The sequence below is a fragment of the Bradyrhizobium sp. Ce-3 genome, assembly GCF_022835695.1.
Lineage (GTDB): Bacteria > Pseudomonadota > Alphaproteobacteria > Rhizobiales > Xanthobacteraceae > Bradyrhizobium.
Genome location: NZ_BQUV01000014.1, coordinates 1 through 55837 on the forward strand (window position 1 = coordinate 1; position 55837 = coordinate 55837).

The window sequence follows — 55837 nt, forward strand, 5'->3', positions numbered from 1 at the left end:
ATATATGAATGTATTTCTGTTTATCTCATTATGATTTTTTTTTTTACAAGCAGAAGACGGCATACGAGCTAGGAGTCCGTCTCGTGGGTTCGGGCGGTCTGGTATTGGCCTCCGGCGGTCTTGGATTGGCACGACGCAGCGCATCGCTGCTGCGGGCGCCGCCGCCGGGGCGCGAGGCCTCGCGGGCGCGCTGTGCGGCCTCGGACTCGACCTTGCGAACCGCCTCTTCCAGCGACAGCCGTTCGCGGGTGATCTCGGATTCGGAGAGCGGCGGCTGCACGCCGCGGAGCTGCTGGATCAACGCCGTGCGCGCCCGCGCATACAGCGCGCGGCGGGCTTCGCCGGGAGCGTTGGGGTCCAATCCGGCGATGGCGCGGGCGATCAGCGGGTAGTAGTCAGCCATTTCCACACAATTGGTGGGATATAGGTAATATCCCGTTAAGCCTCGAACGGATTCTGTACCAGAATAGTATCTTCACGTTCCGGGCTGGTGGACAGCAGGGTGACCGGGCACCCCACCAGTTCCTCGACCCGGCGGACATACTTGATGGCCTGGGCCGGCAGGTCCGCCCAGGACCGCGCATTGGCGGTCGGCTGTTTCCAGCCCTCGATGATCTCGTAGATCGGCTCGATGCGGGCCTGCGCGCCCTCGCCGGCCGGCAGATGGTCGATTTCCTTGCCGTCGAGCTTGTAGCCGATGCAGACCTTGATGCTGTCGAACCCGTCGAGAATATCGAGCTTGGTCAGCGCCAGCCCGGCAATTCCGCAGGTCCGGACAGTCTGTCGCACCAGCATGGCGTCGAACCAGCCGACCCGGCGCTTGCGCCCGGTGTTGACGCCGAATTCCTTGCCGCGGCGGCCGATTTCCTCGCCGATCTCGTCGTTCAGCTCGGTCGGGAACGGGCCCTGGCCGACCCGGGTGGTGTAAGCCTTGCAGATGCCCAAGACATAGCCGACCGCGCCCGGACCCATGCCGGTGCCGGTCGCGGCCTGCGCCGCCACCGTGTTGGACGACGTCACATAGGGATAGGTGCCGTGATCGACGTCGAGCAGCGCGCCCTGCGCGCCCTCGAACAGGATGCGCTTGCCCTCGCGGCGCTTGATGTCGAGCAGCCGCCACACCGTCTCGGCATAGGGCAGCAGCTTCGGCGCCAGCGCCGTGAGTTCGGTCAGGATGGTCCTGCCGTCGATCTCCGCCAGATTGTTGCCGCGGCGCAGTGCATTGTGGTGCGCCAGCAGGCGTTCGATCTTGTGCGGCAGGGTGCCGAGATCGGCGAGGTCCATCAGGCGGATGGCGCGGCGGCCGACCTTGTCCTCATAGGCCGGGCCGATGCCGCGGCGGGTGGTGCCGATCGAGGTGATGGCGTTGGAGGATTCGCGAAGCGAGTCGAGCTCGCGATGCAGCGGCAGGATCAGCGTGACGTTCTCGGCGATCCGCAGATTGTCCGGTCCGACCGCAACGCCCTGCCCCTTCAGCTTGGCGACCTCGTCGAGGAAGGCCTGCGGGTCGAACACCACGCCATTGCCGATCACCGCCAGCTTGTTCGGGCGCAGCACGCCGGAGGGCAGCAACGCCAGCTTGTAGGTCTCGCCATTGATCACGAGGGTATGGCCGGCATTGTGGCCGCCCTGGAAGCGCACGACGATGTCGGCCTGTTCCGACAGCCAGTCGACGATCTTGCCCTTCCCCTCGTCACCCCACTGGGCGCCGACGACGACAACATTGGCCATTGCGAAGATGTTCCCTTCAGGTGTTTCAGAGACCATGATCGCGGCGAAAACGCGTCCGCCCACACGACCATGCAGTGATATGCCCAGCCAAATCGCGGCGCCCGGCCGCGCACACGCAAGGCGCCTACCGGATAACGGAAGCGGGTCGGCTGCGCAAGCAAGAAGGGGGTCATTTACGCCTTTTAGACGAGCTACAACCCTTTGATATCCCCTGAAAATTCCACGCCGCGCCCGGCCGCGCCGGGCTGGCGAGAATTTAATGTTGGCCGGTATGAGGCTGGCCGTAGGGCCGATTGATCGGACGGCCCATTGCGGCGATCATTCAGCCGTATCAACCGGCGGGGTCCATGCCCAATTCGACACAAGCAACGATGGCGCTGCGCAAGCTCGGCATTGCCTTCAAGCTCCACACCTATGTCTACGATTCCAGCGCCGAGAGCATCGGGCTGCAGGCGGCGGAGGCGCTCGGCGTCGACCCGAACCGGATGCTGAAGACGCTGATGGCGGAGGTCGACGGCAAGCCGGTCTGCGCCGTGGTGCCGTCCGACTGCGAGGTCAGCATGAAGAAGCTTGCCGCAGCGCTCGGCGGCAAGTCGGCGAAGATGATGCGCCCGGCCGATGCCGAGCGGCTGACCGGCTACCATGTCGGCGGCATCAGCCCGTTCGGCCAGAAGAAGAAGGTGCCGACCGCGATCGACGAGACCGCGCTCACCCATGTCACCGTGTTCGTCAATGGCGGCCAGCGCGGCCTGCAGATCGAGATCGATCCGAACGACGCCGCGCTTGCCGCCGGCGCCGCGATGAAGGCGCTGGTGGCGACGCAGGACTAACCCGGTGCCTGATCCGACGACTGACCGGTACGATCAGTGCGCGGACTTGTCCCGCGCGAACTCCGCGCCGACGAAGTCGGACAGGCCGGTCAATTCCTCCGCCGAAATATCGTTGACGTTGAGCCGCAGCTGCATGATCGCAAGGTCGAGCAGATGCGCGGCAAAGCTTGCGCCCGCCGCCGTCACGATGCTGCGCTGCTCGATCAAGACAGCGATGACGTCACGCAAACTGCGCACTTGCACTTGATCCATGGCCCTCTGCCCGATGCTGGCCGTTGTAATCTGAGTTGTCATTGGGATACCGATTGTAATGTGCTGATGGATGCCGCGCTGGCGGCGGAAATGTACGGCAGTTGTCCGGCTTCCTCGCCAAGATGCAGGACGCGCGGGCGCATTTCGCGGATCTCGATGTCGATCGTCATCGGGGGTGGTACCAACGTCACCGAGGCTTTCGGCCAGGGTGCCGGATTCGGGCTGACGCCGGTGAAGCGATAGGCGGCGGCGATCTCGAGCGCGAGCAATTGCAGCTCGAGCATCGCAACGCCCATCCCGGCGCAGGCGCGCGGACCGGCGCCGAACGGAATGTAGGCGTCGGTGTTGTAGCGCCGCGTCATCAGGAAGCGGTCCGGATCCTCGAAGTGGCGTGGATCGCGCTGCAACTGCCAGGGGCAGAGCAGCAGCGAGGTGCCGACCTTGAGATCGCGCCCGCCGATCGTCACCGGCTGCATCACCTCGCGCGAGAACCACCAGGCGCTGGGATAGAGCCGGCAGACCTCCTTGACCAGCGTCGCGCTGACGTCGGCGCGCCTCACCGCATCGACGCGCAACTCGCCGTCGTCGCCGATGCAGTCGGCGGCCTCGTCCGCGACCTCGTCCATCAGCGCGGGATTGGCCGCCATGTGATAGAGCACCCAGGCGGCGGTCGAGCCGGTGGTGTGGTGGCCGGCCAATAGCAGCGTCAGGATTTCGTCGTGCAGGTCGCGATCGCTGAGGCCGAGCGCCTCGAGGTCGCGCAGCGCGCTGCTCGTGCCGGCGCTGCTGCGCAGCCGCTGCACCACGGTCGACATCGCGAGCTTGGCGCAGATCCGGTTCTGCCGCCTGCGATACCAGGACACCGGTCCGAGCGGCAGCACGCGGAACATCTCGTCGGCGAGATCGTCCTCGATGGTGCCGACCGCCTGCACCAGGGCTTCTTCGTCGCCGGACGAGATCACCTGCGCGCCGAACACCGCGATGCAGATCGTGCGCAGCGCCAGCGTCGCCGTGAAGCGATGCGGATCGAACGAGCCGAGCCGCGCCAGCCGCGCACCGACCGCGCGGATCTCGGCGCACATCTGCGGCAGGTATTTCTCGACGCTGCCCTTGGCCATGTGCTTGTGCAGCACCGCGCGCCGCCGCTTGTGCTCGTCGCCATGCAGCATCAGCGAGCTCTGGCCGAGCACCGGCGACAGCTTCTTGATCAGCCGGCCCTTGCCGATATCGGCTTCCGGCGCCTTCAGGATCGGGCGGATCAGATCCGGGTCATTCACCAGCAGAACCGGCGCGGGCCCCAGATGGAGCGGCACCAGCCCGAGCGGCGCGGCGTTGCCGCGCTCAAGCAGGAATTTGAGCGGGTCGCTCCGAAACGCTCGAACGTCCGAGAACATGTGTGGCATCGTGGATCTCCAATTGCCGTCCAAGGTCGAGGAATTTGGTCAGGCCGGGATTGCCGGCGACATCGAGCGGGATTTCGCCGGCGAGCGCCGTCAGCGGGCGGCCGAACCGGTCGTTGCCGATCACCTGCGGCGGGCCGTAGCGATGGGTGTGGATGCCCATCCGGGCGAGGAAGCGCTCATAGGTGAGGTCGGCCAACGCCACCAGCGCCGCCGCGCCGCGCAGCTCGGCGAAGCGAAACATCAGCGCGTAGTTGAAGCGGGCGGCGGATGCGGTGGCGGCCCCCGGCAGCACGCCGAAGCGGCTGATTTCCCAGGCGTCACGGCGGCTTGGAAAGCGGCGCTGCGCCAGCTGCGGGAAGACCGACTTGGTCAGATAGGGATAGTCGGTACGGATGGCCCGGAAGCCGCCGATCAGCTCGGAGCCGAGAAACAGCAGGCAGTGCTCGGTATACCAGGCGTCGAACTGGTCACGTTCGACCTCGCCGGTGGTGCTCAGCAGCCAGCCGCAATGGTCGACAAACAGCCGCTTGCGCAGCCTGAGCATCGCCTGAACATGTGCCGGATAGCGCTCTTCGGTCGTGACGAGCGCATGGTATTCCCCCCAAAGGTGCGACATTCCCTCGCCTCCAGATGTCGCCGGCATCTGGGACAAAAAGGCTTAATTGTGGTACCCCCGGAAACCGGGGGTTTTAGTCAATGATTTTGGCAGAAGCGATTTCCAGCATCGAGGCGTCGGGTACGATCGACGAGCTTCGGCGGTCGCTGCACCGGGCCATCCAGGACTACGGATTCTCCAGCTTCGCGTTCATCGATGCCGGCCGGCCGGAGCTCGACCTGCCCTACCATACCGGCACCTACAACCCGGCATGGGAGCGCGCCTACATCCAGAACGACTTCGTCCATTCCGATCCGGCGCTGACGCGGGTGCGGCGAACCAACACGCCGTTTCACTGGGGCGAGCTGAAGCTGCCGGAGCGGCAGGGCCGCAAGCGTCCGCCGGAGTTGAAGATGATGGAGGCCGCGCGCGATCACGGCTTCCGCCAGGGTTTTGTGGTGCCCTTCCACTATCGCGACCGGCTCGGCGCGGTGCATTCGAGCTCGACGGTGTTCTTCTGGGAGGACGAGCCGCGCGACTTCGACAGGCTGTTCATCTGCCACCGGCATGAACTGCATCTGTTGATGATCTACTGGGTGCAGCGGGCGATGGACATCGTCAACCGCGACCATCGCAACGCGCCGACCATCCTGAAGCCGGCCGACGCCGCCGAAACCATCAAGCTCACCGGGCGGGAAAAGGAAGTGATCGCCTGGGCGGCGCGCGGCAAGACCGTGGCCGACACCGCGCAGATCCTCGGCATTTCGCCGGAGACCGTGGAAGGCTTCATCAAGCAGGCGCTGCGCAAGCTCGAGGCCTCCAACAAGACCCACGGGGTGGCCAAGAGCATCGCGCTCGGGATCATCGACCTGTGAGCGGCGCCGCGGCACCATCGCGGCACGCCCGCAACCAGCTCCGCGCCGACGACCTCGTTGCGCGAACGGCGAACGCGGGGATCTGTGGTGAAGTCACATATCGGGGTTGGATTGATCCCGCCGGTCGCGCCCTGATTGCATTCGCGCACGGTCTTGCTAATAAGGTTGAGGCGGACGGGGCTCGTCTGGACGCACCATGAGCACATCGCAGGACGACCAGATCGATCAACTGGTGCAGGCGCGCTGGCGCGAGATCGGGCTGTCGCAGGCAGATCTCGCCGAGATCCTGTGCGCCGGAGCCGCCCTGCAGAAGAACGGCGTGAACGGCACGGTGAAGATCGACACCGGCCGCCTGGCGACCGTCGCCGAGATGCTCGGGATCGCCGCCGACATGCTCAATCGCCGCACCGCTGCAAGCGCGCCGGCCCATGGCAGCGGCCCGACCGCGGAATCGCTGCAATCCCTGCTCGAGCTGCGCATGCTGCGGGTGTTCCGCGAGGTGCAGGACCCCGACACCAAGCGGATCCTGATCGAGCTCGCCGAGCAGATCGTCAAGCGCCAGACCGCACCGCCGGACGCCGGCTAATCCTGCTGCATCGCCCCCTTTTGGCCCGGCTGGCACAACTCGTATCGCAGTCTCCGTAAGGGCCCTTCGCGCATGGTCGCGATGCGTCCATCCCCATTGATGGAATGGCGGAATCCGTGTCTGTGACAGGGGCCGGGGAAATCGATACCGGCCCGGCGCAGCCTGCCGGGCGGGCCGCGGCGTCGTGAACCCGGGCCTCATCGAATGTCTGCCTCCGATTCCACCGCAACGCCTGCATCCGGCTCCTGGATCGCCAACCAGCCGTACGTCCTGCTCTGCATCACCGCGATGTGCTGGGCCGGCAATGCGATCGTTGGCCGGCTCGCCGCCGGCCATATCCCGCCGGTGACGCTGTCGTTCCTGCGCTGGTCGGCGGCCTTCCTGATCATCCTGCCGTTCGCCTGGAAGCACCTGGTCCGCGACTGGTCCGCGATCCGCAACAATCTCGGCATCATGATGCTGCTGTCGATCACCGGCATCAGCGCCTTCAACACACTGCAATACTGGGCGCTCGAGCACACCCAGGCGCTCAACACGCTGCTGCTGCAATCGGCGGCGCCGCTGGTGGTGGCGCTGTGGTCGCTGATCCTGCTCGGCACGCGGCTGACGCTGGCGCAGCTCTGCGGCGTGCTGCTGTCGCTGTGCGGCGTGCTTGTCATCCTGCTGCATGGCGATCTCACGACGCTGTCGAAGATCGACTTCAACAAGGGCGATCTGATCTTCACCGTCGCGCTGGTGATCTTCGCGCTGTATTCGGTGCTGACCCTGAAGCGGCCCAGCATCCACGGCCTGTCGGTTGCGGCCTTCACCTTCGGCTGCGGCGCGCTGTTCCTGATCCCGTTCTTCGTCTGGGAGCTCGGCGCGCGTCCGGTGATGCAGCTCACGACCAGCAACCTGCTGTCGCTGTTCTATGTCGCGGTGTTTCCCTCGACATTGGCCTATCTGTGCTTCAACCGCGGTGTGCAGCTGATCGGCGCCAACCGCGCCGCGCCGTTCTTCCATATGGTTCCGGTGTTCGGAACCATCATGTCGATCGTGTTCATCGGCGAGCATCCGCAGCCCTTCCATTTCATCGGCTTCGCGCTGGTGCTGGCCGGCGTGTTCGCGGCGTCGCGCAAGCAATCGGCCTGATCCCGCCGCCCACCGCAAGGTGCGGTGACTATCGGCGGCAAATCCGCTATCTCTTGAGGCTGTTTCGCGGACAGGTCCCAAACGCATGGCGCGCGCCAGCAATCTCGTGATCGGCACCCTGACGCTGGCCTTGATCGCCGGCTCGCTCGGCGGCTGGCTGGGCTATCAGCGCTATGCCGGCATCAAGCGGATGGTGCCGTTCCGCGTCGTGTTCGAGGGCTCGGCCTCGGGCCTGCGCCGCGGCGCCAGCGTCAACTTCGCAGGCGTGCGGATCGGCGAGGTGGTCTCGATCCGGCTCGACCGCCACCGCGTGGTGGCGATGACGCGGATCGAGGGCAACGCCCCGATCAGGAAAGACACTCAGGCCGGGCTTGAATTCCAGGGCCTGACCGGGATCGCCTCGATCTCCTTCACCGGCGGCACCGACGATGCGCCGCCGCCTGTGGTCGGCGCGGACGGCATTCCCGAGCTGACCGCCGACGCCGAAGGCACCATGGACATCCAGGAGAAGCTGCGCGTCGCGCTGCGCAATGTCGACCGCGTCATCACCGAGAACGAGGCCGACATCAAGGACTCGCTGCTCGGGCTCGAGAACTTCACCAACTCGCTGTCCGGCAATGGCGAGCTGATCGCCGGCTTCATCGACGCCGCCGACGACGGCATCAGCGCGGTCGATGCCAAGATGACATCGGCCGACAAGTTCCTGAAGAGCTTCGGCAGCGACAAATATGGCGGCGAGCTGCTGCCGACCGTGATCTCGCTGCGCGAGCTGATCCAGAGCTTCGACAAGAAATCCGGCGTCATGATCGCCGAGACCCGCAAGACGCTCAGCGACGTCAGCCAGTCGGTCAACGCGTTCAACGCAAAAATTGCCGGGCCCGCCGCCAGGCGCTAAGGCATCTCAGCGCGCTTCAGCCCTGTGTTGAACCATGATCTCCGCGCAACGCGTTCCGCGTTTGCCGTGAGGCAAAACCGCTTCGCACTTGTCCGGTTCGTGCTCTAGACTGCCGGTGTCAAGAACCAAGAACAACGGAAACGCCCGACGTGCACGACCGGACCGCAGCCCTTTCCCCGCCTCCCGCAACCGTCAACCGCGCAGCCCCCGCGGTGCCCCCGCATCTGCGGCGCTATCTTACGCTCGACGATTTCGAGCCGCAGGCGCGGCGGCTGCTGCCGAAATTCCTCTACGGCTACATCTCCGGCGGCGCCGAGACCGACACCGCCCGAACTGACAATCGCCGGGCGTTCGACGAATACGGCTTCGTGCCGCGCGTCTTGAAGGACGTCTCCGGCCGCGACCAGACCACGACGCTGTTCGGCAAGAACTACGCCGCGCCGTTCGGGATTCCACCGATGGGCTCGTCGGCGCTGTGCGCCTATCGCGGCGACATCGTGCTGGCGCGCGCCGCTGCTGCCGCCAACGTCCCGATGATCCTGTCGGCCTCCTCGCTGATCACACTGGAGGACGTCCGTGCCGCGAACCCGCAGGCCTGGTACCAGGCCTACCTCGCCGGCCTCCCCGAGCGGATCGAGCCGCTGGTCGATCGCGTCGCAGCGGCCGGCTACGACACCTTCGTCGTCACCGCCGACGTGCCGGTGCCGCCCAACCGCGAGAACAACATCCGCAACGGCTTCCAGGTGCCGCTCGAGATCACGCCGCGGGTGTTCTGGGACACCATCACCCATCCGGACTGGCTGCTCAACACCTGGGCGCGCACCGTGTTCAACCACGGCATGCCGCATTTCGAGAACATGGACGCCAAGCAGGGTCCGCCGGTGCTGTCGAAGAATTTGATGCGCAACATCGGCAGCCGCGACCAGCTGGCCTGGAAGCATGTCGAGCTGATCCGCAAGCGCTGGCCCGGCAAGCTCGTGGTCAAGGGGCTGATCTCGCCGGAGGACGCGCGGCTGGCGCGCGAGCATGGCTGCGACGGCGTGATGGTCTCCAACCATGGCGGCCGCCAGCTCGACTACACCGTCTCAGGCTTGCGCACCCTGCCGGAGATCGCTGCGCAGAAGGGCAGCATGACCGTGATGGTCGACGGCGGCATCCGCCGCGGCACCGACGTGATCAAGGCGCTGGCGCTCGGCGCCGATTTCGTCTGGGTCGGCCGGCCGTTCCTCTACGCCGCCGTGGTCGCGGGCGAGGCCGGCGTGTCGCGCGCGATCTCGCTGCTGCATGCCGAGATCGACCGCGACCTCGCGCTGCTCGGCATCCGCAGCCTGAAGGAGATCACCCCCGACCTGGTGCGGAAGTTCTAAAGCGTTTTCAAGCGAAGTGGATACCGGTTCGCGTGAAGAAAACGCGTCACAACAAGGGTCTAGAGCCCCGTTCCGTTTCCATCGGAACGGGGCTCTAGGTTCACGCATAGCGCGCCGCGCCCATGCAGAGCGCGGTGATCGCGAGCAACCCGGCCGCGATGCGCTGCGCCACCGCCAGCCGCGAGCGTGCGACCGATGGATCACCTGCTCCGTTGCGCAGCTGCCGGACCGCGCCACCACCGACGATGATCTGCACGGCAACCGCGGCTAGTGCCGCGATCGCGCCACCGGCCAAAATCTGCTCCGACAGTGCGAACGAGCCTTCATGGACCAGGCGCCAGAGCGTCGTGCCGGTCACGATCGCAACCGTCGCGGCGCCGATCTGCGGAAACAGCAGCTTCTCGCCGCCGAGGCCGCCGGTGCGCGCCAAAGTGAAGCTGGAGCCGGCCCAAAACACCGATGACAGGACGTGAAGCGACAGGGCTATGATGAGGGCGGTCTGCATGATCGAGCTCCGAACGGCATTGGAAATTAGATATACATAATGTATAATCAACCTGACGAAAGCAAGGCAAACCGATGCCGCCGCGCAGCTATGTGAGCCCGGTCCGCAGCGCCGCGGCCGCCGAGACCCGCGAGCGGGTGATCGAGGCCGCCTCGCGCACGCTGCGCGAAGGCGAGAGCATCGCGCGCTTCTCGCTGGATACGGTGGCGAAGGCGGCCGGCGTGACCCGGCTGACCGTCTACAACCAGTTCGGCTCGCGGCGCGGACTGCTCGAGGCGGTGTTCGACGAGATCGCGCGCCATGGCGGGCTGCATCAGCTGGCCGATGCCATGGCGATGGCCGATCCGCGCGCCGCGCTCGACCGCATGGTCGAGATCTTCTGCGGCTTCTGGAGCCGCGATTCTGCGGTCGGACGCCTGCACGACGCCATGGCGACCGATCCCGAATTCGCCGAGGCCGTGCGCGAGCGCAACGAGCGCCGCCGCCGCGGCCTCACCGGATTGATCGAGCGGATCGCGGGCAAGCATGCGTCACCGCAGGCCCGCAAGGACGCGGTCGACCTGATCTTCGCGCTGACGAGCTATCCGACCTTCGCCTCGCTGAGCGCGGGGCGATCGAAGGACGAGGTCTGCCGTGTGGTGCAGGCGGCCAGCCGCGCGGCGCTTGCGCCGCTCATCAACCCGTCATCCTGACAGGGTGTGACGCTATATCCTCGTCCACTGCTGTCATCGCCCGGCCTGTGCGCAATTGCGCACATGGACCGGGCGACCCAGTACGCCGCGGCCTTTCGGCTCAAACACGACCGTCTCTGGAATACTGGATCACCCGCATGCGCGAGTGATGACACCGAGCAAGCTGAGCAATCCATTCCGTCATCCCGAGAAGCGCGCACGCCTCACGCCGCCCTGAACTTGCTGTAGGCTTCGCGCGTCGCGATGATGACGTGCTCCTCGCAGCCGTTGCGGCGATGCGGGTCGCAGCGGGTTTCGTAGTCGGCCGAGGTCATCATGTCGATGAAGGCAGCGACGCTCGGATAAGTGACCAAAGCGAGATAGTCCCAGCGCTGGCCGGCCGGCTCGCCCAGCGCGACGGTCTCGGCGTTGCCGGTCCACAGCAAGGTGCCGCCGCGCGCCTTGATCATGGGGACGGTGAGCGCGCTGTAGCGCAAATAAGCATCCCAGCCCGAGCCGTCGCCATCGAGCGAGCGCGCGCGAAACCGCATCAGATTGACCATCACCACCGGCGCGTTTTGATCCAGCTCGCCGAGGCCTTTGACGTTCAAGAGATCGACACCCATCACCTGCTCCAAGACCGCGTCGGCCCAACCCGGATCGGTCCGGCCGCAAACATTATGTCACATCGCGGGACTACCCTGAAATGCTGGCAGGCCGTAAGCTCACCACCCGATCTCGGAGGTCAATGCCGTGATGACCCTTCCCGAACTTGCGGCCGACGCGCTCGGCAAATTCCTCGGCGAATACATGCAGCGCCGGTTCGGCTCTTCGCAGACCCAGCTGGTGGAAATGGTGCCCTCGATCGCGCGGATCGCGCTCGAATGCATCGGCAACAGCGACGCGCTCTATCACAATGTCGAGCACACCATGCTGGTGACGCTGGCCGGCCACGACATCCTGCGCGGCCGCGCGCTGCATTCGCACATGAGCGCCGAGGATTATGCCCATGTCATCATCGCCTGCCTCACCCACGACATCGGCTATGTCCGCGGCCTGTTCGATGCCGACGACCAGAACGGCTATCTGGTCGATGCCGACGGCCGCAAGGTGATCCTGCCGCGCGGCTCGTCGGATGCGGGGCTGATGTCCTATCATGTCGATCGCTCCAAGATCTTCGTGATGGAGCGGCTCAAGGGCGTCGCCCTGCTCGACAAGGAGCGCATCGCGCGCGCGATCGAGGGCACGCGCTTTCCGCTCAGCGCCCCTGACGAGGATGAGGATTTCGGCGAAGAGGCCACCCTGCTGCGCGCCGCCGACCTGATCGGCCAGCTCGGCGATCCCCATTACATCCGCAAGGCCAACGCACTGTATCTCGAATTCGAGGAGGCCGGACTGAACCGCCAGCTCGGCTACGATTCGCCGGCCGACCTCGTCGATCGCTATCCGCGCTTCTACTGGGACAGCGTCGCGCCGCATGTCCAGAAGGCGATCCGCCACCTCAACATCACCTCCAGCGGCCGGCAATGGATCGCCAACCTCTACAGCAACGTATTTCGCGCCGAGCGCGACATCTCGCTGTCGGGGCCGCAGAAATAGGCGAGGCGTCGCAGGTCGCGCACAAGAAACTGTGCCTCGTCGTCCCGGCGAAAGCCGGGACGACATCGAGTATGTTGCGTCATCGAGAAGCAGATATTCACGGTCTCTCAGGATGACGGGTTCAGTTATTCTACGGCAGTGAGGCAACCGCGCCGGATTGAACCGCCGCCACGCATGGCTCCAATCCGCTCTTTCGTCTTGTCGCGGCAACGGATTCGGGCACAACATCCGTCAAATAATGACCGCCTTGCCCGCACCTGCCACAACGCCTCGCCGCTCGCCGCTGCACTGGCTCAACAACCAGCCTTATCTGCTGCTCAGCCTGACGTCGCTGTTCTGGGCCGCCAACATCGTGCTGGCGCGCCATGTCGGCAGCCATGTGCCGCCGATCACGCTGACCACGATCCGCTGGTTCGGCGTCTTCCTGATCCTGCTGCCGTTCGCCTGGCCGCATCTGAAGCAGGACTGGCCGAAGCTGCTCGGCGCCCTGCCGCTGATGCTGCTGCTGTCCGCGGTCGGTTTCGCCTTCAACAACGCGATCTCCTACTGGGCGATGCAATATACCGAAGCGCTGAATGCGCTGCTGATCCAGTCGGCGGGTCCGCTGTTCGTGGCGCTGTGGTCGCTGGTCCTGTTCGGCGTCCGGCTGACGCCGGCGCAGCTTGCGGGCATCGCGATCTCGCTGGCCGGCGTGCTGACCATCATCCTGCGCGGCGACTTCTCGGCGCTCGCCAGCATCCGCTTCAACCGGGGCGACATCATGTTCGGCGCCTCGCTGGTGTCGTTCGGGCTGTATTCGGCGCTGATCCCGCGGCGGCCGAAGATCCATCAGCTCTCGCTGATCTCGTTCACCACCTGCTGCGGCGCGCTGATGCTGCTGCCGGCTGCGGTCTGGGAATTCGCCAATGGCGTGACGTTGAAGTTCGACGTTCTGACCATGGCCACGCTGGTCTATGTGCTGATCTTCCCGTCCACGCTCGCCTATCTGTTCTTCAACCGCGGCGTCGCATTGATCGGCCCGAACCGGGCCGCGCCGTTCTTCCATCTGGTGCCGGTGTTCGGCTCGGCGATGGCGATCCTGCTGCTCGGCGAGACGCTCGCGCCGTTCCATTTGATCGGCTACGCGCTGGTGCTCGCCGGCGTCATCATCGCCTCGCGGCAAGGATCGGCCAAGGGCTCGGCGAAGCCCGGCTGACGCGGAAAACGGCTAGCCGACCCTGCGCAAGCCGGCGGATTTGCGCGGCGAATGCGGCTTTGCCGCCAGCGCGTCGGTGATGAAGTCGATGAACCGTCTCACCTTGGCCGGCACGTGGCTGCGCGAGGCGTAATAGACGTAGAGCGGAAAACGCTCGTCGGGCCAGTCGGGAAACAGCTCGATCAGCGCGCCGCTCCGCAGATGATCGTCGAGGCCGAGATCGATCACCTGCGCGACGCCGAAGCCGGCCAGGCAGGCGCCGAGCTTGGTTCCTGAATCGGTCACGGTCAGCCGCCCGTTGACCGCGACCGGCACGACCTCGCCGCCGCGCCAAAACTCCCAATCGAAGGGACGCCCGGTCCCCGCGTCGATGGCCAGGATGCATTGGTGGTCGCGGCTCGCCAGCTCCCGCGGATCACGCGGCCGGCCGTGGCGTTCGAGATAGATCGGCGAGGCCACGGTGAGCACGCGCGGCGCGAGGACGCGGCGCGCAATCAGGGCCGACGGCGCCGGCTCGCCGAAACGCACCGCGAGATCAAAACCGTCGCTGACCAGATCCGCGATCCGGTCGCGGGTCTCGATGCGCAGCTCCATGCCCGGATTCTGCAGCAGGAATTCGCTCAGCTTCGGCGACAGCACCATGCGGGAGAACAGCGGGTCGACATTGACCCGCAGCCGGCCGCGGACCGCATCGCGCGACTTCGCGGTCTCCGCCGCCGCCTCGCCGATGCCGGCCAGATGCGCGGCAACCCGCTCGACCAGCGCGCGCCCTTCCTCGGTGAGCTCGACGGCGCGGCTGGTGCGGTGAACCAGCCTGGCATCGAGACGCGCCTCGAGCTTGGCGATCGCCTTGCTGACCCCGGATTGCGTCATGCCGAGCCGCTCAGCCGCTTTGCCGAAACTGCGCGCGTCCGCAACCGCCGCGAGGACCACAAGCCCGCCGACCAGCCGACTGTCTACTTCGTCCATGCCGATGCCTCTCGGTCATCCAAGAGATGACCGCCCAGTCGTAGCACTCCGCCGGCATATCGGCCACTGTCGGCGCAGATCACCGGTTCGATCCGGTGAGGTCACCGCGACATCATCGCCTAAGGAGATATTGCAATGAGCGACATCCAGGCCATCGCAGCCGCGATCGATGGATATTTCGACCTGATGTATGACGTCGACGACAGCCGGTACCGCGACGTGTTCTCCGACGCCTCGATCGTGCACGGCATCCGGGACGGCAAGCACACGGTGCGGTCGGCCGCGGAATTCCGCGACTTCATCCGCAGCCGTCCCTCGCCGGCATCGATGAAATCGCCGCGCGACGAGGCGATCATCAGCATCGACCAGACCGCGCCCGATCTGGCCATCGCCAAGGTGCGCGTCAGGGCCGGCCAGACCGGTTTCATCGACCATCTGGTGTTCCACCGGATCGACGGCAGGTGGCTGATCACCACCAAGGCGTTTCACGTCGCGCAGGTCTTCCCGGCGGGATCGTAGCGTCCGCCGCGGTCGATTTTCGGAATATTAGAAATATGGCACTGAGTTGCCCGACATGTCAAGTCGGCTGGTCGTAAGGCCGACCCGCGCGCCGGCTACTGTGCATGGGGTTGTTTTCGATATTTTGGCCGCGCGCTCCTGCGAAGCCCGCCAATTCCGTCATCCCCGCGTAAAGGCTTCGCCTTTGCGCGGGGGATGACGGGGACGAGAAATCGTAGGGTGGGTTGCGCTTCGCCAGCGAACCCACCCGACGCGATCCGTTACGCCGCGCGGACCTTCTGCAGGAACTCGTCGACCGCGTTGCGCAGCATGCCCGATTGGGTGTCGAGCTCGCGCGCGTTCGACAGCACGTCACCCGCCGCGGTGCCGGTGGCGGCGGCCGCGGTGGTGACGCCGCCGATATGGGCCGAGATCTCGCTCGAGCCGGCCGCGACCTGCTGAATGTTACGCGCGATTTCGCGCGTCGCATCGCCCTGCTGGTCGATCGCGGTCGAGATCGAGGCCGTGATCTCGCTCATCTGCGCGATGGTCGCGGTGATGCCGCCGATCGAGGTCACCGCCTCGCCGGTGGACGCCTGCATCGCGGCGACCTGCGCCGAGATCTCCTCGGTCGCCTTGGCGGTCTGGTTGGCCAGCGCCTTCACCTCGGAGGCGACCACCGCGAAGCCGCGGCCGGATTCGCCGGCGCGCGCCGCCTCGATGGTGGCGTTGAGCGCGAGCAGGTTGGTTTGGGCCGCAATCGAATGGATCAGCTTGACCACTTCGCCGATCTTCTCGGCGCCGGTGGAGAGCGCCTGCACGGTGGCGTTGGTGCGCTCGGCATCGGCCACCGCCTGGCTTGCGACCTCGCTGGAACGCGCCACCTGGCGGGAGATTTCCGCAACCGAGCTGGAGAGCTCTTCGGCCGCCGCGGCGACGGTGCCGACATTGTTGGATGCGCTATCGGAGGCAGCGCCCACCGTCGCGGCGCGCGCGCTGGCGTCGCTGGCGGTCGCGGTCATCGACTGCGCCGTGGTCTGCATGCCGGCGGCGGCGGAAGCCACCGTGCGGACGATGCCGTTGACGCTGCGCTCGAAATCGCTGGCAAGGCCCTGCATCGCGCTGCGGCGATCGGCGGTGGCGCGCGCCTGGGTCTCGGCCTCGGCCTGCTCGAGGCCGCGGATGCGGATCGCATTGTCCTTGAAGACCTGGACGGTTGCCGCCATCCCGCCGACCTCGTCGCCACGGCCGACGCCGGGAATGTCACCGTCGAGCTTGCCGTCCGCGATGTCGCGCATGCGCGCACCGAGCAGGTTCAGCGGCCGGGAGATGCTGCGCCCGATCAGCCAGGCGACCGAACTCGAGATGACGCCGATGCCGATGATCGCGAGCCCGAGCAGCCACGCAATGGGACGCATCTTGGCGTCGATATCGTCGAGATAGGCGCCGGTGCCGAGATACATATCGAAGCCGGGCACTGCGACCGCGTAGCCGAGCTTGCGGATCGGCGTCTCCTGGCCGGGCTTCACGTATTCATAGAACAGCAGGATATCGCCATTGGCCTTCACGCCGTTCATCAGTTCCCAGGACAGCTTGCGGCCGTTGGTCACGACGTCCATGCGGTTGGTGCCGACCTGCTTCGGATCGGGCGCCAGCACCGTGATGCCGTTGTAGTCGGTGCCGAACAGATAGCCGGCGCCGTTATCGTAGGTCATCGCGTTGCCGCGCTTGCCCAACTCGGCGATTGCCGCTTCCTTGGTCATCTTTCCGGCGTCGACGTCCTTCTTCAGGCTCGCCGCCATGTTCTTCGCCATCTCGACCATCGACTTGGCCTGGTCGATGCGAGCATTTGTCATCTCACGCTGCATCAAATGACCGGCGAGGATGCCGGCCGTGCACAGACCGAGGAGGGTCACCCCCACCAGAATGCCGAGCTTGGGGGTGATCTTCAGATTTGACAGCTTCACGGGGATCTCCAGGAGAGGCGGGGAACGCGACGCGATGGGCGGATTGATTCCGTTCACCGTAATGTGAGACCCTTTACCCGATGGTTACGGCGGTTCCCCGTAGAAGCCCGGAGAATCGGGCCGCGGACCAACCGGCAATTGTGGAGAGACCGGCACAGCTCGCGTAGAAGTATGGGACGGCGGTGATGCAAGCCGCGCTCCAAGAATCAAGAAGACCAAGCAACAAGACCAAGAAACAAACCAGCAAGAAGCAAGAACAGAAGACCTCACATCGGGAGCAGACAATGTCGAAATTCAGGGTGGTGACGCCGAAGGGCGCGAGCTTCACGGTCGCCGGCGGCGGCTACGATTATGAGCGGGAGGCGCTCGATCCGATCGGCGCGGAGATCGTCGAGGCGCCGGCCAACGAGGCCGAATTCATCGCCGCGGCGCGGACCGCGGACGCGATCTACGCCAAGGGCATGCCGATCACCAAGGCGGTGATCGATGCGCTCGAGAACTGCAAGGTGATCACGCTCGGCAGCGTCGGCGTCGACTCGGTCGACGTCAAGGCCGCGACCGCCCGCGGCATCCCCGTCACCAACATCCCCGATACCTTCATCGAGGAGGTCGCCGACCACGCCATGATGCTGCTGCTCGCCGGCTTCCGCCGCCTGGTCGAGCAGGACAAGATGGTGCGTACCGGCCGCTGGGCCGAAGGCCGCCCGGCGCTCTTGAAGATTCCGCGGCTGATGGGCCAGACGCTCGGCTTCATCTCGTTCGGCCGCGTCGCCCGCGCGGTGGCCAAGCGCGCCGCGCCGTTCGGCCTCCGGATGATGGCCTACGATCCGTTCATCCAGGAAACCCTGATGTACGACCACGGCGTGATTCCCTCGACGCTGTCGGAGGTGTTGTCGCAGTCGGACTTCGTCTCGATGCACGCCCCGGCGCGGCCCGAGGTCCACCACATGCTGACCGAGAAGCATTTTCGCCAGATGAAGAAGTCGGCCGTCTTCATCAACACCGGCCGCGGCGCCACCGTCGACGAGGAATCCTTGATCAAGGCGCTGCAGGAGGGCTGGATCGCCCATGCCGCGCTCGACGTGCTGGAAAAGGAACCGCCGTCGCACAACAACCCGATGCTCGGGATGGACAATGTTACCTTGACCGCCCACGTCGCCTCGGCATCGGCACGTTTTGACGAAGCGCGCAAGCGTCGCGTGGGCTACGAATTGTCACTAGTGCTGCAAGGCATGTGGCCGGTAAGCTGCGTCAACCCGTCGGTGCTGCAAAACACCGCGCTGCGCCGCTGGCAGCCCGTCAGCATGGATCGCGGTCCGAACAGCTAGGCGGACGCCGCGCGTCGCGCGAAGGCCCGTGTCGCTGATGATACGGGCCCTCGAGCGCGGGCGTCGAGACGACAAGACCCTTCACCGGCGGCCAACGCCGGGAAGGAACAATAAAAGCAGGGAGTGCAAACGACATGACGTACGAGGTCACGCGTCGCGATGCGCTGGCGCTGGGAGCTTCCGCGGCGGCGCTGGCGGTCACCGGCGCTTCGGCGCAGGAAGCGTCGAAGGTCAAGGCTGCCGACGTGGCAGCGCCGTCGCTGCCGATCGAAAAGGGCGCGACCTTGCGCATGTTGCGGCCGGTGCGCTTCGTCCAGGCCGACGAAGACGTGTTCCGCGCCAATGCCAAGAAGTTCACCGACAAGACCGGCGTCGAGATCAAGGTCGACTTCGTCGGCTGGGAGGACATCAACCAGCAGACCGCGGTGACCTCGAACTCCGGCGCCGGCCCCGACATCATCATCGGCTTCGGCGACGCGCCGCACATCTATGTCGACAAGCTGATCGAACTGACCGACGTCGCCGACTACCTCGGCAATCGCTACGGCGGCTGGCTGACGCTCGCGCAGCGCTATGGCATGCGCTCGAAATCGAAGAGCTGGATCGGCCTGCCGTTCGGCGCCTCCGGCGGGCCGCTGGTGTACCGCAAGTCGCTGGTCAATGCCGCCGGCTACGACAAGGTGCCGGATGATCACGCCGGCATTCTCGAGCTCTGCAAGAAGCTGAAGGCAGTCGGCAAGCCGGCCGGCTTTGCGCTCGGCAATGCGGTCGGCGACGGCAACGGCTTCGCCAACTGGCTGTTGTGGTCGCACAACGCCGCGCTGCTGGATGAGGAAGGCAACATCATCGTCAACAGCAAGGAGACGATCGCCGCGCTGAAATATCTGAAGGAACTCTATCCGACCCTCATCGCCGGCACGCCATCCTGGAACGACGTCTCCAACAACCGCGCCTATTCCTCGCAGGAGATCGGCCTCACGGCGAACGGCGTCTCGCTGTACTTCTCGCTGAAGAACGATCCCGCGACCAAGGCGATCGCCGACGACACCGAGCATCAGTTGCTGCCCAAGGGACTGGCGTCGACCTCGCCGATGTCGGGCCTGACGCTGAATGCGATGGTGTTCAAGCACAGCCCCTATGCCAATGCGGCGAAAGCGTTCCTGCAATTCATGCTGGAGAAGGAGCAATATGAGCCCTGGCTCAACGCCAACTCCGGCTACTGGTCGCAGCCGCTCGCAGCCTACGCCGATGCTGCGGTGTGGTCGGGCGATCCCAAGGTCGCGATCTTCAGGAACACGATGAAGAGCCCCTATTACAACGGCTACAGGGGGCCGATCTCGACCGCGACCGGTGCCGTCACCGCCGACTATGTGCTGGTGCAGATGTGCGCCTCGGTCGCGACCGATGCCGCAACGCCCGAGGCCGCTGCCGCGGAAGCCGAGCAGCGCGCCAAGCGGTACTTCCGGCGGCAGAACCGATAACGGCCGTCATCGAAACTGGATCAACCGTCATTGCGAGCGGAGCGAAGCAATCCATAGCGCCACAGCGGAGAAATGGATTGCTTCGTCGCTTCGCTCCTCGCAATGACGACAGCGGCGAGCACCGGATGTCTGTAACGACGCTACCTTCGCGAGGACACGCGCTCCGGCAGCCCGGCTGGCTCGCGCGCCTGTTCGACTACAAGCCGTTCCTGATCGTGATGTGCCTCGCGCCCGCGATCGGCCTGCTGCTGGTGTTTCTCACCTATCCGCTCGGGCTCGGCATCTGGCTCGCCTTCACCGACACCACGATCGGCCAGCGCGGCATCTATATCGGGCTCGAGAACTTCCAGTATCTGCTCAAGGATCCCTTGTGGTGGAACGCGGTGTTCTACTCGATCTTCTACACCGCGGTCGCAACCTTCGGAAAGTTCGCGCTCGGCTTCTGGCTGGCGCTGTTGCTCAACAACCACTTCCCGCTCAAGAGCCTGATCCGCGCCATCGTGCTGCTGCCGTGGATCGTGCCGACGGTGCTCTCCGCGCTGGCGTTCTGGTGGATCTACGATCCGCAGTTCTCGATCATCTCCTATCTCTTGGTCGACGTGCTGCATCTGCGCGACAGCAATGTCGACTTCCTCGGCTCGCCCTGGCCGGCGCGGTTCTCGCTGATCGCGGCCAACATCTGGCGCGGCATCCCGTTCGTCGCGATCTCGCTGCTCGCGGGCTTGCAGACCATCTCGCCGTCGCTCTACGAGGCCGCGATGCTCGACGGCGCCACCTCCTGGCAGCGCTTCCGCTACATCACCTTCCCGATGATGATGCCGATTCTCGCGATCGTGATGACGTTCTCGATCATCTTCACCTTCACCGATTTCCAGCTGGTCTACGCCATCACCCGCGGCGGCCCGGTCAACTCGACCCATTTGCTCGCGACGCTGGCGTTCCAGCGCGGCATCGCCGGCGGCGAGCTCGGCGAGGGCGCCGCGATCGCGGTCTCGATGATCCCGTTCCTGGTGTTCGCGACCTTGTTCAGCTACTTCGGCCTCGCGCGCCGCAAATGGCAGCAGGGAGAGGCTAATGACTGAGGTCACCGCCCACTCCACCAACGTCGCCAGCGCCACGCCCGACACGATGGCGTGGGACTCCCGCACCAGGCGCGTGGTGATGATCTACCTGCCGCTCGCCTGCTTCGTCCTGATCCTGCTGTTCCCGTTCTACTGGATGGCGATCACCTCGTTCAAGCCGAACGCGGAGCTGCTGAACTACAAGGAGCACAACCCGTTCTGGATCACGTCGCCGACGCTCGCGCATATCAAGCATCTGCTGTTCGACACGTCCTATCCGCGCTGGCTGAAGACCACCATGATGGTCGCGATCGGCTCGACCTTCCTGTCGCTGTTCGCATCGACGCTCGCGGCCTACGCGATCGAGCGGCTGCGCTTTCGCGGCAGCCCCTATGTCGGCCTCGGCATCTACCTCGCCTATCTGGTGCCGCCGTCAATCCTGTTCATTCCGCTCGCCACCGTGATCGTGCAGTTCGGCCTGTTCGACTCGCCCCTGGCGCTGATCCTGGTCTACCCGACCTTCCTGGTGCCGTTCTGCACCTGGCTGCTGATCGGCTATTTCAAGTCGATCCCCTACGAGCTCGAGGAATGCGCGCTGGTCGACGGCGCGACGCGGCTGCAGATCCTGTGGCGGATCACGCTGCCGCTCGCGGTGCCCGGCCTGATCTCCGCCGGCATCTTCTCCTTCACGCTGTCCTGGAACGAGTTCATCTACGCGCTCGCCTTCATCCAGAGCGGCGCCAACAAGACGGTGCCGGTCGCGATCCTGACCGAGCTCGTCACCGGCGACGTCTACCAGTGGGGTGCGCTGATGGCCGGCTCCCTGCTCGGCTCACTGCCGGTCGCGCTGTTCTACTCGCTGTTCGTTGATTATTACGTCTCGTCGCTGACGGGGGCGGTGAAGGAGTAGCGGGGTTTCGGCTGCATCGAAGCCAGCCCACTCCATTCCCGTCATCCTGAGGTGCGAGCCTCTTCGGCGAGCCTCGAAGGATGAATCGGCCCGGCCGGTGGCCGTCGATCCTTCGAGGCTCGCTTCGCTCGCACCTCAGGATGACGGGGAGAGAGAGTGCCGCCTGGCCGAATGAGATCTGACGCTACCGCGGCACGAACGCGACCGGCACGGAAAACCCCATCGAGCCCTGCGTGATCTCCGCCGGAAACGCCGGGAACGGCTGCGCCTGTCGCAGCATCGCCAGTGCCCGCGCGTCGAAGGTCGGATTGCCGGAGGAGCCGCCGAGATGGCTCGACAGCATCTGCCCGCCGCGGCCGAGCGTGAACACCAGCCGGACCACGCCGCGCTGGCCGTTGCCGGCGGCCGGATAAGAGTGGAAGCGCAGCAGATGCGCGCGGACGCGGGCGTTGTAGGCCGCGATCGCTGACGCCGCGGCACCCGCGCTGATCGCGGACGCCGCCGGCGCCTGCCGCTCGGCCGGGCTCGGCGCGCTGGTGCGCGGCGCCGGCGTCGCCTCCGACGGCTTCTTGGCCTCGCGACGGACGACCTTCGGTTTGATGGGTTCAGCCTTGTGCTCCGGAACGACTTTCGCGGGCTCGGGTTTCGGCGGCGTGACCTGCTGCTTCTGCTCCGGCGGCGCAGCCACGTCAGACTTCTCCTGCAGCGGCGTCGGCGCGATCTCCTTTTGCACGGGCTGTGCCGCGGCGGGCTCCGGTGGCGAGGCGTCGGCCTCCTGCATCGCCGGGCCCGGCGGCAGCTCGGTCTCCGAAATCGTCGGTGCCGAAGTGATCGGCGTCAAATCGACGAGCACCGCCGGCACCGCGACGCCCGGCGGCGGTGCCAAGACCCATGTCATGCCGAGCGCGAGCAGCGCCGCATGCGCCGCCAGGATCGCGGCGGCCGACAGGCTCCAGCGCCGCAGCCTGATCTCGTCGCCTCCATCATGAAGCGCATAGGCGTTCATCGAAATCAGCTTCGCCCGTCGAGCCCGACCAGCGCGATCTTGAGATAGCCGGCGTTGCGCAACAGGTTCATCACCTCCATCAGGTCGCCATAGCTGACCGCCTTGTCGGCGCGCAGGAAGATGCGTTCGTCCTTCTTGCCCTGCGTGGCGCCATCCAGCGCCGATGTCAGCGCATCGCGCGCGATCACGTTCTCACCGACCGCGACCGACAGGTCGGGCTTCACGGTGACGAACACCGGCCTGTCCGGCCGCGGCTGCGGCTCGGCGGTCGAGGCCGGCAGATCGACGCCGAGATCGACGGTGGCGAGCGGGGCTGCCACCATGAAGATGATCAGCAGCACCAGCATCACATCGATGAACGGCGTGACGTTGATCTCATGCGCCTCGACCAGGTCGTCGTCGCCGCGACGCCGGCCGAACGCGCCGCCAGTGCCAAGCTTCGCGCCCATCGCCTACTCCGCGGCGCGCGCCAGCCGGAACAGGCTGCGATCGCCCTCACGGCTGACCAGCAGCATCACCATCACGGAGGCGTCGCCGAGCAGCGCGCGGTACGACGCAATCGAGCGGGTCAGATGATTGTAGATCACGACCGCCGGGATCGCTGCGACGAGGCCGAGCGCGGTCGCGAGCAGTGCCTCCGCGATGCCGGGCGCGACCACCGCGAGATTGGTGGTGTGGGCCTCGGAGATGCCGATGAAGGCATTCATGATGCCCCACACCGTGCCGAACAGGCCGACGAACGGCGCGGTGGCCCCGATGGTGGCGAGCACCCCGGTGCCGCGCGCGATCTGCCGCGACATCGCCGCCTCGACCCGCTCCAGCCGCAGCGCGATGCGCTCCCTGAAGCCGTCATCGAAGATGCCGCCGGAAAGCGCTGCCTCGCGCGAGGCCGACTGCACGATCTGCGCCACGGCATCGCTGCCGTCGCGGCTCGCCTGCTCGACCTCGGCAAGCTGGGTGTCGCGCTCAAGCAGGCCGATCCGCTGCCGCGCCAGCATGGTCTTGCGGCGGATCTCAATGGTCTTTGCAAGCCAGACCGTCCAGGTCGCGAGCGAGGCGAAGGCGAGCCCGATCATGACCGCCTTCACGACGATGTCGGCGCTCTCGAACATGCCCCAGGGCGAGAGGTTGCGCGGCAGCAGCGCAGCGTCGGCTGCGCCACGGCAGGCAGATGGAAACGTTGCGGTCATCGCGATCGACGCAAGCGCCGCCGACACTCTACTTCCCCTCCCGAACGTTTCGTCTCGCATATCCACCTCCACGCGCTCCAAATCGAGAGCCTGTCCCCTCTTCACCTCGCCCCGCTTGCGGGGAGAGGCATAGGCCGCCGAAGGCGGCCGTCCCCGAGAACGCCGAAGCTGAGCTTCGACTATGTCGCATCGCAGATGCGATCTGGGTGAGGGGGATTCTCCAAGCACTGCGCTCGCGGAGAGTCCCCCTCACCCCGACCCTCTCCCCGCAAGCGGCGAGAGTGGGAAGAATTCTCAGCCCGGTTTCGGCGCGAGGCGAGCCGCCAGCGCGTGGAAGCGCGCCAGCTGATCGCCGCGCAGGGCACGCGTCTCGTCGCGGCCGACGAACACCTTGAACATGATGCCGCCGTCGCGATTGATGAAGGCGATGAAGGCCGACACCTTGCCCATGAAGGGCCGCTCGACGAAGGCGATCGCGGCGCAGCGCTCGTGCCTGAGATGGCCGTGCAGCCCCTTCGGCTGCATCAGGTTGAAATAGCCGCGGCCGACTTCGCCTTTCGGAACGGCGCCGGTGAATTCGAAGATCGCGTCATCGGTATGCACGATCAGCGTCACCTCGCCCCACTCCGCGATGTCCTGCATCGCGGCCGCGAATTCGCCGCCACCGATCCGCACCATGCTCTCGGGCAGCGCCTCGAGCACCGCGCGCGGCGTCACCTTGCGCTCGCGCGCGACATCCTCGATCACAGCGCCGGGATTGTCGGCCATGTAGGCCTTCAGCGCTGCATGCTCCGAATGCGACACAGCCGCCTCCGTCACGCCGGGCTCTTCGCGCGCTCGGTGATCAGCACCTCAAACCCTTCGAATTTGGGATGGCCGAGATAGAGGCTGCCGCCGGTCTCGTTGCCGGCGCGGGAATGGGCGCGGCGGAACGCATCCGACTTGGTCCAGTCCTCGAACGCGGTCTTGCTGGCCCACACCGTGTGGGTCGCATAGAGCGTGTGGTCCTCGGCCTCGGGGCCCTTCACGAGGTGAAACTCGATGAAGCCCGGCAGATCGCCGAGATAGGATTCGCGGGTCTTCCAGACCGTCTCGAATGCCTGTTCCTTGCCCTTGATCACCTGAAACCGGTTCATTGCGATGAACATGAAAGCTCTCTCCTGTTTGACGGCGGATGCACGGAATCCTGCCGGTTGATCTCGTTGATATCATGAATGCGCCAAAGCCGCGCTGGGGGCACCAGCGCGGCCGGAGCAACCTGGATGAAATGATCGGCTCGTCGCGTTACGCTCCACCAAGGTGAATCTTCAGCCCGGCCTTGTAGACGGTGCCCGGACCGGGGCTCGAGAACAGCACGTCGTTCTGCGTCGTGCCGTCGGTCGAGGAGCCCGGGATCGCATAGGGCCGGTAGTACTGGTTCAAGAGGTTGTCGACCGACGCCGTGAAGGTGATGTCCTTGGTGGCGTTCCAGGTCAGGTAAAGATTGACCAGCTCGTAGCCAGTCGAGGGCAGATAGCCCGCCGGCAGATCGTTGTTGGCGCCGAACGAGGACCATTGCGCGGCAATGATCAGCGAGCGGTCGAGCAGGCGAACACCGCCGGTCGTCGTCACCTTGCGCGGCGTGATGGTGGCGAGCCCGACATTGGTCTCGGTGTTCCGGCCACGCATCAGGTGGCCGGCGACGCCGACGAACCAGTCGCCCGCGTCATACATGGTCTCGAGCTCGAAACCCTCGATGCGGGCGTGGGCGATGTTCTGGTACTGGTAGAACTGGCTGAAGCGTCCGAACGGCGTCGTGGTCGGCGCCGACGCGACGAGGTCGATATAGCCGTCGACGTCGTTGCGGAACACGTTGATCTTGCCGCGGAACGAGTCGTTCGCGGAGAAGATGCCGTCGTACTTCAGATTGATGCCGGCTTCCTTGTTCTTGCCGACCTCCGGCCGCAGCGCCGCATTGGGCAGGAAGCAGAACAGGCCGCTGGTGCCGTCGGGGCAGTTGAACAGCGCCGGCCCGCCGCCGGTGGCATGGCCGCCCGCGATCAGGGTCTCGGTGATCGACGGCGCGCGATAGCCTTCGGCATAGCTCACGTAAGGTGTGAAGCCCGCAACCGGGGTGACGCCGAGCGTGATCTTCGGCGACAGCCGGTCGCCGCTGGTCGTGGTGTTGATCGAGTTGAGCTCGTAACGGTCGTAGCGGACGGCGCTGACCAGCTCGAGCCAGCTCGAATAGTTCTGCTTCAGCTGCACGAAACCGCCGGACACCGTGCGCTGGCCGCTCGGTGTCGTGATGTTGGAGTTGCCGCGGGAATCGAAGGTCTCGACATCATCGCGGAAGGCATCGAAGCCGTAGGTCACGGCATTGCGCCAGTCGCCGACATTGAAGCGCGAGGTGTTGTTGACGTCGAGGCCGACTGTGTCGAGCGAATAGCCGCGCTTGTCGCCGACGCAGCCGGAGATGTTGTTGCCGGGATTGGCCAGCGTGCAGACCCCGCCGCCTGACGTGATGCGGTTGTTGTAGGTCTTGACCTGGTCGTTGTCGGTACGGTTGCCGTAGACCGAGATGTTCCAGTCAAACAGCATGTCGTCGGGCTTGGAATATCGCCAGCTCAGCGTGCCCGTGTAGTTCCTCGCGTCCGACGCATAGACCGAGGAGCCCGCGATCGCGGCCGGCGGCGCCGCGGTCGTGGTCGGGCCGCGGTTCGGCTGGCCGATATTGTACTGGTAATCCTGGAAGACGCCGCCGATCTTGAATTCGTGGCCTTCGGCCGGGCGGATCGTCACCTTCATCAGGCCGGCCGCAATGTCGTTACCGGTGTTGCCGATCTCGGTGCCCGCCCCGTCCTTGTAATTGCTCTGGGTGCGGTAGACCGCGCCGCCGAACACATCGACATTCGGATCGGCGCGCACGCCGCCGAACACCGAGCCCATGCCGCGGTCCTTGTTGGATCCGTACGAGCCCGACATGTCGACGCCCCAGCGCTCGCCGGGGCGCACCACATCGTCGATATCCTTGGTGCGGAACGAGACCACGCCGCCGATCGCGCCGGAGCCGTAGATGTTCGCGGTCGGGCCGCACACCACGTCGACGCCGCCGATCAGTTCGGGATCGAGGAAGAAAGAGCCGTTGGCGTTGTGCCCGGTGTGCTGATAGTTCTGCCGCGCACCGTCGACCACGACAGCGACCCGGCCGAAATCCTGCAGGCCGCGGATGTTGACGACGGTCGCCGGATCGTCACCGCGCTCCTGGAACGAGACGCCGGGCACGTTATAGAAAATGTCGGAGACCCGGTTCGGCTGCAGACCCTGGATCTTCTCCAGCGTGACGGAGCTGACCGGCGCCAGCGCGTCGATCGCGCGCTCCTCGGTCTTGGAAGCGACCGCCGTGATGGTGTCGAGCGACTGCACCGGCACCGCGCCGATCTGCGCACGCGCATTCATCACAGGCTGCGCCGCCTGCGGTGCGACCGCGGGCTTCGGCTTCCGCTTGGCCTGCTTCGGCCGCTCGGTCGCGGGACGCACAGCCGAAGCGTCGACGGCTTGTGCGAAACTGCTCTCCGGCAATGCTGCCGAAAATGAAAACACCGACGCACCCAAAATCAAGGCGCGCGAAACCCTAGCCCCGTCAGCCATTCTAGCCCCAGCCCGATCATCGCTTTTCTGGTTTGGCTGGCGTGCGCTCCACCGAGCGGCTTGCTGGCTACGTTGCGATGCAGGCCACAGTCCCGCATCGTGTGCTGATTGGTTACGAGCCGGCAACAAAACGGTCAAGAATGCGGCGGCGCTGTTTACATCGATTGTAAAGTGCAGCCGTTGGAATGCGCCTTCGCCCGCTTATACAAGCAAGCCAGCATTTGAATTCGAAGGCGCAGCACCACGCGAATGTCGGCAACTTCCGGAGACAATATCGGCGCGGCGGGAAAACCGGCCGTATCAGCGCCTGACGCGGCGAAAACACTCGTGATGCGTGGCAACCGTCTCGACAGTCGCGAGCTGTTCGCGGCCGAGCGCGAGATCATCATCACGCACGGCGACGAGCAATACCGGTTGCGGCTGACCTCGCAGAACAAGCTGATCCTGACCAAGTGACGGCCCCAATGACAATTTGTCGCACGTTCGCTCTGCTCGCCTTCTGTCTGCTGCCGATCGGCGGTGCCACCGCCGAGGGCATCACCGTGCACGACGCACGCGACCGCGACGTCGTGATCGACGATCCGACGCGGATCGTCTCGATCGGCGGCGCGATCACCGAGATTCTCTATGCGCTCGGCTTCGAGGACCGCATCGCCGGCGTCGATGCCACCAGCCTCTACCCGCCGGCGGCGCTGCGCGACAAGCCCGACGTCGGCTACATGCGCCAGCTGTCCCCGGAAGGCGTGCTCGGCTTGCATCCGTCGCTGGTGCTCGCGGTGCAGGGCTCCGGACCGAAGGAGACCATGGACGTATTGGAGGCCGCCAAGGTGCCGCTGGTGCTGGTGCCCGAGACCTTCTCGGAAGCCGGGCTGGTTGAGAAGATCAAACTGGTGGGCCACGCCATGGGCGCCGACCCACGGGCCGCTTGCCTGGCCACGGCCGTGGAGAGCGATCTCGGCCAGCTCCGCACACTGAGCGCCAAAGTGGCAAAGCCGGTACGCGTGATGTTCGTGATGTCGCTCCTGAATGGCCGGGCGCTGGCCGCGGGTCACAAGACCGCCGCGGACGAGATCATCCAGCTTGCCGGCGGCATCAATGCGATCGACGGTTACGACGGCTACAAGCCGGTCAACGACGAGGCCATCGTGGCCGCAAAGCCGGATGTCGTGCTGTCGATCGATCGCGGTAAGGACTCGCTGACCTCGGACGCCGTGTTCGCGCATCCCGCGTTCTCGCTGACGCCGGTCGCAGCCAACAAGGCCTTCATCTCGATGGAAGGGCTTTATCTGCTGGGCTTCGGGCCGCGTACTGCGGCTGCGGCGCGCGACCTGTCGGTCAAGCTCTACCCGGCGCTGGCGGTCGAGGCCGACACCTTCAAGCCAGCAGCGCTGACCGCGAACTGCCGGCAATGAGCGTGCTCGCCGAACGCCCCACGCGTGCGAAACAGCGACGCGCCGGCATGTCGCTGCGGCCGGCGGCGACACTCACCCTGCTCTGCATGTGTGCCGTGCTCGGCGCGACCATCCTGGTGGCGCTGACGGTCGGGGCCGCCGGCATTCCAATGGCGCGGCTTCCGGCTGCGCTCGGGCTATGGGCTGACGGCGCAGCGAACCCGCTGCTCGCGCGCGACCAGCTCGTGGTGTGGTCGATCCGGATCCCACGGATCGCGGCGGCCGCGATGGTCGGCGGTTTGCTGGCGGTCTCCGGCGCGATCATGCAAGGCCTGTTCCGCAACCCCCTCGCCGACCCTGCGCTGGTCGGCGTCTCCTCGGGCGGCGCGTTTGCCGCGGCGGCCGCGATCGTCCTCACCGACAGCCAGCTCGGCGAGAGCCTGCGCTTCCTGCAACATCAATTGCTGCCGATCGCGGCCTTCGCCGGCTCGCTGATCACGACCATCGTGCTGTACGGTATCGCGAGCCGCGGCGGCCGCACCTCGATCGCGATCTTCCTGCTGGCCGGGCTTGCGATTGCCGCGATCGCCAATGCCGGCATCGGCCTCCTGGTGTTCGTCGCCGATGACCGCCAGCTCCGCGATATCACCTTCTGGATGCTGGGTTCGCTGAGCGGCGCGACCTGGAGCAAGCTCACCGCGCTGGCGCCGGTACTGGCGGTTGCGCTGATCGCCTGCCTCTCGATCGCACGCGGGCTCGACGTGCTGGTGCTCGGCGAGGCCGAGGCGTTCCACAGCGGCGTCGACGTCGAACGGCTGAAGCGGATCTCGATCGTGCTGGTGTCGGCGATGACCGGCGTCGCCGTCTCGGTCTGCGGCGTGGTCGGGTTCGTCGGCATCGTGGTGCCGCATCTGCTGCGGCTGGTGATCGGACCCGGGCACCGGCTGCTGCTGCCGGCGTCCGCGCTGTTAGGTGCAATCCTGCTGGTCGGCGCCGACACGGTGGCACGCACCATCGTGGCGCCGGCGGAAATGCCGATCGGCATCCTGACCGCCGCGATCGGCGCGCCGTTCTTCCTCGCCATGCTGCTGCGCCAGCGCAACCTGGTGTCGTTATGACCGCCCTGCTCGAGGTGCAGTCGGTATCCATGACCGTCGGCGGCACGACCCTGGTTGATGCCGTCTCGCTGCAGATCAAGGCCGGCGAGATGGTCGCGATCGTCGGGCCGAACGGCGCCGGAAAATCGACGCTGTTGCGGATGCTGTCCGGCGACCTCCGCCCGTCGCACGGAACGATCAGGCTCAGGCAGCGCGACCTCACCGCCTACGGTCCGCGTGCGATGGCGCAGCACCGTGCGATGCTGTCGCAGCAGGTCAACGTCAGCTTCCCGTTCACGGTCGAGGAAATCGTCAGCATGGGCGCCGGCGAAAGCCCGCGTGTGGTGACGCGTGCGCTGGTCACTGCCGCGCTGGACGAGGTGGGGCTTTCGCGTTTCCGTTTCAGGCAATTGCCGACGTTGTCCGGCGGCGAGCAGCAGCGTGCGCATTTCGCCCGCGTGCTGGTGCAGCTCGCCTGCGGCGAGGCGCTGCACGGTCCCGGCCTGTTGCTGCTGGACGAGCCGACCTCGAGCCTCGATCTGCGGCATCAGATCGACCTCGTCGAAACCGCACGGCGACGCGCCGCGCGCGGCACCGCCGTGATCGCGATCCTGCACGACCTCAACCTCGCGATGCGGTTCGCCGATCGCATCCTGCTGCTGCACCGCGGCCGGCTTGCCGTCGACGGTGACCGAACCGCCGCGATGAAAGCCGAAACGCTGCGCGAGGTGTTCGAGATCGACGCTGCGATCGACACCACCGGAGACGGCGTGCCGTTCCTGCTGCCACAGACCATGCGGCCCGCCGGCAAGGCGACGTAACGCCGCAAGGCTTATCCCGCAGCAACATCGGCGATTCACAAAACTGTCAGCCGGCTGTAACAGGCGGCTCGGAGAACACCGCATCGTTTGTCCTTTGGGAGATCAACCATGCGCCCGTCACTGCTCTGCTCCGTCGCCTCGCTGCTGCTCGTCACATCGGCGTTGGCGCAAAGCGAGGGGGAGTTTCCCGCGACACTGGCAGGACACGCCGTGATGCCGGCGGAGAGCTTCATCGACGCGCCCGCCGATGCTCCTGCTGATCTGAAGACGTCGGGCAAGTACACCACCGGCAAGCGCGTCGATGCGATCGGCACCGTGATGGGCAAGTCCTACGAACGGCCGACCGGCGTGTCGCTGCCGTTCAAGGGCCAGCCGCTGCAGGGCCATTCCGGCATCAAGGCGATGCCCGACGGCTCGTTCTGGGTCATCACCGACAACGGCATGGGCTCGCGCTACAACTCGGCGGACTCGATGCTCTATCTGAACCGCTACAAGATGGACTGGGCGAGCGGCAAGATCGAGCGCCAGGAGACCGTGTTCCTGCACGATCCCGACAAGAAGGTGCCGTTCCGCATCGTGCATGAGGACACCACCAAGCGCTACCTCACCGGTGCCGACTTCGACACCGAGGGCTTCCAGATCATCAACGAGACATTCTGGATCGGCGACGAGTTCGGGCCCTATATCCTCAAGGCCGACAAGACCGGCAAGATCCTCGCCGTGTTCGAGACGGTCGCCGACGGCAAGCCGGTGCGCTCGCCGGATCACTGGGCGGTGCAGTCACCCGGCGCGCCCGGCGCTTCCTACAGCAACGTCAATCTGCGCCGCTCCAAGGGCTATGAGGGCTTTGCCTCCTCCAAGGACGGCAAGTTCCTCTACGGCCTGCTCGAAGGGCCGCTGTGGGATGCCGACAAAAAGGACTGGGAGAAAGTCGACGGCAAGGAAGCCTCCCGCATCCTCGAATTCGACGTCGCCGCAGAAAAGTTCACCGGCCGCTACTGGCACTATGTGTTCGAGCAGAACGGCAATGCGATCGGCGACTTCAACATGATCGATCCGGCCCAGGGCCTGGTGATCGAGCGCGACAATGGCGAGGGCACTGCCGACAAGGCCTGCCCGCAAGGCCAGCGCGGCGAGAATTGCTTCGCAGACATCGCCAAGTTCAAGCGCGTCTACAAGATCGAGCTGTCCGACGCCAATGTCGGCAAGCCGGTGCGCAAGATCGCCTATATCGACCTCTTGAAGATTCGCGATCCGGACAAGAAGGCCCGCAAGCCGCTCAATGACGGCGTCTACACCTTCCCGTTCTTCACCATCGAGAACGTCGACCGGGTCGACGAGACCCACATCATCGTCGGCAACGACAACAATCTGCCGTTCTCCTCGAGCCGCGATCCGAACAAGGCCGATGACGACGAGTTCGTGCTGCTCGAGGTCGGCGATTTCCTGAAGGCGAAGTGAGGGGCGTCTCGCCACAAATAGCGTTGTCGTCGCCCGGCTCGACCGGGCGACCCAGTATTCCAGAGACGTTTGTGTTCAACCGATAAGCCGCGGCGTACTGGATGCCCCGCTCAAGGCGGGGCATGACAGCGAATTGGCGGAAGCAGTCCCGTCATCCTCAGATCAAAGCGGGCTCAATCCGGCGGTTGTCCTGCAATTGCCCTTCTACCGACGCGCTAGATGATGGTAGCCTCGGCCGATACTTGAGTCGCTTTGGGGCAAACCATGCAGGAAAAATCCAGCCTGACCTATATCGAGGCGCTGATCGCCGCGGGCTTTGTCGCATATCTGAGCTGGGACCAGAGCTGGGGGCTTCCGCCGGGGCTCGTCGCGTTGATGCTCGGCGGCGGCGTCTACCTTGCCTACCTGTGCCTGATGCGATGGCTGGTGAAATCTCATCAAAACAGCTATCAGCTCGTCGCGACGATCCTGGCCGCTGGGTGGGGCGTGCTGGCTTATCTGGTCACCGCTGCGCTGCAGGCAGGATTCGCCAATCAGATACCCGGCTCGCTGCTGGTGCATCTGTGGCCCTGGATCGCGGCGATCGCCGCTTTCTTTGGCGCACTCGCCAGCAAGGTGCGCTTCATGGACGATGTGCGCGACTATGTCCTCGGCCGCCGCGCGCGCTGGGACAATCAGCAATGGCTGGAGGAGAACGCGGGCTTCTAGTCCGCGTTCTCGCACCAAGCGTCACGCCTACTTCGTCCGATAACTTCCGAACGTCGCGTCGTTCACCTGATGCAGGTCAGCCCGCAGGCACCATCACGACGCCCTTGTCCTTTGGCCAGCGCAACCGCCAGGCGAAATTGACATCGCGGACTTCGCCGGCCTTGGCCTCGAACGCCCACTCCAGCACGCCGCGCTTGTCGCGCAGGTTAGTGGTGGTCGCCGGCGTCGACGACGGCAGCATCTCGACCACGATATCGTCGTTCTCGCTGACCGGAAGCTGGTCCTGGATCGCGACCTTGATCGGGAAGTCGTGGCCGTTGCGCACCGTGGTCTTGAAGGCGCGCTCGTCGGTCTTCGACGTCGTCACGATCAGGCCGGCGGAGCCTTCGTTGCGCTTCACGACCGCGCGCTCGATCTTGACCTTGTCGTCGGCGCCGAAGCCGAGCCGCACGGTCTCGTCCTTGGCGGCGGTCGCCATCCGGCTGCGGCCGACAAAGATGCCGTCGCGGTAGATCGAGACAAGCCCGGGCAGCAGCGGCGCGTCGTCGGCCTGCACGAAGCTCGCCTCCAGGAACGCGGTCGGGTCGATCACCGGGACGGCGCGGATGGCGAGATCGGGAGTGATCGTGGCCGTCGAGATGCGCAAGCTCTTGGCGCCCTCGTTGGCCGTGACGCTGACGCGGCCGGGAACCTTGAACGTGGCCTGGAAGGCGCCGATCTCGGGGGTTGCCTGTTGCTCGTCAAGGGCCGTTCCTGCGCCAAGGCGGAATTCCTCGAGCGCGGCGGCCGCCGGAGCGGGCGCAAGCGCGGATCGCTGTTGCACGCTGTCAAGCAGCTTGCCGGCCATGGCCGGCCGCGGCGGCTGCGGGTACTGCACGATCAGCGAATGGAGATCGGGCGCGTTGCCGCCGCGCGCGACGCGGACGGTGGAGACGACGAGCGCGACGTTCGACCAGTCCTCGCCGGTGGTCTGGGTGATCTCGGCGCGGCGCACCAGCTCGATCGCGGGCTTGCGGTCCTTGGTCCCGGTATCGAGACGGGCGTCGTAGAGCGGCGTCCAGCGCGCGTTGCGCACCGCATAGGTCACCCGCAGCGTCGCGCGGGTGGCAGCGGCGGAGGCCAGCTCGATCCGCACCTCGAGCTTGCTCGGCGGCTTGGCGGCGCGCTCCGCTTCAAGCCGCACGATCTCGCGATCGATGTCGCGCTGCTTGCGCGCGGCGTCGCGGATCGCATTGTCGGCGGTCGCGACCTCGTCGCCGACCGCCGAGAACGCGGCGCGCCACTCGCTGACCGGACGCGCCTCGCCCTTCTCGCCGATCCCGACCGGCGCGGCCTCGGCGAAATGTTCGGCGAATTTGCGCCGCGCCTCGGCCGAGGTGATGATCCCCTGCAGATCCTCGCGCTGGTCTCGCAGCGCCTCGATCCGCTTGTCGATCTCAGGCAGGTTCGTGGGCGACACCGGGCGCGGCTGCCGCGCGTCGATGGCCCCGATCGTCAACCTGGCGCCAGCCTCGCCTTCCACCCGCAGCGAGCCCGTGTCGAGCGCCATCGGGAAATCCCTGGCGATGAGGGTGTTGTCGCCGGCGGGCAGATCCAGCGTGATGACGCGGGTGACGCTCGCGCCATCGGGATAGACGGTCACGGCATCGACCTGCGACGCCGCATCGAGATTGGCCGCCTGCAGCGGCCCGGCAACCAAACTACCCACCAGCACCAGGCTGGTGGTCACAAGACAATTCGCGATCCTTCGCATGACATCCCTCCGGAAAAAACGCCGCATGGCGCGCGAGACGAACGGCGCGCCGGGCTCGAAGGCGCGCCGTTTCTCGTGGTGAGACGCAGCGAGGAAGGGACTGGTTCGATTGGGGTTTCCCTGCGGCACGACAATGGCAGCGGCACGGCCGCCGGATGGCGCGGCGATGACTTGCAGGCGTCAGCGATCCGCGCGACGCCGGATGAACAGGTAATTCGGCACGAAGCCGGCAACGGTGATCGCGATCATGATCCACCAGCCGCGATGAAACGCCGCGATCCGCTCGGTCATCGAGACCGGGGTTGCCAGGATCGCGACAAAGATCGCGACGCCGATCGCCAGCGCCGCCTGCCGGACCATGTTGATGACGCCGGAGCCGGTGGCAAACGACGAAGGCGGCAGCGAGCCGGCGCCGACGCCCATCAGGGTCGGAAAGGTCAGCCCGACGCCGATACCGGTGAACATCATGCCGACCACAAAGGCGGGCATGTCGGGGTCGGCCCCAAGCAACGTTGCCCAGATCGCCAGACCGCCGGCGAACGATGCGATCCCGGCGGACACAACGGCCGCGGCGCCAAATCGCGCGATCAGGCGTCGGGCAAACAACAGCGAGGTGAACGGGACAAGCAGCGGACCCGGCGCGATCGCAAGGCCGGTCTTCAGCGCCGACCAGCCCCACACGGTTTGCTCCCACAACGCCACCGACAGCAGCATGGCGCCGAAGGCCGCCGAGTAAGGCGCCATGACCAACGTCGCCCCGGTGAACGGCCGCACCTTGAACAGCGCAGGATCGACGAAGGGGTTCTTCGAGTTGAGGCAGTGCCACGCAAAGGCAGCGAGCGAGACGGCTGCGATGGCAAAGCCAAGCAAGACGCCGCGCGAACCCCATCCCCAGTCATTGGCCTTCACGATCGCAAGGGTGAGCGCACCGATGCCGCAGGTGACCAGTAGCGCCGCCCATGAACTCGGACGCGGCACCTCATGCCCGGGCACTTCCGGCAATTTCAGCCAACCGATGATCAGTGCGACGATGCCGATCGGGACATTGACGATGAAGATCCAGCGCCAGTCGAAGGTGACCAGCACGCCGCCCGCCAGCGGCCCGAGCGCGGCCGCAAGGCCGCCGATCGCGGTCCAGGTCCGCACCGCCCCGGCGCGCTGCTCGGGCGGAAACGACGCCAGCAGCAGGCCGATCGAGGTCGGCGTCATCAACGCCGCACCGGCGGCCTGCGCGATGCGGGCGGCGACCAGCAATTCGACGTCAGGCGCAAGCGCGCAAGCCGCCGACGCGACGGTGAACAGCGCGACGCCGAGCAGGAAGCTGAGATTGCGGCTGTGGCGCTCCGCCAGCCGGCCGAAAAACACCAGCAGCGCCGCATAGACGATCGCGTAGGCGTTGAGGATCCAGGACATATCCTCGAGCGAAGCACCGCGAAACTCCTGCGCGATGTTCGGCAGCCCGACATTGACGATGAACAGGTCGAGATTGGCGAGACAGATGCCCACCGAGACGATCGCGAGCACCTGACGCGGTGTTGCGACGCGGGATCGCCGCGCATCAGTCCCGATCGCCAGCCCGATCGTCTCCGCCTCGATCTCAGACATCATACTCTCCAGATACGTGCATATGCATCTATTGCAGATAGGTGCATATGCATGTATATGTCAAGTCCAGTTTGGAGGCAGCGATGGCGAAGATGGAACCCAGCCGGTGCAATCTCACGGCGTTGCGCAAGGCGACGCGGCGGGTGTCGCAGCTCTATGATCAGGTCCTTGCGGCATCCGGGCTGCGCGGCACGCAACGCGCCATCCTGGTCTATGTCAGACGGTCGGGCGCGCCGACGATGAGCGAGCTTGCCGCAGCACTGGTGCTCGACCGCACCGCGCTCAACCACAACCTCAAGCCGCTCGAGCGCGACGGGCTGTTGACCATCACGGTCGACAAGAATGACCGCCGCAGCCGCCTGGTGCGGCTGACCAGGCGCGGCGAAGCCAGCTTGGAGGAGTCGCAGGCCGCGTGGCTCAAGGCGCAGGAGCGTTTCGAGACCGCGTTCGGCGCGAAGCAGGCGGCCGATCTCAGGCAGACGCTCGAACTGATTGCCGCGCTCGAATTCGGCGAGCGCGCGGCGGATTTGCCGGCGTCCTAAGCTTGCCGCAAACAAAAAAACGGCCCGGCGTTGCCGCCGAGCCGCTCGTTCTCACACGATCAGTATCGCGCTTAGCTGTAGATCTCGAACAGGCCCGCGCCGCCCTGGCCACCGCCGATGCACATGGTCACGACGCCCCACTTGGCCTTGCGGCGACGGCCTTCCTGCAAGAGGTGGCCGGTGAGCCGGGCGCCGGTCATGCCGAAGGGATGGCCGATCGCGATCGAACCGCCGTTGACGTTGTACTTCTCGGGGTCGATGCCGAGCTGGTCGCGCGAATAGAGGCACTGGCTGGCGAACGCCTCGTTGAGCTCCCAGAGATCGATGTCCTCGACCTTCAGGCCGTGGCGCTTCAGGAGCTTCGGCACGGCGAACACCGGACCGATGCCCATCTCGTCGGGCTCGCAACCGGCCGAGGCCCAGGCGACGAAGCGGCCGAGCGGATTGAGGCCGCGCTTCTCGGCATCCTTGGCTTCCATCAGCACCACCGCGGCGGCGCCGTCGGACAGCTGGCTGGCATTGCCGGCGGTGACGAACTTGCCCGCGCCCTTGACCGGCTCGAGCTTGGCGAGACCCTCCAGCGTCGTCTCCGGACGGTTGCACTCGTCGCGGTCGACCACATAGTCGACGATCGACTCGGCCTTGGTCGCCTTGTCGACCACCTTCATCTTGGTTTTCATCGGGACGATTTCGTCCTTGAACTTGTTGGCCTGCTGCGCCGCCGCCATGCGGCGCTGCGACTCCAGCGAATACTCGTCCTGGTATTCGCGGCTGAGCTTGTAGCGCTCGGCGACGATGTCGGCGGTGTCGATCATCGCCATGAAGATGTCGGGCGCGGTCTTGAGCAGGTCCGGATCGATCGATTCCTTCGGCGAGCCGCCGCCGGGAATCGAGATGCTCTCGACGCCGCCGGCGACGATGCAATCCGAGCCATCCGAACGAATGGAGTTCGCGGCCATCGCGATGGTCTGCAGACCCGACGAGCAGAAGCGGTTCACGGAGACACCGGCGGTCGACTTCGGCAGGCCGGCGAGCAGCGCCGCCTGACGGCCGATGTTCGGCGCGCCGTGCGCGCAATTGCCGAGGTAGCAGTCCTCGACATACTCCTTGTCGACGCCGGCGCGGTCGACCGCGTGCTTGATGGCGTGCGCGGCCAGCGACATCGGCGGGGTAATGTTGAATCCGCCACGGCCGGACTTCGCCAGGCCGGTGCGCGCGTAGGAAACGATTACGGCTTCACGCATTGTTTTCTCCCTCTGAGATCGCCGGATAGTGGCGCGTCTTGACGCCTTCGTACACATTTTTCGGCGGGCGCAACAGCCATACCAGGCGCCCCGGAACGGCAAACGCCGCCTCCGGGACCGGAGACGGCGTCATGTTCCGCAGATCGGAATTTGGAAGTGTCTGAGCGGTATCTTCCTCATCATGCCCGGGCGGGTCCCGGGCAACGACGACGACCGCTCAAACAACGTTTGAAACGCCTTCCTAGAAGGTCGGCGCCTTTTAAAAGGTGAGTGCCTTGGCCTGCTTCACCTGCGGCAGCGACTGCACCTTGGCGAGCAGCTCCGCCGGCACCGCGCCGTCGACCTCGACCAGCGCAATGGCGTCGCCGCCCTGCTTGACGCGGCCGAGATGGAAGGTCGCGATGTTGATCTTGGCATCGCCGAGCAGGCTTGCGAACGCGCCGATGAAGCCCGGCTTGTCCTCGTTGGTCACGTAGATCATCGACTTGCCGAACTCGGCGTCGACGCGAATGCCCTTGATGTCGACGAGACGCGGCTTGCCGTCGGCATAGACAGTGCCGGACACCGAACGCTCCTGCCGCTCGGTGGCGACGGTGACCGTGATCAGGCTTTCATAGTCGCTCTGCGCGGCGCGGACGACCTCGTCGACCACCATGCCGCGCTCCTTGGCGACGACGGGCGCCGAGACCACGTTGACCTCGCCCAGCATCGGCCGCAGCAGGCCGGACAGCACCGCAGAGGTGATCGCCTTGATCTTCATCTCGGCGACGTGGCCTTCATAGGTGATCGTGGTCTTGAGGATGCCGCTCTCGGTGAGCTGGCCGGCGAACGAGCCGAGCTTCTCGGCGAGTTCGATGAACGGCTTCAGCTTCGGCGCCTCTTCCGCCGTGATCGAGGGGAAGTTGACCGCGTTGGAGATCGCGCCCGACAGCAGATAGTCCGACATCTGCTCGGCGACCTGCAGCGCGACATTCTCCTGCGCCTCGGTGGTGGAGGCGCCGAGATGCGGGGTGCAGATCACGTTGGGATGGCCGAACAGCACGTTCGAGGTCGCCGGCTCCTCGACGAATACGTCGAAGGCGGCGCCCGCGACATGCTTGGAATTCAGCGCGTCGACCAGCGCCTGCTCGTCGACCAGGCCGCCGCGGGCGCAGTTGACGATGCGGACGCCCTTCTTCATCTTGGCGATCGCGACCGCGTCGATCACGTTGCGGGTCTTCTCGGTCAGCGGCGTATGCAGCGTGATGAAGTCGGCGCGCTTGAGCAGATCGTCCAGCTCGACCTTCTCGACCCCGATGTCCTTGGCGCGCTCCGGCGACAGGAACGGATCGAACGCGATCACCTTCATGCGCAGGCCGAGCGCGCGGTCGGCGACGATCGAGCCGATATTGCCGCAGCCGATCACGCCAAGGGTCTTGGCGGTGATCTCGACGCCCATGAAGCGGTTCTTCTCCCACTTGCCGGCCTGGGTCGAGGCGTCGGCCTGCGGAATCTCGCGCGCCAGCGCCAGCATCAGGGTGATCGCATGCTCGGCGGTCGTGATCGAATTGCCGAACGGCGTGTTCATCACGATGATGCCCTTGGCGGTCGCGGCCGGAATCTCGACATTGTCGACGCCGATACCGGCGCGCCCGATCACCTTGAGCCTGGTCGCCTTCTCGAGGATCTTGGCGGTCGCCTTGGTGGCCGAGCGGATCGCGAGACCATCATAATTGCCGATGATCTCGGCGAGCTTGTCCTTGTCCTTGCCGAGGTTGGGCTGGAAATCGACCTCGACGCCACGATCCTTGAAGATCTGCACGGCGGCGGGCGACAGCGCGTCGGAAATCAGAACTTTGGGTTTTGTCATCGGAAAGATCCGTTGCTGAACGATGCGTTGAATACACGACGGCCGCGGGTGCGAAACCCGCGCGGCCACTTTGCGCGATGGATGGCCGGGTCATCGGGCGAAAGACGCGCTTTGCGCTTTGGCCCGGCCATAACGAGATCGATGACTTGCTTATGCCGCCTTCGGCAGCGCGGCCTTGGTCTCCGCAAAAGCCCAGTCGATCCACTGCGTCAGCAGCGCGACGTCCTTTGCCTCGACGGTGGCGCCGCACCAGATCCGCAGGCCGGCCGGCGCATCGCGGTAATACGCGAAGTCGAAGCCGGCGTTCTCCTTCTCCACCAGCGCAACCAGCTTCTTGCAGAAGTCGGCCTGCACTTCCGAAGGAAGCGAGGTGATCGCGGGATCGGTGAACTTCAGGCACACCGAGGTGTTGGAGCGGATCGCGGGATCCTTGGCCAGGAAGTCGATCCAGGGCGTCTTCGCCTTCCAATCGGCGATCGCCTTGGTGTTGGCGTCGGCGCGCGCGATCAGGGCCTTCAGGCCGCCGATCGACTTCGCCCAGTGCAGTGCGTCGAGATAGTCCTCGACGCAGAGCATCGACGGCGTGTTGATGGTCTCGCCTTCGAAGATGCCCTGGTTGAGCTTGCCGCCCTTGGTGAGACGGAAGATCTTCGGCAGCGGCCAGGCCGGCTTGTAGGTCTCGAGCCGTTCCACCGCACGCGGGCTGAGGATCAGCATGCCGTGCGCGGCTTCACCGCCGAGCGCCTTCTGCCAGGAGAAGGTGACGACATCGAGCTTGGCGAAATCGAGCGGCTGCGCAAAGGCGGCCGAGGTCGCGTCGCAAATCGTCAGGCCTTCGCGATCCGAGCGGATCCAGTCGGCGTTCGGCACGCGCACGCCCGAGGTGGTGCCGTTCCAGGTGAAGACGACGTCCGACGCGGGATCGACCTTGGAGAGATCGGGGATTTCACCGTAAGCCGCGTTGAGCTTGGTGACGTCCTTCAGCTTCAATTCCTTGACGATGTCGCTGACCCAGCCCTCGCCGAAGGATTCCCAGGCGAGCGTGGTGACCGGTCGCGCACCGAGCAGCGACCACAGCGCCATCTCGACCGCGCCGGTGTCCGACGCCGGCACGATGCCGATCTTGTAATCGGCGGGCACCTCAAGCACCTCACGCGTCAGTTCGATCGCGAGCTTGAGCTTGGCCTTGCCGACCTTCGCACGATGCGAGCGGCCGAGGGCTGCGTCCTTGAGATTGTTGGGGTTCCAGCCGGGGCGCTTGGCACAGGGGCCGGAGGAGAAATGCGGCACATCAGGCCGCGAAGCGGGCTTCGCTGCAGTCATAATCTACCCTTCCAGATAGCTGCCTCTCGGTGGGGAGAGGTTTCCCGCGGTCGGAGATAGTGGAAAGGCTGCCAAACGTCAAGGAAGTTCAGATTTGTCCGGAGCGTTGTCACGGCTGATTGATGGGGCATCCTCGACCTGCTGGACCGCCTCCTGATCGAGCAAATCCGCCGCGAGAGTCATGATCTTAACTGCCCTGCGCCGGCTCGATATTTTCAAAATGCTCTTATCGCCGGCCTGCACGATGTACTCGTTGCCGACCCGCACGATCGAATATTCCGACATCAAAAAAAGCCCCAGTTGCCCGCCGCCCCGTGGGAGACGCCCGACATACCGGACTCGTTCCGACCCGTAAATTCACGGAGACCGGCTTAGTTTATTGGCTGTTAACCGGATAGCGCAGCGGCAGCTACCGCAGGCGTTGCCTTGTGTGCGGCACAACTCGCGCAGGTCAAAAGCGAAGCGTCATGCCGACATGGCTGCGCGCGAATCCAAGCCGTTCATAGAAGCGCTGCGCATCGACGCGGGTGTGATGCGTCAATAGCTCGACGAGCAGGCAGCCTCGTGCGCGCGCTTCGGTGACTGCCCACTGCACCAGCTTCTCGCCGATGCCGCGGCTGCGACAGTGCTTTGCCACCCGGACATCCTCGAGCAAGCCGCGCGAACCGCCTTGCGAGCTGAGGCCCGGCAGCACCGCAAGCTGCAGGCAGCCGACGACGGCGCCCTCGCCGTCGACGGCGACGACGAGCTGCAGATTGGGATCGCGTTCGACCCGCGCGAAGGCCTCGTAGTAAATTTGCGGCAACGGATCTTCGATCCGCTCGCGCGCACTGCCGAGCGGATCGTCCGCCAGCATGCCGACGATGACGGCGACATCTTCGCGGCGAGCGCGGCGGATCGTGATGGACGAGGCTTCAGTCATATCGTTGCTCACCGGAACTCAGCGCACCGCCGGCAGGCCGAGCACATGCTCGGCGTCGGCGATCCAGCGGCGGATCACGGGATAGCGTTCGAGCGCAAGGCCGCCATCTTCCGCCACGCGGGTATAGGCGAGCAGCGACACGTCGGCGAGCGAGAATGCATCGCCGACCAGGAATTGCCCGCCGGCAAGATGCCGCTCCAGATGATCGAGCGCCGCATAGCCGCGCTTGATCAGGTTCGGATCGATCTCCGACACGGCCTTGCCGAGATACACAGTTTGAAAGCGGCAGACGGCGACGTAGGGCTCGTGGCTGTTCTGCTCCCAGAACATCCAGGCATCCATCTGCGCCACGCGATAGGGATCGCCGGGGATCAGATCGCTGCCGCGCGCCAGATAGCGGATGATGGCGTTGGATTGCGCGAGCGTGCGGCCGTCATCCAGTTCGACCGTCGGCACCTGGCCCCAGCCGTTCAGCTTGAGGAATTCCGCGGTCCGGCTGCCGCCCTTCATGGTGTCGATCTCGACCCATGTGTAAGGTAGCGCCAGCCTGTCGCAGACCCATTTCACCTTCAGGCAATTGCCTGAATTGGCGTCGCCGTAGATCTTCATGTGAGGCCGCTCCCCAGCTGTCGAGCGAGAGGATCAGCGGTGATGTCGGCTGTCAATCGGACGCGTCGCCGCTTGTCAGAACTTGTAGCCGATCGCGGCACGCACGCTGTTCTGCGTGACCGACGTGTTCTTGACCGGCGAGAACTTGACGTATTCCCACTCGCCGCGCACGAATACACAGTTCCACAACATGTATTCCAGGCCGAGACCAGCGGTCCAGCCGGCAACGTAGGCGTCCGTCTTCGCATCCGTCGCGGTCTGGGCAAACTGCGGCAGCGCAAACGTGGTCGAACTTCCATCAGCAAAGTTGATCGTTCGGTTCACGGAGCTCGTGACCGTGCGCGAAACATCCATCCGGCCGACTGCGAGGCCGCCGAAGATGTAGGGCAGGAAGTCACCGGTTGCCCAGCCCGCGCGGCCGCGGAACGTCATCTCGTCCTTGAGCTTCAGCGACGCGGTCCCATTCAACGTCACGCCGTCCGCGGCAGTGGCGCCGGCCGGCAGGACCAAGTTTGGCTGAGCGACTTGAATGGGACCCAAGCTTCCGGAGGTCACTGTCGTCAGCCCGGACCAATAAGTGTAGTTCGCTTCGACACCCACCACGGCGTCGTCGAACTGCCAGTTGCGTCCGACGAATGCGCCGAAGCCCGAGCTTTGCGCATTGACCCGCCCCAGTAGATTGAATTGCGACACCGGATCCTGCAGCGTCGTGTTGCGGAAGATCGAATTGGTCAGGGATGCAACGGAGCCGCCGAAGTCGGTGTTGATCCAGGTCTGGCCGGCCTGACCGCCGACATACCAGCCGTCCCAGTTTCTGGTCGGCGCGCTGGAAGCCGGAAGACTGCCGCGAAGGAAATCGGGCATGTCGGCCGCCTGCGCGCCGGTCACCGCCCCGAACATCATCGCCGCCAGCAAGAACCTACGCATTGCAACGCTCCATCCCACTCACCGAATGCGCGCTGATCATCGCCTGTTAACCTTAACCAATCGTTGTCAGCGCCCGCTTTCGAGCACGCAAGTTGCAGAAGCTCGCCCACGCCGAGGCAAAACGAAAACGGCGCGGGATGATCCCGCGCCGTTTCAATCGTTAACCGTGAAGGTTCGAAATTAACCCTTATCAGCCCTTGCGGATCAGCGGGGGCGGCGGCGGCGGGGGCAGCACGTCGCAGCACGGCAGGTTGAAGCGCACGCCGAGCTTGACGTCCTGCGAGGTCATGTCGCGGTACTGGAAGCTCGAGGGTCCGGTTGGCGTGTTGTCGAAGAAGTGGCCCTGGCCCTGGCCGACGGTGCCCATGTCGAGATAGCGATAGGCCAGTTCAACCGTGAAGTTGTTGGTGACCTTGTAGGCGACACCGGCATGCAGCGCCCAGGCGAAGTTGGTCTTGGTCGCGCCATCGGCGATGTAGGAGCTGGTCAGGCCGGACCCGCTCGGGAACGTCGCATTGTCGGAGAAGGCCGAGGTCTTGAGCACTGCGGCACCGACACCGGCACCGATGAACGGGGTCAAGCAACCCCAGGTGCCGAGGTCGGCGTAGACGTTGACGAGGCCGACCCAGCTCTGGACGCCGCCATGATAGGTGTCAGCCAGCGAGCTCGGCCCAGGGAACGTGAAGAAGTCGGTGCCGTTGAAGCTCACCTTCGAGCGATACTCACCGGTGATGTCGGCGCGGAACCAGCTGTTGAACTGGTAGCCGACGCCGACGCCGTAGAGCACGCCGCCGTCGAAGCCATGGCCGTACTGGTTGAAGGCAGTGCCTGCCGGCAGTGTGTCGTAAGCGTTGACGTGCAGCTTGGCCTGAGTGTTGGTCATGCCGATGTCGCCGCGCAGATACCAGCCGCCGAAATCCTGGACCGGCGGAGGCGCATACGCCATCGGGGGCGGCGGCATGATGGGCATGTCGGCGGCGAACGCCGCCGAGGACAACAGAGATGCCGCTCCTGCGGCAATCAGGGTCTTTACGCTACGCATTGGCTTCGTCCTTTTGTGCCAAGTGAGGCGACACGAAAGCCCCACGTCTGAAACTCACGGGCGGACGATGGCAGCAAATGTTTAAGCGGCACTTAACCCTAATTTTTAAGGTTGATTTTCTCTCACCTTTTTCTGTGGCTGCCGCTTATGGGTCCATAAATGCACGCATGCGGCCCGCAAAAAATGGCGATCTCGCCACACATGCTAATGAAGGATTGACGGGATGCCCGCTGTTTGCAGCGCACGAAGGCCGTGTGCGTTAGCAAAAGCTTAATGCCGGCGCGCCGCGCGGCGAGAGGTCAGCGGACGGCCTTCGGCATCTTCGGCAGGAACACCGCAAGCAGGCCGATCGCCGGCAGGAACGAGCACAGCTGATAGACGAAGGCGATCGAGGTGTGGTCGGCGAGCTTGCCGAGCACCGCCGCGCCGAGACCGCCAATGCCGAAGGCGACGCCGAAGAACACACCGGAGATCATGCCGAAGCGATGCGGCATCAATTCCTGCGCGAACACGATGATCGCCGACGTCGCCGACGAGATGATCAAGCCGATCACCACCGTGAGCACAGCGCTCGCCAACAGCCCGGCATAGGGCAGCGCCAGCGTGAACGGCAGCGCGCCGAGGATCGAGAACCAGATCACGTATTTGCGGCCGAAGCGGTCGCCGAGCGGCCCGCCGATGAACGCGCCGGCGGCATTGGCGGCAAGGAAGATGAACAGATAGAGCTGCGCCGCCTGCGTCGAGACGCCGAACCTGTCGATCAGATAGAAGATGTAGTAGCTCGACAGGCTCGAGACATAGAGCTGCTTGGAGAACAGCAGCGCGACCAGCACGATGAGCGCGGTCATCACGCGCCGCTGATCCGGATGGTCGGGATGCCGCTCGATGGTGGCGGCCTTCTTGCCTGATATCTGCGGCTTGTACCAGACACCGATGCGCCAGAGGATCACGATGGCGAGGAACGCGATCGAGGAGAACCAGGCGATCGAGGGCTGGCCGAACGGCACCACGATCAGCGCGGCGAGCACCGGCCCCATCGAGGTGCCGAAGCTGCCGCCAAGCTGGAACACCGATTGCGCGAAACCGTAACGCCCGCCGGAAGCGAGCCGCGCGATGCGCGAGGATTCCGGATGGAACACCGCGGAGCCGAGACCGACCAGCGACGCCGCGATCAAGATCATTCCGTAAGAGTGCGCGACGCTGAGCAGCAGCAGCCCGAAGAAGGTGAAGCCCATGCCGATCGAGAGCGAGAACGGCTGCGCCTTCTTGTCGGTGAAATGCCCGACCAGCGGCTGCAGCAGCGACGCCGTGAACTGGAACGCCAGCGTGATCATGCCGATCTGTGCGAAGTCGAGCGCGTAATTGTCCTTCAGGATCGGATAGACCGAGGCGATCAGCGACTGCATCGTGTCGTTGAGGAAATGCGAGAAGCTGATGCTGGCGAGCACGACATAGGCCGGCCCCGCGGCGGCGGCCGCCGTCGCGGCCGTCAGCTCCGGCACCGACACCGGTTCGCCCAGCGCCTGCTGGCTCACGACGGGCTTGTTCAATGCAGCATTCCCAGACAGATTCGCAAAAATACCTCCGTGTCGTACGACGCGGAGGTGAGGCAAACCAGTTGCATTAGCCGATGGCAGCGATGCGCTGTGGGGTCAGCAATTGAGCTCAATGCCCGTCATCCTGAGCAGCCTGCGCAGCAGGCGTCTCGAAGGATGAAGCGGCCACCAGCCGGGCCGTGCATCCTTCGAGACGCGCGCAAGGGCGCGCGTCTCAGGATGACGGGACTGGCAGCCTCGATAAATGAAACAGCAGCGCTCAAGCCGCCGCGGCGTGGCCGAGCGCGCTGACGATGTTGTCGACCACCTCTTCCACCAGGATGCGGTCGTCGCCCTCGCCCATGACGCGGATCACCGGTTCGGTGCCGGAGGGACGGATCAGCAGACGGCCGTGGCCGTTGAGGCGGTTCTCGCCGTCGGTGATCGCGGACTTGACCTCGGCGTCGTCGAGCGGCTTGCCGCTGCGATAGCGCACGTTCTTCAGAATCTGCGGCAATGGATCAAAGCGTCGGCAGATCTCCGACACCGGGCGGCGCAGCTTCTGCACCACGGCCAGCACCTGCAACGCCGCGACGAAGCCGTCGCCGGTGGTCGAATAGTCCGACATGATGATGTGGCCGGACGGCTCGCCGCCGAGATTGTAGCCGCCGCTCAGCATCTGCTCGAGCACATAGCGGTCGCCGACCGGGGTGCGGACCATCGAAAGCCCGAGGCCCTGCAGGAAGCGCTCCAGCCCGAGATTGGACATCACGGTGGTGACGATGCCGGGCTTGGCGAGGCGGCCCTCTTCCTTCCAGCTTTGCGCGATCACCGCGAGCAGCTGGTCGCCGTCGACGATGTGGCCGCGCTCGTCGACCAGGATGACGCGATCGGCGTCGCCATCGAGCGCGATGCCGATGTCGGCGCGCATCTCGCGCACCTTGCGCGACAGCGCTTCCGGCGAGGTCGAGCCGCACTCCTTGTTGATGTTGAAGCCGTCGGGGTCGACGCCGATCGGCACCACGTCGGCGCCGAGCTCCCACAGCGCTTCCGGCACCACCTTGTAGGCGGCGCCATTGGCGCAATCGACCACGACGCGCAGGCCGTCGAGCGAGAGGTCGCGCGGCAGGGTGCGCTTGGCGAATTCGATGTAGCGGTCATGGACGCCGTCGATGCGGCGGGCGCGGCCGAGGCTCGCGCTCTGCGCCAGGCGGCGGTCGAGCGATTCGTCGAGCAGCTGCTCGATCTGCTTCTCGACATCGTCGGAGAGCTTGAAGCCCTGCGGACCGAACAGCTTGATGCCGTTGTCCTCGAACAGATTGTGCGACGCCGAGATCATGACGCCGAGATCGGCGCGCATCGACTTGGTCAGCATCGCGATCGCCGGCGTCGGCATCGGGCCGACCAGCAGCACGTCCATGCCGACCGAGGTGAAGCCCGCGACCATGGCGTATTCGATCATGTAGCCGGACAGCCGCGTGTCCTTGCCGATCACGACGCGATGGCGATGGTCGCCACGCTGAAACACCAATCCTGCGGCCTGTCCCACCTTGAGCGCGAGCTCCGGCGTGATCAGTCCATTGGCACGGCCCCGAATTCCATCGGTCCCGAAATATTTGCGGCTCATGTAACCCCCAACACGGACCTCTCGAACCACCCGGCGAGAGAGTCCCGAACGCCTACCAGTGTAGCGTGCATCGGCCTTATAGACTGCCAGACGCTAAAATGACTTCAAAAAATATGATGAATCATTACCGCGGCCAAACCCCGCGCTTCGACCTTAAAGCACTGAAAGATATAATATTATTGTCTCGTCGGCAACCTCCGGGAACGAACGCTGTCCCCTACCCTTTGCCGCCTCGCTTGACGTGCTGGTCGCCCTTGGTGGGGGCCGGCTGGGTGACATTGACAGGGTCGGAACCGGGAAACGTCTCCTCCAGGCCCTCTTCCAGCGCCTCGTCGAGCCGGCGCTTCTCGGCGTTCTCGTCTGCTTTCGGCTTCGAGCCTGATTGCGTCATGGTGCTCTCCCATCGTCTTCGATTTGGCAGGCCATCCAACCATGCTAGATGACGGCAAGACCGAACACCTGCAAGACCAACTCCGTCGAAGCTGCGGCATAGAAGAAGGGCCGGGAACGTCCATGAAGCACATTACCTGCATCGAAGATCTGCGCCAGCTGCACAAGCGCAGGGTGCCGAAGGCGTTTTTCGACTATGCGGACCGCGGCTCCTACACCGAGGACACGCTGCGCGCCAACTCCGAGGACCTGCAGCAGATCAAGTTCCGCCAGCGCATCCTGGTCGATGTGTCCAAGCGCAGCCTGGCGACCACGATCCTCGGTGAGCCCTCGGCGATGCCGCTGATCCTGGCGCCGGTAGGCCTGCTCGGCATGCAGCATGGCGACGGCGAGATCCATGCCTGCCGCGCGGCGCAGGCGGCCGGCATCCCGTTCACCCAGAGCACGATGTCGATCTGCTCGATCGAGGACATCGCGGCGGCCGTCGACAAGCCGTTCTGGTTCCAGCTCTACGTCATGAAGGACCGCGGCTTCATCAAGTCGCTGATCGAGCGCGCGATCGCGGCGAAGTGCTCGGCGCTGGTGCTGACCGTCGACCTGCAGGTGATCGGGCAGCGCCACCAGGACATCAAGAACGGCATGACGGTGCCGCCGGAATGGTCGCTGTCGAAGCTGATCGACTTCGCGACCAAGCCGTCCTGGGTGTCGGGCGTGCTGCGCGGCAAGCGCCGCACCTTCGGCAACATCGCCGGCCACGTCAAAGGCATGGACGACATCGTCAAGCTGTCGGAATGGACGGCGTCGCAGTTCGACACCACGCTGAACTGGAAGGACATCGACTGGATCCGCTCGATCTGGCCGGGCAAGCTGATCCTCAAGGGCATCCTCGACGTCGAGGACGCCGAGCTTGCCGCCAAGAGCGGCGCGCAGGCGATCGTGGTGTCCAACCATGGCGGCCGCCAGCTCGACGGCGCACCGTCCTCGATCGAGGTGCTGCCGGAGATCGTCGACGAGGTCGGCTCACAGCTCGAGATCATGTTCGACGGCGGCATCCGCACCGGCATGGACGTGATGCGCGCGCTGGCGCTCGGCGCCAAGTCCTGCATGATCGGCCGCGCCTATGCCTACGGCTTGGGTGCCGGCGGCCAGGCCGGCGTCGCCAAGGCGCTCGACATCCTCGGCAAGGAGCTCACCACCACGATGGGGCTGTGCGGCGTCAACACCATCGCCGAGATCGACGACAAGGTGCTGGCGATTTAGGGGCTGGCGACACGGCCGTAGCCCGGATGAAGCGAAGCGCAATCCGGGTCTTTCTTTCATGGATAGATTTGCCCCGGATTGCGCTGGGCTCCATCCGGGCTACGCACTATCCCGCCCACAAGCGTCGTCCCGGCGGAGGCCGGGACGACGTGTTGAGAGAGCCTCGCTTAGGTCTCACATCGGCGGCGCGATGCCGTCGCGGCCGACATTGACGCGATTGGCTTCGAGCGTGCCGTCGTCCTTCTTCACCGCGCCGAAGATGATGATCTTGGCGCCGGGCTTCAGCTCGGACTTGTCGCCGGAGACGAAGGTGACGACCGGGGTTCCCGGAGGCACCACGACTTTCTTCTCGCCGTCCTTGTATTTCACCGTGATGTTCTGGCCGTCGGTGCCCTTCACGGTCTCGGCGACGGTGGCATTGGTCATGGTCGAGTTGGCGCGGAGGTCCCAGGGACGAAAGCCTTCGGCGGCGCCGCGCTGGTTTTCCGGGAAGATGTGCACCGCGATCGCCTTTTGCGTTCCGTCAGGCTCGGGCATCGCGGTGACGCCGATATAGGAACCGGACTTGATCTCCGACAGATCAGTCTTGGCGACGCCGAACACCGCGACGTTGTCGGTGGTCCGCACCTTCATGTCGGCGCCGTCGCGCGACTTGATCGACAGCATCGCGCCGTCGACGGCCTCGATGGTGCCGCGAATGCGCACCGTCGGAGGCTGTTGCGCGGATGCGGCCGAGGTGAATGCAGCGAGAAGCAATGCAGCGAAGAGCGGCGATTTCGGCATAGTGTGTCCCTCATTGGGTTTGGCTGGCGAATCAGGGAACACCGGGGAGTTGAAGGTATTCCGTGCGGCTACCTCCCCTTCGCAGGAGAGGTGACGCGCACAACTACGGACCGGATGAGGGTGCCGTTACAGCAGTAACGGACAGGTGATGTTGCGCAGCAGCCGTAGCCCGGATGGAGCGAAGCGCAATCCGGGGACCGTCTCCCTGGAAAGATTCCCGGATTTCGCTTCGCTCCATCCGGGCTACTAACCGCGCGTCACATCGGCGGCGTGAGGCCATCGCGGCCGACACTGACGCGGTCGGTCTCGAACGAGCCGTCGGGCAGCTTCTTCATGAAGGCGATGACCTTGGCGCCGGCCTTCAGATCCGCCTTGTCGCCAGGAACATAGGTCACGACAGGCGTGTCGGGCGTGACCAGCACCGTCTTCTCGCCATCCTTGTACTTGACCTGCAAGGTATGCCCATCATTGCTGACGACGGATTGCGCGACGGTGGCATTGGTCATGCTGCTGTTCGGCTTCAGATCGTAGGGACGCGAGCCCTCGCCGGTGCCGCGCATGTTTTCCGGGAACACGTGCACCTCGACCGCCTTCGGCACGCCATCGGGGCCGGGCACCGTGGTCGTGCCGATGAAGGAACCGACCTTGATGTCGGACAGCGCGATCTTGGTGAGGCCGAGCACCACCATATTCGCCGCCATGTGCAGCTTGACGTCCTCACCGCCGCGCGACTTCACCGCCAGCATATCGCCATCGACGCTCTCGACGGTTCCACGCACGCGCGTCGGCGTCGGCGGTTGCTGTGCAAGCGCATAGAGCGTTGATGCCGTCACCATCGCAAGCGCAATGAACGGACGAACGAGATGGGTACGGCGGGCAGGCATGGTTGATCTCCGGGGGGAACGCGGGGGGACTAACACGAGACCCCGCCCCGAAGACGCTATTCCAGGCCTCAAGTCTTTGTGAGATCGGCTTCGACGATCGCGCGCAATTCCGGCGTGACTTGCGGGCGCTGGCCGAACCACAATTCAAAACCGCGCACCGCCTGGTGTAGCAGCATGCCGAGCCCGTCGGCGGTCTTCAGCCCGCGGGCCGCCGCCGCGGCAAGCAACGGCGTCACCAGCGGCACATAGACAATATCGGACACGACCGCGCCCTGCGGCAACAACCCGACATCGGTCTCGAGCGCGGGCTGGCCATGCTGGCCGAGCGACGTGGCGTTCACCAGCAGCCCTGCGCGCGGCAGCAGCTCGCCGACCGTGTCCCACGTCGCGGGATGAACGCGTGCGCCGAATTGGTCGGCCAGCGCACGGGCTCGGTCGATGGTGCGGTTGACCACATGCACGCGCGCAATCCCGCGCTCGATCAGGCCGAACACCACCGCGCGTGACGCGCCGCCGGCCCCTAGCACCAGCGCGTCCTCGGTCTTGTCCCAGCCGGGCGCGCAGGCGTCGAGATTGTTGATGAAGCCTTCGACATCGGTGTTGGTCGAGCGCAGCTCGCCATCGGCGAACCACAGCGTGTTGGCGGCGCCGACCGCGCGGGCGCGCTCATCCGGCGCCGACAGCGCCAGTGCCTGCTCCTTGTGCGGGCGGGTGACGTTGGCGCCGACGAAGCCGCGCAGCGACAGACGGAACAGGAAATCCTTGAAATCCTCAGGCGGCACCGCCTCGATCACATAGCCGCCCTCGATGCTGAGCGTGCGCAGCCAGTAACGATGGATAAGCGGCGAGCGGGAATGCGCCGCCGGCCAGCCGATCAGGCACGCGGCGCGGGTTTTGGAGGACGATGTCATGGCCGTGACATCGGCCAAGGCAGCCGCGCTGTCAATCCATCCGCTTCGCGGTTGCGGCAACCAGCGCGCTCAGGGCAAACGCGGTGGCCGCGGCAAACCAGATCGCGGCGAGGTTGATCCAGCGGTAGGCCGATGCGCCGGCGAGCGCGCCCGCGACCAGCGCGGCCCAGAGCAGCAGGTTGGGCAGCCAGGCCCAGGGCGCACCGCCGGTCAGCGCGGCGGCGATCAATTGCCCCGCCTTGACCAGCGCTCCGGTGACATAGGTCAGGCCAAGTCCGGCCCCGCCTTCGAGCTGGAACACGGCGTTTTCGAGCCCCATCGCCAGCACGATGGCGGCGACCGCGGCATTCGGCAGGCCATACGCATAAGCCAGTGCCGCGGATGTCAGCAGCAGCGCCTCGACGAGCAGGATCAGGGGCTGGCGATGCGCGATCCGGCTGAGCACGACCAGGCTGCCGGCCGCGGCACCGGCGACGAACAGCGCGATCAGCTCCAGCGCCTCCATGGCGTGCTGCCAATGCCCTTCAGCGAGCGTCACCCCGAGCCGCGTCGAGTTGCCGCTCATGAAGGACACGAACAGCCCGCCCAGATGCAGATAGCCGATGCCGTCGACATAGCCGGCCAGCGCGCTGAGCGCGCAGGCCAGCGCCAGGTTACGGCGGGATTCAAGCATGGTGTCCGTGCGCCCCTTAAGGGACGCAAGCTAGCCGCCGCCGGCCATCCTGCCAACGATCACACCCCTCGGAGGGACGTGATCGCAGCGCTGGCATCACGCCGCGTCGCGATGCGCGGCGATGATCTGGTCGGCGGCGCGGCCCGTCACTTCGGCCATGCGGTCGAACTGGCGGGTGAAGGTGCCGGCGCCGGCGGTGGCCGAGCGCAGCTCGACGATCAGATCGCCGATCTCGGATTCCGGCATCGTGGCGCGGACACAGTCCCAGCCGCTCCAGCCCTCGCGGGTGTCGAAGCCGAGGATCTGGCCGCGGCGCGCCGACAGGATCGCGTTGACCTTGGCGGTCGCCTCGGTCGGACAGACGATCTCGACCATGTGGATCGGCTCCAGCAGCACCGGCTGGCACTGCGGCAGCGCCTCGCTGACGCCGGCCCGCGCCGCGGTGCGGAACGCAAGGTCAGAGGAATCGACGCTGTGATAGGAGCCGTCGGTCAGCGTGACGTCGACATCAATCACGGGGAAGCCGAGCGGCCCGCGGACCAGCGCATCGACGACCCCCTCCTCGACCGCGCCGATATAGTTGCGTGGTACCGCGCCGCCGACCACCTTCTCGTGGAATTCGAAGCCGCTTCCGCGCGGCTTCGGCTTGATGTCGAGCACGACGTCGCCGAACTGACCGTGGCCGCCGGATTGCTTCTTGTGCCGGCCGCGCTGGGTGACCGCCTTGCGGATGGTCTCCTGATAGCCGATCGCCGGCGGATGCGATTTGACGTTGACGCCGTAGCGGTCCTTCAGCCGCTCCTGGGCGACGCGCAGATGCATCTCGCCCTGCCCCCACAGCACGGTGTCGTGGGTGCGCGGATTCTGGATCATGGTCAGCGAGGGATCCTCCTCGTTCAGGCGCAGCAGCGCCTGGCCGAGCTTGACGTCATCCTTGCGGTCGGTCGCCGCAATCGAGATCGACAGCACCGCCGCGGCAGGCTCGACCTTGACCAGCGAGGCCGGGGCGGTCTTGCCGCTCGAGACCGTATCGCCGGTCTTGATCGCGTCGAGCTTGCCGAGCGCGACCGCGTCGCCGGCTTCCGCCTGCGGCCGCTTGCTGTCATGCGTGCCCGACACCGCGAGGATGCCGGAGACGCGTCCGCTTTCGCCGCTTGAGGATTGCAGCGTCGCGCCGTCGTCGAGCCGGCCTGCGAGCATGCGCGCCAGCGACAGCTTGCCGCCGTGCTGCAGATGCACGGTCTTGAACACATAGGCCAGTGCATCCTTCTGGTCCTTGATGCCAAGCCGCTTCGCGGTATCCGCGACGCCGGGCGCCTCGTGGCGCAGCGCCTTCATCAGGCGGAGCACGCCGTTCTCGCGGCTCGCAGCCCCGAGCAGCACCGGACAGATCAGCCCTTCGCGCAGTTCGCGGGCGAGATCGTCGAACACCGCATCGCGCGGCGGCTGGATATCCTCCAGCAACTGCTCCATCAGCGCATCGTCGTGGTCGGCGAGCTTTTCCAGCATCGAGAAGCGCGCTTCCTTCTCGCGGTCGAGATTGCCACCCTCCAGCGCCATCACCTCCGACGGCTTGTGCTCGCGATAGACGAAGGCGCGCTCCAGCGCGAGATCGACAAAGCCCTCGATCAGATCGCCGTTCCAGATCGGGATCTGGCGCAGCACCAGCGGCACGCGCGACGCCGGCTGCAGCGTCGCAAGCGTCTCGCGGACCCGCTTGTTGGCGCGGTCGATCTTGTTCAGGAACAGAAAACGGGGAATTCCGAGCTCCTCGAGCTCGCGCAGGATGATCTGCAGCTGCGGCAGCTTCTTCTCATCGGCTTCGCACACCACGACCGCGGCATCGACCGCCGGCAACGCGGCACGCATGTCGTGCGCGAATTCGATCGAGCCGGGGCAATCGATGAAGGTGTAGCTGTCCCCCATAAAGGTGGTGGCGGCGGCGGTCAGGCCTACGCCCATCTTGTGTTGACGCGCCTCGGGGCTGGCATCGCCGATGGAGGTTCCGGCATCGACGCTGCCGGCTGTCTTGATGGCGCCAGTTCGCGCCATGATCGCTTCCAGAAGTGTGGTTTTACCGCTTTGGAAAGGGCCCACCAATGCGATGCACCGTGGACCTCGGGGACTTCTGACGTCTTGTCCCATTGCCGCCTCCTCGTTTTGGAGCTCGGCCCATGATTGGGTCGGCGACCGTTTATGCTCTGCCTGCGTTTCACATTTGGCAAGCGGGAAAACGTCGCTGCGGTGCGGCGTCGCGGATGTTTGCAAGTCCCGAGCCATCGTCCGGACGATTGCGTCCGCTGCGTCAGTTCCTCGGCGCAGGTCCCGAAGCAATCTCGCGCCAGCGCGTCGCAAGGTCGAGCAGGTGCTGCACGGCGGGCGAAACATCTTCGTCGCGCCACGCGATCGTGAGCGGCGCCGTCACCGCCGGCGCGGCAAGCCGAACATACGCCACGCCGCGCCCGGTCTGCGCGCGCGCCGCGGCCTCCGGAAGGAGCGACACCCCGACGCCGGCGGCGATCAGGCCGATCGCGGTTTGCAGATGAAGCACTTCCTGCGCAGGCCGCGGCGTAAAACCGGCGGCCCGGCAGGCGGCAACGATCAGGCCGGTGACCGAAGGCTCCGGCTGGGCCGGATACAGCACGAAGGCATCGTCGGATAATTCGGCGAGCGCGATCTCGCCGCGCCCAGCGAGGGGATGCGCGCGCGGCAGCGCCGCGACATAGGGCTCATCGAGGATCAGGCGCTGGGCGAGCCCCGCTTCGGCGAGCAGCGCGGGGCGCGCGAAGCCGACATCGATCCGGC

General features: G+C 65.5%; 55 protein-coding genes (1 of these 55 cut by a window edge). 22 read left to right on the forward strand and 33 right to left on the reverse strand.

Annotation, left to right across the window (positions count from 1 at the left end):
- Window positions 1-438: 438 nt before the first annotated feature.
- On the reverse strand, window positions 439-1731 hold the full coding sequence (locus tag BRSPCE3_RS34425) for an adenylosuccinate synthase (RefSeq protein ID WP_244071337.1): 1293 nt from the start codon (window positions 1729-1731) through the stop codon (window positions 439-441).
- Between the two features lie 347 nt (window positions 1732-2078).
- Between BRSPCE3_RS34425 and ybaK the strand changes: the two genes are divergently transcribed.
- Window positions 2079-2561, forward strand: a complete 483-nt coding sequence (ybaK, locus tag BRSPCE3_RS34430) for a Cys-tRNA(Pro) deacylase (RefSeq protein ID WP_244071339.1) — start codon at window positions 2079-2081, stop codon at window positions 2559-2561.
- 33 nt (window positions 2562-2594) lie between these two features.
- On the opposite strand, the gene BRSPCE3_RS34435 is transcribed toward ybaK, so the two are convergent.
- The 3 genes from BRSPCE3_RS34435 to BRSPCE3_RS34445 are packed head-to-tail and all read right to left on the reverse strand — an operon-like array spanning window position 2595 to window position 4832.
- Complete coding sequence (locus tag BRSPCE3_RS34435; RefSeq protein ID WP_244071341.1) at window positions 2595-2813, reverse strand: hypothetical protein; 219 nt, start codon at window positions 2811-2813, stop codon at window positions 2595-2597.
- A 38-nt stretch (window positions 2814-2851) separates the two neighbouring features.
- Complete coding sequence (locus BRSPCE3_RS34440; protein WP_244071343.1) at window positions 2852-4216, reverse strand: cytochrome P450; 1365 nt, start codon at window positions 4214-4216, stop codon at window positions 2852-2854.
- The gene (locus BRSPCE3_RS34445) at window positions 4155-4832 is read right to left on the reverse strand and encodes an acyl-homoserine-lactone synthase (protein ID WP_244071345.1); all 678 of its coding nucleotides are present in this window, start codon (window positions 4830-4832) and stop codon (window positions 4155-4157) included. The genes BRSPCE3_RS34440 and BRSPCE3_RS34445 overlap by 62 nt, the downstream gene beginning before the upstream one ends.
- 80 nt (window positions 4833-4912) lie before the next feature.
- On the opposite strand from BRSPCE3_RS34445, the gene BRSPCE3_RS34450 reads away from it, so the two are divergent.
- From BRSPCE3_RS34450 to BRSPCE3_RS34470, 5 genes are all read left to right on the forward strand, one after another.
- Entirely contained in the window at window positions 4913-5686 is a 774-nt protein-coding gene (locus tag BRSPCE3_RS34450) for a LuxR family transcriptional regulator (protein ID WP_244071346.1), read from the forward strand.
- A 196-nt stretch (window positions 5687-5882) separates the two neighbouring features.
- The gene (locus BRSPCE3_RS34455; protein WP_244071347.1) at window positions 5883-6272 is read left to right on the forward strand and encodes a hypothetical protein; all 390 of its coding nucleotides are present in this window, start codon (window positions 5883-5885) and stop codon (window positions 6270-6272) included.
- 204 nt (window positions 6273-6476) lie between these two features.
- The gene (locus BRSPCE3_RS34460) at window positions 6477-7403 is read left to right on the forward strand and encodes a DMT family transporter (RefSeq protein ID WP_244071350.1); all 927 of its coding nucleotides are present in this window, start codon (window positions 6477-6479) and stop codon (window positions 7401-7403) included.
- An 85-nt stretch (window positions 7404-7488) separates the two neighbouring features.
- Window positions 7489-8298: an MlaD family protein gene (locus tag BRSPCE3_RS34465; protein WP_244071352.1), complete on the forward strand. Its 810-nt coding sequence runs from the start codon at window positions 7489-7491 to the stop codon at window positions 8296-8298.
- 212 nt (window positions 8299-8510) lie between these two features.
- Window positions 8511-9665, forward strand: a complete 1155-nt coding sequence (locus BRSPCE3_RS34470) for an alpha-hydroxy acid oxidase (RefSeq protein WP_244071354.1) — start codon at window positions 8511-8513, stop codon at window positions 9663-9665.
- 100 nt (window positions 9666-9765) lie between these two features.
- On the opposite strand, the gene BRSPCE3_RS34475 is transcribed toward BRSPCE3_RS34470, so the two are convergent.
- Complete coding sequence (locus tag BRSPCE3_RS34475; protein ID WP_244071356.1) at window positions 9766-10170, reverse strand: hypothetical protein; 405 nt, start codon at window positions 10168-10170, stop codon at window positions 9766-9768.
- Between the two features lie 74 nt (window positions 10171-10244).
- On the opposite strand from BRSPCE3_RS34475, the gene BRSPCE3_RS34480 reads away from it, so the two are divergent.
- Entirely contained in the window at window positions 10245-10862 is a 618-nt protein-coding gene (locus tag BRSPCE3_RS34480; protein WP_244071358.1) for a TetR/AcrR family transcriptional regulator, read from the forward strand.
- A 203-nt stretch (window positions 10863-11065) separates the two neighbouring features.
- Here the strand turns inward: BRSPCE3_RS34480 and BRSPCE3_RS34485 are convergent, their stop codons facing one another.
- A complete protein-coding gene (locus tag BRSPCE3_RS34485; protein ID WP_244071360.1) occupies window positions 11066-11467 on the reverse strand; it encodes a DUF1330 domain-containing protein in 402 nt (133 codons plus the stop codon).
- A gap of 127 nt (window positions 11468-11594) precedes the next feature.
- Between BRSPCE3_RS34485 and BRSPCE3_RS34490 the strand changes: the two genes are divergently transcribed.
- Together BRSPCE3_RS34490 and BRSPCE3_RS34495 are read left to right on the forward strand one after the other, a co-directional pair.
- Entirely contained in the window at window positions 11595-12440 is an 846-nt protein-coding gene (locus tag BRSPCE3_RS34490; RefSeq protein WP_244071362.1) for a metal-dependent phosphohydrolase, read from the forward strand.
- 238 nt (window positions 12441-12678) lie between these two features.
- Entirely contained in the window at window positions 12679-13635 is a 957-nt protein-coding gene (locus BRSPCE3_RS34495; protein ID WP_244071364.1) for a DMT family transporter, read from the forward strand.
- Between the two features lie 12 nt (window positions 13636-13647).
- Here the strand turns inward: BRSPCE3_RS34495 and BRSPCE3_RS34500 are convergent, their stop codons facing one another.
- Window positions 13648-14604: a LysR family transcriptional regulator gene (locus BRSPCE3_RS34500; RefSeq protein WP_244071366.1), complete on the reverse strand. Its 957-nt coding sequence runs from the start codon at window positions 14602-14604 to the stop codon at window positions 13648-13650.
- Window positions 14605-14739: 135 nt separating this feature from the next.
- On the opposite strand from BRSPCE3_RS34500, the gene BRSPCE3_RS34505 reads away from it, so the two are divergent.
- The gene (locus BRSPCE3_RS34505) at window positions 14740-15123 is read left to right on the forward strand and encodes a nuclear transport factor 2 family protein (RefSeq protein WP_244071368.1); all 384 of its coding nucleotides are present in this window, start codon (window positions 14740-14742) and stop codon (window positions 15121-15123) included.
- Between the two features lie 260 nt (window positions 15124-15383).
- Here the strand turns inward: BRSPCE3_RS34505 and BRSPCE3_RS34510 are convergent, their stop codons facing one another.
- Window positions 15384-17069 carry a methyl-accepting chemotaxis protein gene (locus BRSPCE3_RS34510; RefSeq protein WP_244071370.1) on the reverse strand — a complete coding sequence of 562 codons (1686 nt, stop codon included), beginning with the start codon at window positions 17067-17069 and terminating at the stop codon, window positions 15384-15386.
- A gap of 284 nt (window positions 17070-17353) precedes the next feature.
- Here BRSPCE3_RS34510 and BRSPCE3_RS34515 point away from each other — a divergent pair, with 284 nt between their 5' ends.
- From BRSPCE3_RS34515 to BRSPCE3_RS34530, 4 genes are all read left to right on the forward strand, one after another.
- Window positions 17354-18397, forward strand: a complete 1044-nt coding sequence (locus BRSPCE3_RS34515) for a C-terminal binding protein (RefSeq protein WP_244071371.1) — start codon at window positions 17354-17356, stop codon at window positions 18395-18397.
- 134 nt (window positions 18398-18531) lie between these two features.
- Window positions 18532-19878, forward strand: a complete 1347-nt coding sequence (locus tag BRSPCE3_RS34520) for an ABC transporter substrate-binding protein (protein ID WP_244071373.1) — start codon at window positions 18532-18534, stop codon at window positions 19876-19878.
- Window positions 19879-20003: 125 nt separating this feature from the next.
- On the forward strand, window positions 20004-20960 hold the full coding sequence (locus BRSPCE3_RS34525) for a carbohydrate ABC transporter permease (protein WP_244071375.1): 957 nt from the start codon (window positions 20004-20006) through the stop codon (window positions 20958-20960).
- Window positions 20961-21006: 46 nt separating this feature from the next.
- Window positions 21007-21849, forward strand: coding sequence for a carbohydrate ABC transporter permease (locus tag BRSPCE3_RS34530; protein WP_375710003.1), 843 nt, complete (start codon window positions 21007-21009; stop codon window positions 21847-21849).
- Between the two features lie 184 nt (window positions 21850-22033).
- On the opposite strand, the gene BRSPCE3_RS34535 is transcribed toward BRSPCE3_RS34530, so the two are convergent.
- The 6 genes from BRSPCE3_RS34535 to BRSPCE3_RS34560 all read right to left on the reverse strand — a co-directional run bounded on the left by BRSPCE3_RS34535 (window position 22034) and on the right by BRSPCE3_RS34560 (window position 27675).
- Window positions 22034-22855: an energy transducer TonB gene (locus tag BRSPCE3_RS34535; RefSeq protein ID WP_244071380.1), complete on the reverse strand. Its 822-nt coding sequence runs from the start codon at window positions 22853-22855 to the stop codon at window positions 22034-22036.
- A 5-nt stretch (window positions 22856-22860) separates the two neighbouring features.
- Complete coding sequence (exbD, locus tag BRSPCE3_RS34540; protein WP_244071383.1) at window positions 22861-23304, reverse strand: TonB system transport protein ExbD; 444 nt, start codon at window positions 23302-23304, stop codon at window positions 22861-22863.
- Window positions 23305-23307: 3 nt separating this feature from the next.
- The gene (exbB, locus tag BRSPCE3_RS34545) at window positions 23308-24045 is read right to left on the reverse strand and encodes a tonB-system energizer ExbB (RefSeq protein WP_244071552.1); all 738 of its coding nucleotides are present in this window, start codon (window positions 24043-24045) and stop codon (window positions 23308-23310) included.
- Between the two features lie 294 nt (window positions 24046-24339).
- Window positions 24340-24813 carry a heme utilization cystosolic carrier protein HutX gene (gene hutX, locus BRSPCE3_RS34550; RefSeq protein WP_375710004.1) on the reverse strand — a complete coding sequence of 158 codons (474 nt, stop codon included), beginning with the start codon at window positions 24811-24813 and terminating at the stop codon, window positions 24340-24342.
- A 47-nt stretch (window positions 24814-24860) separates the two neighbouring features.
- Window positions 24861-25193, reverse strand: a complete 333-nt coding sequence (locus BRSPCE3_RS34555) for an antibiotic biosynthesis monooxygenase (RefSeq protein ID WP_163158910.1) — start codon at window positions 25191-25193, stop codon at window positions 24861-24863.
- Window positions 25194-25329: 136 nt separating this feature from the next.
- A complete protein-coding gene (locus tag BRSPCE3_RS34560; protein WP_244071384.1) occupies window positions 25330-27675 on the reverse strand; it encodes a TonB-dependent hemoglobin/transferrin/lactoferrin family receptor in 2346 nt (781 codons plus the stop codon).
- A 249-nt stretch (window positions 27676-27924) separates the two neighbouring features.
- Here BRSPCE3_RS34560 and BRSPCE3_RS34565 point away from each other — a divergent pair, with 249 nt between their 5' ends.
- From BRSPCE3_RS34565 to BRSPCE3_RS34590, 6 genes are all read left to right on the forward strand, one after another.
- Window positions 27925-28131: a hemin uptake protein HemP gene (locus BRSPCE3_RS34565; RefSeq protein WP_244071386.1), complete on the forward strand. Its 207-nt coding sequence runs from the start codon at window positions 27925-27927 to the stop codon at window positions 28129-28131.
- Window positions 28132-28139: 8 nt separating this feature from the next.
- A complete protein-coding gene (locus BRSPCE3_RS34570) occupies window positions 28140-29087 on the forward strand; it encodes a hemin ABC transporter substrate-binding protein (protein ID WP_244071388.1) in 948 nt (315 codons plus the stop codon).
- The gene (locus BRSPCE3_RS34575; protein WP_244071390.1) at window positions 29084-30184 is read left to right on the forward strand and encodes an iron ABC transporter permease; all 1101 of its coding nucleotides are present in this window, start codon (window positions 29084-29086) and stop codon (window positions 30182-30184) included. Before BRSPCE3_RS34570 ends, BRSPCE3_RS34575 begins: the two co-directional genes overlap by 4 nt.
- Window positions 30181-30984 carry a heme ABC transporter ATP-binding protein gene (locus BRSPCE3_RS34580; protein WP_244071392.1) on the forward strand — a complete coding sequence of 268 codons (804 nt, stop codon included), beginning with the start codon at window positions 30181-30183 and terminating at the stop codon, window positions 30982-30984. Before BRSPCE3_RS34575 ends, BRSPCE3_RS34580 begins: the two co-directional genes overlap by 4 nt.
- Window positions 30985-31092: 108 nt before the next feature.
- Complete coding sequence (locus tag BRSPCE3_RS34585; RefSeq protein ID WP_244071394.1) at window positions 31093-32445, forward strand: esterase-like activity of phytase family protein; 1353 nt, start codon at window positions 31093-31095, stop codon at window positions 32443-32445.
- 252 nt (window positions 32446-32697) lie between these two features.
- Complete coding sequence (locus tag BRSPCE3_RS34590) at window positions 32698-33153, forward strand: hypothetical protein (protein WP_244071396.1); 456 nt, start codon at window positions 32698-32700, stop codon at window positions 33151-33153.
- 76 nt (window positions 33154-33229) lie between these two features.
- On the opposite strand, the gene BRSPCE3_RS34595 is transcribed toward BRSPCE3_RS34590, so the two are convergent.
- Window positions 33230-34906 (reverse strand): mucoidy inhibitor MuiA family protein, encoded by a 1677-nt coding sequence (locus BRSPCE3_RS34595; protein ID WP_244071398.1) that lies wholly within the window; start codon window positions 34904-34906, stop codon window positions 33230-33232.
- 180 nt (window positions 34907-35086) lie between these two features.
- Complete coding sequence (locus BRSPCE3_RS34600; RefSeq protein WP_244071413.1) at window positions 35087-36511, reverse strand: MFS transporter; 1425 nt, start codon at window positions 36509-36511, stop codon at window positions 35087-35089.
- A gap of 83 nt (window positions 36512-36594) precedes the next feature.
- On the opposite strand from BRSPCE3_RS34600, the gene BRSPCE3_RS34605 reads away from it, so the two are divergent.
- On the forward strand, window positions 36595-37053 hold the full coding sequence (locus tag BRSPCE3_RS34605; protein ID WP_244071415.1) for a MarR family winged helix-turn-helix transcriptional regulator: 459 nt from the start codon (window positions 36595-36597) through the stop codon (window positions 37051-37053).
- 71 nt (window positions 37054-37124) lie between these two features.
- On the opposite strand, the gene BRSPCE3_RS34610 is transcribed toward BRSPCE3_RS34605, so the two are convergent.
- The 11 genes from BRSPCE3_RS34610 to BRSPCE3_RS34660 form a co-directional block, all read right to left on the reverse strand.
- Complete coding sequence (locus BRSPCE3_RS34610) at window positions 37125-38297, reverse strand: thiolase family protein (protein WP_244071418.1); 1173 nt, start codon at window positions 38295-38297, stop codon at window positions 37125-37127.
- Window positions 38298-38556: 259 nt separating this feature from the next.
- A complete protein-coding gene (gene serA / locus BRSPCE3_RS34615) occupies window positions 38557-40146 on the reverse strand; it encodes a phosphoglycerate dehydrogenase (RefSeq protein ID WP_244071420.1) in 1590 nt (529 codons plus the stop codon).
- A gap of 150 nt (window positions 40147-40296) precedes the next feature.
- Entirely contained in the window at window positions 40297-41469 is a 1173-nt protein-coding gene (locus BRSPCE3_RS34620; RefSeq protein ID WP_244071421.1) for a phosphoserine transaminase, read from the reverse strand.
- A 78-nt stretch (window positions 41470-41547) separates the two neighbouring features.
- Window positions 41548-41754 carry a hypothetical protein gene (locus tag BRSPCE3_RS34625; RefSeq protein WP_244071423.1) on the reverse strand — a complete coding sequence of 69 codons (207 nt, stop codon included), beginning with the start codon at window positions 41752-41754 and terminating at the stop codon, window positions 41548-41550.
- Between the two features lie 166 nt (window positions 41755-41920).
- On the reverse strand, window positions 41921-42391 hold the full coding sequence (locus BRSPCE3_RS34630; RefSeq protein WP_244071425.1) for a GNAT family N-acetyltransferase: 471 nt from the start codon (window positions 42389-42391) through the stop codon (window positions 41921-41923).
- 18 nt (window positions 42392-42409) lie between these two features.
- Window positions 42410-43000, reverse strand: a complete 591-nt coding sequence (locus tag BRSPCE3_RS34635; RefSeq protein ID WP_244071427.1) for a glutathione S-transferase family protein — start codon at window positions 42998-43000, stop codon at window positions 42410-42412.
- Window positions 43001-43075: 75 nt separating this feature from the next.
- A complete protein-coding gene (locus BRSPCE3_RS34640; RefSeq protein ID WP_244071428.1) occupies window positions 43076-43915 on the reverse strand; it encodes an outer membrane protein in 840 nt (279 codons plus the stop codon).
- A 202-nt stretch (window positions 43916-44117) separates the two neighbouring features.
- Entirely contained in the window at window positions 44118-44969 is an 852-nt protein-coding gene (locus tag BRSPCE3_RS34645; protein WP_244071432.1) for an outer membrane protein, read from the reverse strand.
- A gap of 299 nt (window positions 44970-45268) precedes the next feature.
- Window positions 45269-46519: an MFS transporter gene (locus BRSPCE3_RS34650; protein WP_244071434.1), complete on the reverse strand. Its 1251-nt coding sequence runs from the start codon at window positions 46517-46519 to the stop codon at window positions 45269-45271.
- A 265-nt stretch (window positions 46520-46784) separates the two neighbouring features.
- Complete coding sequence (gene glmM, locus BRSPCE3_RS34655) at window positions 46785-48131, reverse strand: phosphoglucosamine mutase (RefSeq protein ID WP_244071436.1); 1347 nt, start codon at window positions 48129-48131, stop codon at window positions 46785-46787.
- 217 nt (window positions 48132-48348) lie between these two features.
- A complete protein-coding gene (locus BRSPCE3_RS34660) occupies window positions 48349-48522 on the reverse strand; it encodes a hypothetical protein (RefSeq protein ID WP_212055682.1) in 174 nt (57 codons plus the stop codon).
- Between the two features lie 122 nt (window positions 48523-48644).
- Between BRSPCE3_RS34660 and BRSPCE3_RS34665 the strand changes: the two genes are divergently transcribed.
- On the forward strand, window positions 48645-49781 hold the full coding sequence (locus tag BRSPCE3_RS34665) for an alpha-hydroxy acid oxidase (protein ID WP_244071437.1): 1137 nt from the start codon (window positions 48645-48647) through the stop codon (window positions 49779-49781).
- A 174-nt stretch (window positions 49782-49955) separates the two neighbouring features.
- Here the strand turns inward: BRSPCE3_RS34665 and BRSPCE3_RS34670 are convergent, their stop codons facing one another.
- From BRSPCE3_RS34670 to BRSPCE3_RS34695, 6 genes are all read right to left on the reverse strand, one after another.
- The gene (locus BRSPCE3_RS34670) at window positions 49956-50564 is read right to left on the reverse strand and encodes a hypothetical protein (protein ID WP_244071438.1); all 609 of its coding nucleotides are present in this window, start codon (window positions 50562-50564) and stop codon (window positions 49956-49958) included.
- A 257-nt stretch (window positions 50565-50821) separates the two neighbouring features.
- Complete coding sequence (locus BRSPCE3_RS34675; RefSeq protein ID WP_244071556.1) at window positions 50822-51400, reverse strand: hypothetical protein; 579 nt, start codon at window positions 51398-51400, stop codon at window positions 50822-50824.
- A 116-nt stretch (window positions 51401-51516) separates the two neighbouring features.
- On the reverse strand, window positions 51517-52359 hold the full coding sequence (locus tag BRSPCE3_RS34680; protein WP_244071440.1) for a shikimate dehydrogenase: 843 nt from the start codon (window positions 52357-52359) through the stop codon (window positions 51517-51519).
- 31 nt (window positions 52360-52390) lie between these two features.
- On the reverse strand, window positions 52391-53032 hold the full coding sequence (locus BRSPCE3_RS34685) for a YoaK family protein (RefSeq protein WP_244071441.1): 642 nt from the start codon (window positions 53030-53032) through the stop codon (window positions 52391-52393).
- 96 nt (window positions 53033-53128) lie between these two features.
- The gene (locus BRSPCE3_RS34690) at window positions 53129-55177 is read right to left on the reverse strand and encodes an elongation factor G (RefSeq protein ID WP_244071442.1); all 2049 of its coding nucleotides are present in this window, start codon (window positions 55175-55177) and stop codon (window positions 53129-53131) included.
- A gap of 160 nt (window positions 55178-55337) precedes the next feature.
- Window positions 55338-55837: the 3' portion of a LysR substrate-binding domain-containing protein gene (locus tag BRSPCE3_RS34695; RefSeq protein ID WP_244071443.1), read on the reverse strand. The gene runs 415 nt beyond the window's last position; 500 of the gene's 915 nt are visible here — the last part of the coding sequence; its start codon lies beyond the right edge, outside the window; its stop codon occupies window positions 55338-55340.

Coding starts and splice junctions, on each gene's coding strand:
- BRSPCE3_RS34475 (WP_244071356.1), bottom strand. CDS start 10,170: ATGCAGACCGCCCTCATCATAGCCCTGTCGCTTCACGTCCTGTCATCG.
- BRSPCE3_RS34580 (WP_244071392.1), top strand. CDS start 30,181: ATGACCGCCCTGCTCGAGGTGCAGTCGGTATCCATGACCGTCGGCGGC.
- BRSPCE3_RS34635 (WP_244071427.1), bottom strand. CDS start 43,000: ATGAAGATCTACGGCGACGCCAATTCAGGCAATTGCCTGAAGGTGAAA.
- BRSPCE3_RS34465 (WP_244071352.1), top strand. CDS start 7,489: ATGGCGCGCGCCAGCAATCTCGTGATCGGCACCCTGACGCTGGCCTTG.
- BRSPCE3_RS34685 (WP_244071441.1), bottom strand. CDS start 53,032: ATGCTTGAATCCCGCCGTAACCTGGCGCTGGCCTGCGCGCTCAGCGCG.
- BRSPCE3_RS34620 (WP_244071421.1), bottom strand. CDS start 41,469: ATGACTGCAGCGAAGCCCGCTTCGCGGCCTGATGTGCCGCATTTCTCC.
- BRSPCE3_RS34435 (WP_244071341.1), bottom strand. CDS start 2,813: ATGGATCAAGTGCAAGTGCGCAGTTTGCGTGACGTCATCGCTGTCTTG.
- BRSPCE3_RS34530 (WP_375710003.1), top strand. CDS start 21,007: ATGGCGTGGGACTCCCGCACCAGGCGCGTGGTGATGATCTACCTGCCG.
- BRSPCE3_RS34665 (WP_244071437.1), top strand. CDS start 48,645: ATGAAGCACATTACCTGCATCGAAGATCTGCGCCAGCTGCACAAGCGC.
- exbD (WP_244071383.1), bottom strand. CDS start 23,304: ATGGGCGCGAAGCTTGGCACTGGCGGCGCGTTCGGCCGGCGTCGCGGC.
- BRSPCE3_RS34670 (WP_244071438.1), bottom strand. CDS start 50,564: ATGCCGAAATCGCCGCTCTTCGCTGCATTGCTTCTCGCTGCATTCACC.
- BRSPCE3_RS34460 (WP_244071350.1), top strand. CDS start 6,477: ATGTCTGCCTCCGATTCCACCGCAACGCCTGCATCCGGCTCCTGGATC.
- BRSPCE3_RS34575 (WP_244071390.1), top strand. CDS start 29,084: ATGAGCGTGCTCGCCGAACGCCCCACGCGTGCGAAACAGCGACGCGCC.
- BRSPCE3_RS34450 (WP_244071346.1), top strand. CDS start 4,913: ATGATTTTGGCAGAAGCGATTTCCAGCATCGAGGCGTCGGGTACGATC.
- BRSPCE3_RS34605 (WP_244071415.1), top strand. CDS start 36,595: ATGGCGAAGATGGAACCCAGCCGGTGCAATCTCACGGCGTTGCGCAAG.
- BRSPCE3_RS34660 (WP_212055682.1), bottom strand. CDS start 48,522: ATGACGCAATCAGGCTCGAAGCCGAAAGCAGACGAGAACGCCGAGAAG.
- BRSPCE3_RS34630 (WP_244071425.1), bottom strand. CDS start 42,391: ATGACTGAAGCCTCGTCCATCACGATCCGCCGCGCTCGCCGCGAAGAT.
- BRSPCE3_RS34445 (WP_244071345.1), bottom strand. CDS start 4,832: ATGTCGCACCTTTGGGGGGAATACCATGCGCTCGTCACGACCGAAGAG.
- BRSPCE3_RS34570 (WP_244071388.1), top strand. CDS start 28,140: ATGACAATTTGTCGCACGTTCGCTCTGCTCGCCTTCTGTCTGCTGCCG.
- BRSPCE3_RS34585 (WP_244071394.1), top strand. CDS start 31,093: ATGCGCCCGTCACTGCTCTGCTCCGTCGCCTCGCTGCTGCTCGTCACA.
- BRSPCE3_RS34505 (WP_244071368.1), top strand. CDS start 14,740: ATGAGCGACATCCAGGCCATCGCAGCCGCGATCGATGGATATTTCGAC.
- BRSPCE3_RS34565 (WP_244071386.1), top strand. CDS start 27,925: ATGTCGGCAACTTCCGGAGACAATATCGGCGCGGCGGGAAAACCGGCC.
- BRSPCE3_RS34675 (WP_244071556.1), bottom strand. CDS start 51,400: ATGGTGACGGCATCAACGCTCTATGCGCTTGCACAGCAACCGCCGACG.
- serA (WP_244071420.1), bottom strand. CDS start 40,146: ATGACAAAACCCAAAGTTCTGATTTCCGACGCGCTGTCGCCCGCCGCC.
- BRSPCE3_RS34690 (WP_244071442.1), bottom strand. CDS start 55,177: ATGGGACAAGACGTCAGAAGTCCCCGAGGTCCACGGTGCATCGCATTG.
- BRSPCE3_RS34680 (WP_244071440.1), bottom strand. CDS start 52,359: ATGACATCGTCCTCCAAAACCCGCGCCGCGTGCCTGATCGGCTGGCCG.
- BRSPCE3_RS34555 (WP_163158910.1), bottom strand. CDS start 25,193: ATGTTCATCGCAATGAACCGGTTTCAGGTGATCAAGGGCAAGGAACAG.
- BRSPCE3_RS34455 (WP_244071347.1), top strand. CDS start 5,883: ATGAGCACATCGCAGGACGACCAGATCGATCAACTGGTGCAGGCGCGC.
- BRSPCE3_RS34485 (WP_244071360.1), bottom strand. CDS start 11,467: ATGGGTGTCGATCTCTTGAACGTCAAAGGCCTCGGCGAGCTGGATCAA.
- hutX (WP_375710004.1), bottom strand. CDS start 24,813: ATGGCCGACAATCCCGGCGCTGTGATCGAGGATGTCGCGCGCGAGCGC.
- BRSPCE3_RS34610 (WP_244071418.1), bottom strand. CDS start 38,297: ATGCGTGAAGCCGTAATCGTTTCCTACGCGCGCACCGGCCTGGCGAAG.
- BRSPCE3_RS34600 (WP_244071413.1), bottom strand. CDS start 36,511: ATGTCTGAGATCGAGGCGGAGACGATCGGGCTGGCGATCGGGACTGAT.
- BRSPCE3_RS34595 (WP_244071398.1), bottom strand. CDS start 34,906: ATGCGAAGGATCGCGAATTGTCTTGTGACCACCAGCCTGGTGCTGGTG.
- BRSPCE3_RS34535 (WP_244071380.1), bottom strand. CDS start 22,855: ATGAACGCCTATGCGCTTCATGATGGAGGCGACGAGATCAGGCTGCGG.
- BRSPCE3_RS34515 (WP_244071371.1), top strand. CDS start 17,354: ATGTCGAAATTCAGGGTGGTGACGCCGAAGGGCGCGAGCTTCACGGTC.
- BRSPCE3_RS34480 (WP_244071358.1), top strand. CDS start 10,245: ATGCCGCCGCGCAGCTATGTGAGCCCGGTCCGCAGCGCCGCGGCCGCC.
- BRSPCE3_RS34500 (WP_244071366.1), bottom strand. CDS start 14,604: ATGGACGAAGTAGACAGTCGGCTGGTCGGCGGGCTTGTGGTCCTCGCG.
- ybaK (WP_244071339.1), top strand. CDS start 2,079: ATGCCCAATTCGACACAAGCAACGATGGCGCTGCGCAAGCTCGGCATT.
- BRSPCE3_RS34525 (WP_244071375.1), top strand. CDS start 20,004: ATGTCTGTAACGACGCTACCTTCGCGAGGACACGCGCTCCGGCAGCCC.
- BRSPCE3_RS34645 (WP_244071432.1), bottom strand. CDS start 44,969: ATGCGTAGCGTAAAGACCCTGATTGCCGCAGGAGCGGCATCTCTGTTG.
- BRSPCE3_RS34625 (WP_244071423.1), bottom strand. CDS start 41,754: ATGTCGGAATATTCGATCGTGCGGGTCGGCAACGAGTACATCGTGCAG.
- BRSPCE3_RS34425 (WP_244071337.1), bottom strand. CDS start 1,731: ATGGCCAATGTTGTCGTCGTCGGCGCCCAGTGGGGTGACGAGGGGAAG.
- glmM (WP_244071436.1), bottom strand. CDS start 48,131: ATGAGCCGCAAATATTTCGGGACCGATGGAATTCGGGGCCGTGCCAAT.
- BRSPCE3_RS34560 (WP_244071384.1), bottom strand. CDS start 27,675: ATGGCTGACGGGGCTAGGGTTTCGCGCGCCTTGATTTTGGGTGCGTCG.
- BRSPCE3_RS34520 (WP_244071373.1), top strand. CDS start 18,532: ATGACGTACGAGGTCACGCGTCGCGATGCGCTGGCGCTGGGAGCTTCC.
- BRSPCE3_RS34495 (WP_244071364.1), top strand. CDS start 12,679: ATGACCGCCTTGCCCGCACCTGCCACAACGCCTCGCCGCTCGCCGCTG.
- BRSPCE3_RS34440 (WP_244071343.1), bottom strand. CDS start 4,216: ATGCCACACATGTTCTCGGACGTTCGAGCGTTTCGGAGCGACCCGCTC.
- exbB (WP_244071552.1), bottom strand. CDS start 24,045: ATGACCGCAACGTTTCCATCTGCCTGCCGTGGCGCAGCCGACGCTGCG.